The 56,735-nt window shown below is 50.7% G+C and carries 55 protein-coding genes and 1 other RNA gene (1 of these 56 running past the window's edge); 30 read left to right on the top strand and 26 right to left on the bottom strand.

The window, feature by feature from the left end:
- The 5 genes from ELY33_RS09855 to ELY33_RS09835 all read left to right on the top strand — a co-directional run.
- Positions 1–615 carry the end of a chloride channel protein gene (locus ELY33_RS09855; RefSeq protein ID WP_126947444.1) on the top strand. 1,176 nt of this gene lie to the left of the window's left edge, so 615 of the gene's 1,791 nt are visible here — the last part of the coding sequence; the start codon falls outside the window, past its left edge; the stop codon is at positions 613–615.
- Positions 616–637: 22 nt separating this feature from the next.
- Complete coding sequence (hemJ, locus tag ELY33_RS09850; protein ID WP_126947441.1) at positions 638–1,069, top strand: protoporphyrinogen oxidase HemJ; 432 nt, start codon at positions 638–640, stop codon at positions 1,067–1,069.
- Positions 1,069–1,878: a bifunctional hydroxymethylpyrimidine kinase/phosphomethylpyrimidine kinase gene (gene thiD, locus ELY33_RS09845; protein WP_126947438.1), complete on the top strand. Its 810-nt coding sequence runs from the start codon at positions 1,069–1,071 to the stop codon at positions 1,876–1,878. Before hemJ ends, thiD begins: the two co-directional genes overlap by 1 nt.
- Positions 1,879–1,914: 36 nt before the next feature.
- Positions 1,915–3,195 carry a glutamate-1-semialdehyde 2,1-aminomutase gene (gene hemL, locus ELY33_RS09840; protein WP_126947435.1) on the top strand — a complete coding sequence of 427 codons (1,281 nt, stop codon included), beginning with the start codon at positions 1,915–1,917 and terminating at the stop codon, positions 3,193–3,195.
- A gap of 76 nt (positions 3,196–3,271) precedes the next feature.
- Positions 3,272–3,649, top strand: coding sequence for a hypothetical protein (locus ELY33_RS09835; RefSeq protein ID WP_126947432.1), 378 nt, complete (start codon positions 3,272–3,274; stop codon positions 3,647–3,649).
- 44 nt (positions 3,650–3,693) lie between these two features.
- On the opposite strand, the gene ELY33_RS09830 is transcribed toward ELY33_RS09835, so the two are convergent.
- The 6 genes from ELY33_RS09830 to ELY33_RS09805 all read right to left on the bottom strand — a co-directional run bounded on the left by ELY33_RS09830 (position 3,694) and on the right by ELY33_RS09805 (position 7,925).
- Complete coding sequence (locus tag ELY33_RS09830) at positions 3,694–4,500, bottom strand: hypothetical protein (protein WP_126947429.1); 807 nt, start codon at positions 4,498–4,500, stop codon at positions 3,694–3,696.
- Positions 4,501–4,560: 60 nt separating this feature from the next.
- Entirely contained in the window at positions 4,561–5,112 is a 552-nt protein-coding gene (locus tag ELY33_RS09825; protein ID WP_126947426.1) for a hypothetical protein, read from the bottom strand.
- A gap of 261 nt (positions 5,113–5,373) precedes the next feature.
- Positions 5,374–6,204, bottom strand: a complete 831-nt coding sequence (locus ELY33_RS09820) for a CsgG/HfaB family protein (protein WP_126947422.1) — start codon at positions 6,202–6,204, stop codon at positions 5,374–5,376.
- A 73-nt stretch (positions 6,205–6,277) separates the two neighbouring features.
- Positions 6,278–6,694 (bottom strand): curli assembly protein CsgF, encoded by a 417-nt coding sequence (locus ELY33_RS09815; protein ID WP_126947419.1) that lies wholly within the window; start codon positions 6,692–6,694, stop codon positions 6,278–6,280.
- Positions 6,694–7,209, bottom strand: coding sequence for a CsgE family curli-type amyloid fiber assembly protein (locus tag ELY33_RS09810; RefSeq protein ID WP_126947417.1), 516 nt, complete (start codon positions 7,207–7,209; stop codon positions 6,694–6,696). The genes ELY33_RS09815 and ELY33_RS09810 overlap by 1 nt, the downstream gene beginning before the upstream one ends.
- A 23-nt stretch (positions 7,210–7,232) precedes the next feature.
- Positions 7,233–7,925, bottom strand: coding sequence for a response regulator transcription factor (locus ELY33_RS09805; RefSeq protein ID WP_126947414.1), 693 nt, complete (start codon positions 7,923–7,925; stop codon positions 7,233–7,235).
- A 282-nt stretch (positions 7,926–8,207) separates the two neighbouring features.
- Here ELY33_RS09805 and rdgB point away from each other — a divergent pair, with 282 nt between their 5' ends.
- The 4 genes from rdgB to ELY33_RS09785 all read left to right on the top strand — a co-directional run bounded on the left by rdgB (position 8,208) and on the right by ELY33_RS09785 (position 11,666).
- Positions 8,208–8,816: an RdgB/HAM1 family non-canonical purine NTP pyrophosphatase gene (rdgB, locus tag ELY33_RS09800; protein WP_126947411.1), complete on the top strand. Its 609-nt coding sequence runs from the start codon at positions 8,208–8,210 to the stop codon at positions 8,814–8,816.
- Complete coding sequence (gene hemW / locus ELY33_RS09795; RefSeq protein ID WP_126947408.1) at positions 8,809–9,978, top strand: radical SAM family heme chaperone HemW; 1,170 nt, start codon at positions 8,809–8,811, stop codon at positions 9,976–9,978. The genes rdgB and hemW overlap by 8 nt, the downstream gene beginning before the upstream one ends.
- Positions 9,979–10,026: 48 nt before the next feature.
- Positions 10,027–10,701 (top strand): YiaD family glycine zipper/OmpA-like lipoprotein, encoded by a 675-nt coding sequence (locus ELY33_RS09790; RefSeq protein ID WP_126947405.1) that lies wholly within the window; start codon positions 10,027–10,029, stop codon positions 10,699–10,701.
- 89 nt (positions 10,702–10,790) lie between these two features.
- Positions 10,791–11,666: a 23S rRNA (adenine(2030)-N(6))-methyltransferase RlmJ gene (locus ELY33_RS09785; RefSeq protein ID WP_126947402.1), complete on the top strand. Its 876-nt coding sequence runs from the start codon at positions 10,791–10,793 to the stop codon at positions 11,664–11,666.
- A 37-nt stretch (positions 11,667–11,703) separates the two neighbouring features.
- On the opposite strand, the gene mnmE is transcribed toward ELY33_RS09785, so the two are convergent.
- From mnmE to rpmH, 4 genes are all read right to left on the bottom strand, one after another.
- Entirely contained in the window at positions 11,704–13,074 is a 1,371-nt protein-coding gene (mnmE, locus tag ELY33_RS09780; RefSeq protein ID WP_126947399.1) for a tRNA uridine-5-carboxymethylaminomethyl(34) synthesis GTPase MnmE, read from the bottom strand.
- A gap of 101 nt (positions 13,075–13,175) precedes the next feature.
- Positions 13,176–14,861, bottom strand: coding sequence for a membrane protein insertase YidC (gene yidC, locus ELY33_RS09775; RefSeq protein WP_126947396.1), 1,686 nt, complete (start codon positions 14,859–14,861; stop codon positions 13,176–13,178).
- Between the two features lie 130 nt (positions 14,862–14,991).
- The gene (gene rnpA, locus ELY33_RS09770; protein ID WP_126947393.1) at positions 14,992–15,393 is read right to left on the bottom strand and encodes a ribonuclease P protein component; all 402 of its coding nucleotides are present in this window, start codon (positions 15,391–15,393) and stop codon (positions 14,992–14,994) included.
- Positions 15,394–15,406: 13 nt separating this feature from the next.
- Positions 15,407–15,541: a 50S ribosomal protein L34 gene (rpmH, locus tag ELY33_RS09765; RefSeq protein ID WP_009101657.1), complete on the bottom strand. Its 135-nt coding sequence runs from the start codon at positions 15,539–15,541 to the stop codon at positions 15,407–15,409.
- A 533-nt stretch (positions 15,542–16,074) separates the two neighbouring features.
- Between rpmH and dnaA the strand changes: the two genes are divergently transcribed.
- The 4 genes from dnaA to gyrB all read left to right on the top strand — a co-directional run bounded on the left by dnaA (position 16,075) and on the right by gyrB (position 22,368).
- Entirely contained in the window at positions 16,075–17,541 is a 1,467-nt protein-coding gene (gene dnaA, locus ELY33_RS09760; protein WP_126947390.1) for a chromosomal replication initiator protein DnaA, read from the top strand.
- Positions 17,542–17,595: 54 nt separating this feature from the next.
- A complete protein-coding gene (gene dnaN / locus ELY33_RS09755; RefSeq protein ID WP_126947387.1) occupies positions 17,596–18,699 on the top strand; it encodes a DNA polymerase III subunit beta in 1,104 nt (367 codons plus the stop codon).
- Positions 18,700–18,804: 105 nt separating this feature from the next.
- On the top strand, positions 18,805–19,908 hold the full coding sequence (gene recF / locus ELY33_RS09750) for a DNA replication/repair protein RecF (protein ID WP_126947384.1): 1,104 nt from the start codon (positions 18,805–18,807) through the stop codon (positions 19,906–19,908).
- 39 nt (positions 19,909–19,947) lie between these two features.
- Positions 19,948–22,368, top strand: a complete 2,421-nt coding sequence (gene gyrB / locus ELY33_RS09745; protein WP_126947381.1) for a DNA topoisomerase (ATP-hydrolyzing) subunit B — start codon at positions 19,948–19,950, stop codon at positions 22,366–22,368.
- A 178-nt stretch (positions 22,369–22,546) separates the two neighbouring features.
- On the opposite strand, the gene gmhB is transcribed toward gyrB, so the two are convergent.
- The 3 genes from gmhB to glyQ form a co-directional block, all read right to left on the bottom strand.
- On the bottom strand, positions 22,547–23,101 hold the full coding sequence (gene gmhB, locus ELY33_RS09740) for a D-glycero-beta-D-manno-heptose 1,7-bisphosphate 7-phosphatase (protein ID WP_126947378.1): 555 nt from the start codon (positions 23,099–23,101) through the stop codon (positions 22,547–22,549).
- A gap of 172 nt (positions 23,102–23,273) precedes the next feature.
- Positions 23,274–25,340, bottom strand: a complete 2,067-nt coding sequence (gene glyS, locus ELY33_RS09735; protein ID WP_126947375.1) for a glycine--tRNA ligase subunit beta — start codon at positions 25,338–25,340, stop codon at positions 23,274–23,276.
- A complete protein-coding gene (gene glyQ, locus ELY33_RS09730) occupies positions 25,340–26,299 on the bottom strand; it encodes a glycine--tRNA ligase subunit alpha (RefSeq protein WP_126947372.1) in 960 nt (319 codons plus the stop codon). The genes glyS and glyQ overlap by 1 nt, the downstream gene beginning before the upstream one ends.
- Before the next feature lie 110 nt (positions 26,300–26,409).
- Here glyQ and rfaD point away from each other — a divergent pair, with 110 nt between their 5' ends.
- Both rfaD and waaF read left to right on the top strand, forming a co-directional pair.
- Positions 26,410–27,366, top strand: coding sequence for an ADP-glyceromanno-heptose 6-epimerase (gene rfaD, locus ELY33_RS09725; protein WP_126947369.1), 957 nt, complete (start codon positions 26,410–26,412; stop codon positions 27,364–27,366).
- The gene (waaF, locus tag ELY33_RS09720; protein WP_126947366.1) at positions 27,359–28,405 is read left to right on the top strand and encodes a lipopolysaccharide heptosyltransferase II; all 1,047 of its coding nucleotides are present in this window, start codon (positions 27,359–27,361) and stop codon (positions 28,403–28,405) included. Before rfaD ends, waaF begins: the two co-directional genes overlap by 8 nt.
- Here the strand turns inward: waaF and ELY33_RS09715 are convergent.
- The 5 genes from ELY33_RS09715 to ELY33_RS09695 all read right to left on the bottom strand — a co-directional run bounded on the left by ELY33_RS09715 (position 28,395) and on the right by ELY33_RS09695 (position 33,622).
- Positions 28,395–30,047, bottom strand: coding sequence for a sulfatase-like hydrolase/transferase (locus ELY33_RS09715; protein WP_126947363.1), 1,653 nt, complete (start codon positions 30,045–30,047; stop codon positions 28,395–28,397). The genes waaF and ELY33_RS09715 overlap by 11 nt on opposite strands.
- Before the next feature lie 238 nt (positions 30,048–30,285).
- Positions 30,286–31,314 carry a glycosyl transferase family 90 gene (locus tag ELY33_RS09710; protein ID WP_126947360.1) on the bottom strand — a complete coding sequence of 343 codons (1,029 nt, stop codon included), beginning with the start codon at positions 31,312–31,314 and terminating at the stop codon, positions 30,286–30,288.
- The gene (locus ELY33_RS09705) at positions 31,301–32,131 is read right to left on the bottom strand and encodes a glycosyltransferase family 2 protein (RefSeq protein WP_126947357.1); all 831 of its coding nucleotides are present in this window, start codon (positions 32,129–32,131) and stop codon (positions 31,301–31,303) included. The genes ELY33_RS09710 and ELY33_RS09705 overlap by 14 nt, the downstream gene beginning before the upstream one ends.
- Entirely contained in the window at positions 32,128–32,886 is a 759-nt protein-coding gene (locus ELY33_RS09700; protein WP_126947354.1) for a glycosyltransferase family 2 protein, read from the bottom strand. Before ELY33_RS09700 ends, ELY33_RS09705 begins: the two co-directional genes overlap by 4 nt.
- A 13-nt stretch (positions 32,887–32,899) precedes the next feature.
- Complete coding sequence (locus tag ELY33_RS09695) at positions 32,900–33,622, bottom strand: 3-deoxy-D-manno-octulosonic acid kinase (protein ID WP_126947351.1); 723 nt, start codon at positions 33,620–33,622, stop codon at positions 32,900–32,902.
- Between ELY33_RS09695 and ELY33_RS09690 the strand changes: the two genes are divergently transcribed.
- From ELY33_RS09690 to waaA, 3 genes are read left to right on the top strand one after another with little or no spacing between them, the layout of a single operon-like run.
- On the top strand, positions 33,621–34,718 hold the full coding sequence (locus ELY33_RS09690; RefSeq protein ID WP_126947348.1) for a glycosyltransferase family 9 protein: 1,098 nt from the start codon (positions 33,621–33,623) through the stop codon (positions 34,716–34,718). The genes ELY33_RS09695 and ELY33_RS09690 overlap by 2 nt on opposite strands.
- Entirely contained in the window at positions 34,708–36,138 is a 1,431-nt protein-coding gene (gene hldE, locus ELY33_RS09685; protein WP_126947345.1) for a bifunctional D-glycero-beta-D-manno-heptose-7-phosphate kinase/D-glycero-beta-D-manno-heptose 1-phosphate adenylyltransferase HldE, read from the top strand. The genes ELY33_RS09690 and hldE overlap by 11 nt, the downstream gene beginning before the upstream one ends.
- Positions 36,138–37,427, top strand: a complete 1,290-nt coding sequence (waaA, locus tag ELY33_RS09680) for a lipid IV(A) 3-deoxy-D-manno-octulosonic acid transferase (RefSeq protein WP_126947342.1) — start codon at positions 36,138–36,140, stop codon at positions 37,425–37,427. The genes hldE and waaA overlap by 1 nt, the downstream gene beginning before the upstream one ends.
- On the opposite strand, the gene rpiA is transcribed toward waaA, so the two are convergent.
- Complete coding sequence (rpiA, locus tag ELY33_RS09675; RefSeq protein ID WP_126947339.1) at positions 37,419–38,093, bottom strand: ribose-5-phosphate isomerase RpiA; 675 nt, start codon at positions 38,091–38,093, stop codon at positions 37,419–37,421. The genes waaA and rpiA overlap by 9 nt on opposite strands.
- 160 nt (positions 38,094–38,253) lie before the next feature.
- Here rpiA and ilvA point away from each other — a divergent pair, with 160 nt between their 5' ends.
- Entirely contained in the window at positions 38,254–39,768 is a 1,515-nt protein-coding gene (gene ilvA / locus ELY33_RS09670) for a threonine ammonia-lyase, biosynthetic (protein ID WP_126947336.1), read from the top strand.
- 411 nt (positions 39,769–40,179) lie between these two features.
- On the opposite strand, the gene ELY33_RS09665 is transcribed toward ilvA, so the two are convergent.
- The 3 genes from ELY33_RS09665 to ELY33_RS09655 form a co-directional block, all read right to left on the bottom strand.
- On the bottom strand, positions 40,180–40,812 hold the full coding sequence (locus ELY33_RS09665; RefSeq protein ID WP_126947333.1) for a 5-formyltetrahydrofolate cyclo-ligase: 633 nt from the start codon (positions 40,810–40,812) through the stop codon (positions 40,180–40,182).
- Positions 40,813–40,875: 63 nt separating this feature from the next.
- Positions 40,876–41,058: non-coding RNA, 6S RNA (gene ssrS, locus ELY33_RS09660), on the bottom strand.
- 51 nt (positions 41,059–41,109) lie between these two features.
- Positions 41,110–41,418, bottom strand: a complete 309-nt coding sequence (locus ELY33_RS09655) for a cell division protein ZapA (protein WP_126947330.1) — start codon at positions 41,416–41,418, stop codon at positions 41,110–41,112.
- Positions 41,419–41,624: 206 nt separating this feature from the next.
- Here ELY33_RS09655 and ELY33_RS09650 point away from each other — a divergent pair, with 206 nt between their 5' ends.
- The 4 genes from ELY33_RS09650 (at position 41,625) to ELY33_RS09635 (ending at position 46,187) form a co-directional block, all read left to right on the top strand.
- A complete protein-coding gene (locus tag ELY33_RS09650; protein ID WP_126947327.1) occupies positions 41,625–42,203 on the top strand; it encodes a UPF0149 family protein in 579 nt (192 codons plus the stop codon).
- Positions 42,204–42,217: 14 nt separating this feature from the next.
- Positions 42,218–43,558 (top strand): Xaa-Pro aminopeptidase, encoded by a 1,341-nt coding sequence (gene pepP, locus ELY33_RS09645; protein WP_126947324.1) that lies wholly within the window; start codon positions 42,218–42,220, stop codon positions 43,556–43,558.
- Between the two features lie 85 nt (positions 43,559–43,643).
- Positions 43,644–44,885, top strand: coding sequence for a 2-octaprenyl-6-methoxyphenyl hydroxylase (gene ubiH, locus ELY33_RS09640; protein ID WP_126947321.1), 1,242 nt, complete (start codon positions 43,644–43,646; stop codon positions 44,883–44,885).
- Between the two features lie 45 nt (positions 44,886–44,930).
- Positions 44,931–46,187: a UbiH/UbiF/VisC/COQ6 family ubiquinone biosynthesis hydroxylase gene (locus ELY33_RS09635; protein WP_126947318.1), complete on the top strand. Its 1,257-nt coding sequence runs from the start codon at positions 44,931–44,933 to the stop codon at positions 46,185–46,187.
- Here the strand turns inward: ELY33_RS09635 and ELY33_RS09630 are convergent.
- From ELY33_RS09630 to gpmI, 3 genes are all read right to left on the bottom strand, one after another.
- The gene (locus ELY33_RS09630; protein WP_126947315.1) at positions 46,184–47,485 is read right to left on the bottom strand and encodes a S41 family peptidase; all 1,302 of its coding nucleotides are present in this window, start codon (positions 47,483–47,485) and stop codon (positions 46,184–46,186) included. The genes ELY33_RS09635 and ELY33_RS09630 overlap by 4 nt on opposite strands.
- An 86-nt stretch (positions 47,486–47,571) precedes the next feature.
- The gene (locus tag ELY33_RS09625) at positions 47,572–48,714 is read right to left on the bottom strand and encodes a murein hydrolase activator EnvC family protein (RefSeq protein ID WP_126948072.1); all 1,143 of its coding nucleotides are present in this window, start codon (positions 48,712–48,714) and stop codon (positions 47,572–47,574) included.
- Positions 48,714–50,276, bottom strand: a complete 1,563-nt coding sequence (gpmI, locus tag ELY33_RS09620; protein WP_126947312.1) for a 2,3-bisphosphoglycerate-independent phosphoglycerate mutase — start codon at positions 50,274–50,276, stop codon at positions 48,714–48,716. Before gpmI ends, ELY33_RS09625 begins: the two co-directional genes overlap by 1 nt.
- 252 nt (positions 50,277–50,528) lie before the next feature.
- On the opposite strand from gpmI, the gene ELY33_RS09615 reads away from it, so the two are divergent.
- The 7 genes from ELY33_RS09615 to ruvX all read left to right on the top strand — a co-directional run bounded on the left by ELY33_RS09615 (position 50,529) and on the right by ruvX (position 55,344).
- Positions 50,529–50,951: a rhodanese-like domain-containing protein gene (locus ELY33_RS09615; protein WP_126947310.1), complete on the top strand. Its 423-nt coding sequence runs from the start codon at positions 50,529–50,531 to the stop codon at positions 50,949–50,951.
- 71 nt (positions 50,952–51,022) lie between these two features.
- The gene (gene secB, locus ELY33_RS09610) at positions 51,023–51,532 is read left to right on the top strand and encodes a protein-export chaperone SecB (protein WP_126947307.1); all 510 of its coding nucleotides are present in this window, start codon (positions 51,023–51,025) and stop codon (positions 51,530–51,532) included.
- 2 nt (positions 51,533–51,534) lie between these two features.
- Entirely contained in the window at positions 51,535–52,290 is a 756-nt protein-coding gene (locus ELY33_RS09605; protein ID WP_126947304.1) for a 16S rRNA (uracil(1498)-N(3))-methyltransferase, read from the top strand.
- A gap of 215 nt (positions 52,291–52,505) precedes the next feature.
- A complete protein-coding gene (locus ELY33_RS09600) occupies positions 52,506–53,210 on the top strand; it encodes a CvfB family protein (protein WP_126947301.1) in 705 nt (234 codons plus the stop codon).
- A 76-nt stretch (positions 53,211–53,286) separates the two neighbouring features.
- Positions 53,287–54,243, top strand: a complete 957-nt coding sequence (gene gshB / locus ELY33_RS09595; RefSeq protein WP_126947298.1) for a glutathione synthase — start codon at positions 53,287–53,289, stop codon at positions 54,241–54,243.
- Between the two features lie 75 nt (positions 54,244–54,318).
- The gene (locus ELY33_RS09590; RefSeq protein ID WP_126947295.1) at positions 54,319–54,876 is read left to right on the top strand and encodes a YqgE/AlgH family protein; all 558 of its coding nucleotides are present in this window, start codon (positions 54,319–54,321) and stop codon (positions 54,874–54,876) included.
- Between the two features lie 12 nt (positions 54,877–54,888).
- On the top strand, positions 54,889–55,344 hold the full coding sequence (gene ruvX / locus ELY33_RS09585) for a Holliday junction resolvase RuvX (protein WP_126947292.1): 456 nt from the start codon (positions 54,889–54,891) through the stop codon (positions 55,342–55,344).
- A gap of 16 nt (positions 55,345–55,360) precedes the next feature.
- On the opposite strand, the gene pyrB is transcribed toward ruvX, so the two are convergent.
- Positions 55,361–56,386: an aspartate carbamoyltransferase gene (gene pyrB / locus ELY33_RS09580; protein WP_126947289.1), complete on the bottom strand. Its 1,026-nt coding sequence runs from the start codon at positions 56,384–56,386 to the stop codon at positions 55,361–55,363.
- Positions 56,387–56,735: the final 349 nt, after the last annotated feature.

Raw genomic sequence — 56,735 nt, 5'->3', positions numbered from 1 at the left:
CTTGAACTAACGCATTCGCCTCATATTATGCTGCCTGGCATGCTTGTCGTTGTGGTTGCCTGCCTAACCTCTCGTCAGCTTACTGGCTGCGAAGGTTTTTTTATTAGCTCGGTACGCTATGGGCTGCATCCGCTACAGCAACCTTTAATGCAGGCGCTTTCACGTGTGTCAGTGCCGGCAGTAATGGAGCGCAACTTAGTGCGCACAGATCGTATGATTGCCCCCGATCATGCGCGTCGTCTGTTGGAAACGAATCCTGTGTGGCTGGTTATTGAGCGCTCTAGTGCAGAAAAACCAGTGCTGGCGCTTAAAGCCGCGGAGCTTGCGCGTTGGTTGCTAGAGCATGATGAAGCGCTACAAGGCGAAGCTCCACCAGAAGATGAACTCATCGATTTATTTGAGATTCCTGGTCAGCGGCTTGAAATGGCACCTATTGGATTACAAGCAACGCTATCAGAAGCGTTTCTAAAACTTCAGGACAATGCGCTAGGCGCGCTCTATGTTGTGCACGGTTATCGACCAAAGCAGCAGCGAATTTCAGGTATCATTACCCGTGGCGCTATCGAACGCTATTATCACTATTCTGACCCCCGTGAAGCTGATGCTAAGCAATGAGCCCAACGCCTAAGGAGAAACTATGTATTTATGGGTAAAGGCCATTCATTTAATGGCGGTTGTTACTTGGTTTGCTGCGCTGTTTTATTTGCCGCGGCTGTATGTTTATCACGCCATAGCGCGGGATAAAGGCGATGAGCAAGCGATCACTTACTTTAAAACCATGGAGCGCAAGCTATACCGTGGGATTATGACGCCGTCGATGATCATTGTGCTGATCTTCGGGGGCTGGATGCTATATCTCGTGCCTGCCTGGTTCAGCCAAGGTTGGATGCACGCAAAGCTAACGTTGATTGCGCTATTAATCGCTTATCATCATGTTTGCTTAATTTATTTGAAGCAATTTGATCAAGCCCGCTGCACCAAAAGCCATGTGTTTTTCCGCTGGTTTAACGAAGCGCCCGTCATTGCGTTGATTGTGATTATTATCCTGGCGGTAGTGAAGCCCTTTTGATGCGCCAACCTCTTCCTCCCGTTGTTTTAGTATTAGCGGGCCACGACCCAACTGGTGGTGCCGGACTGGTGGCTGATAGCGAGGCGATAGCCGCCTGCGGCGGTTGGGCAGTCACCATTCCAACCGCACTCACCGTGCAAAATTGCCATAATGTGATACGTATTCTGCCTGCCGATCCTGCTGTAATGAGGCAAACGGCCGAAGCGTTAGGTGATATGCAAATTGCAGCGATTAAGCTGGGGCTGTTGGCTGATGAAGCAACGCTGCGAGCCGCGGAACAAATTATCCGCCGTTTCCCAGGAATTCCCGTGGTATCAGACCCGGTATTAAAAGCAGGGGGTGGCGCTACGTTATCCACACCCGCCTTGCAGCAGCTTTATATTGATCGTTTGTTACCACTTGTGGATATAGTAACGCCTAATCGGTTTGAGCTTGCTGCACTGACGCCTGATATAACCGATCCTCTTGATGATACGGCCCGTGCCGTCGAGTTGCTGGCGCAGGGTTGCCAAGGTGTCCTTGTAACCGCCACTGACGATCCACTGCCAGGAAACATGCAACAGGTTGTGCACACGCTGCACTCGCCTGACACCACACGGCAATGGCAGTGGCCACGTTTACCTGAAGTGTTTCACGGCTCTGGCTGTACATTAGCCTCAGCGCTTGCGGCACGTTTAGCCGTAGGTGAGCGCTTACCAACCGCCTGTGAGCAAGCCCAGCACTTTACCTGGGAGAGTTTGTCTCACGGTTATCAGCCCCCCAGCGGCCAGTGTTTACCGAAACGCTTGCCACGCCCCGTACGCTTTTGATCTCATTGGCAGTAAGCCATTAATGTTGAGGATGCCATGACCACATCTGCAGAACTGTTTGAACTCGCAAGTCGTCATATTCCGGGGGGGGTTAACTCCCCTGTCCGTGCTTTTAAAGGCCTACATCGTCCGCCTGTATTTATGGAACGTGCCCAGGGGGCCTACTTGTTCGATGTGGAAGGTAACCGCTACGTTGATTATATCGGCTCATGGGGGCCGATGATCACCGGCCACGCCGATCAAGATGTACTCGCCGCTGTGCGTGCACGGTTAGATAACGGACTTTCCTTCGGTACGCCGACTGCTGTTGAAACCACCATGGCCGATCTGATCTGCGACATGATTCCTTCCATGGAAATGGTACGCATGACCAGCTCGGGCACCGAAGCGACGATGTCGGCGATTCGCCTCGCGCGTGGAACCACAGGACGCGATAAGATCGTTAAATTCGAAGGTAACTACCATGGCCATTCGGATTCGTTGCTTGTTAAAGCCGGGTCTGGTGCGTTAACTCACGGAGAGCCTAGCTCCCCAGGTGTACCTGCTTCGCTTGCAGAGCACACGATTACGCTTTCGTACAATGACCCTGAAGGGGTAGAAGCGTGCTTCGCAGAAATCGGTGAGCAGATTGCCTGCATTATCGTGGAGCCCGTCGCAGGCAATATGAACTGTATTCCCCCCCAGCCTGGTTTCTTAGAAACGTTACGCCAGGTGTGCAATGAATCTGGCAGCATTTTGATTTTTGATGAAGTGATGACCGGCTTCCGCATCGCGCTAGGTGGAGCTCAAGCACATTATGGTGTCACACCTGACCTGACCTGCTTAGGTAAAATCGTTGGTGGTGGTATGCCCGTTGGGGCGTTTGGCGGTAAACGCGAGATTATGCAGAATATTTCGCCGCTGGGGCCGGTTTATCAAGCGGGTACGCTTTCCGGCAACCCGCTGGCCATGGCTGCAGGGGTTGCTCTGTTAACCAAGCTTCAGGTGCCAGGCTTCCATGATGCGCTAAGCCAACGGGTACAAACGTTGTGTACAGGTTTACAAGAGCGTGCCAACGCTGTCCGCGTACCGATGATGACCCAATCCGCTGGCGGTATGTTTGGCGTTTTCTTTACGTCGCAATCCCGTGTGGATAACTTTGCGCAAGCCACGGCTTGCAATCCTGACGCCTTCCGCCGTTTCTTTGGTGCCATGCTCGATCATGGTGTGTATCTAGCCCCTTCTGCTTATGAAGCTGGCTTTATGTCTAGCGCGCATACCCCAGAAGATATTCAGCTAACGTTGGATGCCGCAGAAAAAGCCTTTGCCGTTATGTAACATTAAGTAAAGTGCCTGCTACACTGCAAGAGCCGCTCCTATTGAGCGGCTTTGTGGTTAGTGAGGTAAACACATTATGAAACGGCAATCGGCTTGGCACTCTTCATATTTTAACGGCATGTTGTTAACTGCCGTTCTCACCTTTGGCTTACCGCTGACGGGAATGGCCGCGCAGGAGCAGGATATGACTCAGATCCACATCACCATGGGCGGTACACCCGGCGCGGAATTTTCAGCCCAGTGGCGCATTACTCACAACGATGAAACCATTGAGCACCCTGAAATGCGCGGCACCGTGCCCGCTGAATTTACCTTTGAAGGCACCACCCTGGAAGGCACAGTAAAACTGCTTAGCGACGATGATCGTTTAGACGTAACTATCTTGAAGGGGAGTAACCGCTCGCGCTCCTCGACCCAAGGAAAAGGCGGCACATTAACGGTAATGGTACGTTAAACAAAAAACCGCCCCGAAAGGGGCGGTTGATACAAGTAGAGCTCTTACCATTGAATGGTGCTGGCGTAGTTGCCAGAGCCATTTACTTGGCTGTGCGACGCTACAGCAGCTCCACCCATATTAGTATTTTGACGAATCATAGATAGGCTGTTTGCTTCATCGCGTTGAACAACAGTAGCCTTATGTCCTTCATGTCCTGCTTGGAATACATAGGAAGCAGAATTATCGGCTCTTACTTGAGTGATGTTGGCTTCATGACCATCATCATATTGAGCAACGAAACTCCATGTCTCATCTGTATTATCACGTTGGCTGACCGTTGCTGTGTTGTTATCGCCTGTTTGATAGATAATGGAGTCACTGTAGTCACTGTTATTCAGTTGTTCTACAGTTGCTTTGTTACCTGAACCGAGCTGGCGTACATAAGAGTCATTGAAACTTCCGGTTTGGGTAACGCGGGCTTCATTTGAGTCACCATCGCGTTGAATAACGACGGATTCGTTCCGTTCATTATTCCCCCCAGCAATACCTTGACGGACATAAGCTTCGTTATAGCTACCATTTGTTTGTGCAATACGCGAGTACTGTTGATGCCCCATCTGCGTGGCTGCTGCGGTATTGTTATTACCACCACTTTGAGTGATCTCAGACCAGCGAACGCCTGCATCTTGCCCTTGTGAAGGATATCCGTTCATTCCAGCACGAATGCTTTCTTGTGAGGCAAATGCACCAGAGCCGCCGTTGAAGATAGTTCCATCATGATCGTAGTTGGGGCTACGTGGATCAGCAGATACACCAATGCTCAAAGAAACAGCAATTGCAGCGGCGAGGGCGGTGATTTTAGTTTTCATGGTGTTTCCCCTTTGTTTAATCAACTTGCTTTGGTTGTTTACTGAGAAGCAGATGGCGACTCAGTAGGTATCGATAGTGACCGGCCGTGCGTTGCCCGAGAAGTTTTGTTGCTGGACACTTACACCACGTAGGCCACTGCCCGATTGTGAAATCGATACATCCCCACTAAAACCTAATTGATAGATATCAGCTCTAAATGAAAGGCTATTGCCTTGTTGGTTAATGTTGGCTGTATGGTTATTACCAACTTGCCACACCACACCAACATTATTCCCATTCATCTGGTTAACGAAGGCTGAATTATTATTTCCACGTTGATAAATGTGAGAAAAATTAGCTAACTGATAGCTAGCAGAACGAGATTGAACAACACTTGCATTATTATTACTGCCTTGTTGTTCAATAATGCTAATGTTTCCTTGCAGCGCCGAAGCATCAATTTGGTCTACATATTGTGCAATCCGTGAACTTTCTTTAAGTAGAACTAATATGCTGTCATTCGCTTCTACTGGCATAATTACATTCGTAGACAAGCACAACACTACTAGCGAGGCGAAATAGCGTTTAATGCCTGCTTTGCGGTTTGTTGAGTGAAGGCTTAAAGGTTTCATTATTATTCCTTTTGAAACTTTATGTGTCTTTTTGTTTCATAAGTTGAGTTTGGACTAATAGAGAAATGATGCCATAGGAAATTTTCTTAATGTGTGGGTTATATATTTAATATATATGTGATGTATTAAGACTATATTTTTTAATTATATTAGAACTAGTTTTCTAATTACTTGTAAAAAAATTAAATAAAAATGGCCACTCTGTTGAGTGGCCATTTTTTATAATATTATTTTAATTATGTTTCCTTTGATTGTTATTTTTTAAAGCATAGGTATCGATGCGTTAAGGTAATCGTTCAAGATGGTTTGTTGAATATCGGTTTCGGGAGAAAGATTCCATAACCTATTCTCGATACCCCTTGCTACAAGATGAATGACAGCAGACTCTATCGCTGACATTACCGCGAGTTGCACAGGTTCATTGGTAGTTATACCAACTTCAGCCTCCAGTAAACGCCTAAAGTCGATAAAGCGGTAAACCCCTGCCCGTAGCTCTTTTGAGTAGATTGTCTTGGTAGTGGTGACGTTGGCTAATATTTCACCGGTTGATATTTCCACCGCGCGTAAATTAACCGTTACCTGATCTACCTGGTACTGGCCTGACGCCCCAATGCCAAAATATTCAGCCCCGGCGCCGCCAGTTCGCACGTTTGATTCGTAGGCGATAATGCCGCCTTCCAACATAACCGAGGCAGCCCTTAACGATGGCAGCGTATCCGGTTGGCCAAAGCGTTCAAATTCTGCGCGAATAATACGCCGTTCAGTCAATAAGTTTTGTAGCCCAACCCGCTCAAGTGGAATAAACCAGCCAGAGTCACTCAGGGCACCGGTGAGCATTGCAGCCGCCCCCTGAGTGACCGCCGTCGAAAACGTGCTGGCGGGAGCAGGTCGGTATTGCCCTGTTTGGTCGCGGAAATCATACACAGAGACAAAGATCTTTCCGGAAGGTGGCGGGAGAGATACAAGGTCTTGATACGTAGCCCCTCTGGGCGTAAGCGTTGCCTCAGCTCCTTCTAAATTTTCAGACGTTGCCACCATTCCTGCGCAGCCACTCAGCAGGCTAGCGATGACAATTGAGGCGATAATTTTCATAGTGTTCCCCTGGCAAAGCAAAGTGCGTTAATCGTTATTGCTGGTTTTTAGCGATTGACATTAATTTTTTTTATTAAGGGTTAAATAAACCGCCAACACTGATCTCTGTTATATCGCCAGTGACTTTATCCACAACACGTACGACTAGCTGCCCGCTATTGTCACTAACGACAACGCCGAAGTCACCACTATCGAAACTTCCTTCAGTAACATCTCCAGAGCTTACATCAGCAATGAGTTGTGAAATCAGCCTACTTTCTAAACTTTGTAGTAGTCTGTCGGTTGCTGAGGTTGGATTAAGCCTACTGACGTTTGGGTCGGTATTTGTATCCTGGGCTTGGGCTTTGCCTAATAGATAACTACCTACAAACGGGTCTCCGCCAAAAGAAGGGTTAATCGGTTGATAAACCAATTCGCCCGAATGTGCGTGAACACCTATTCCCATCAATATGATGAACGCAGTGGAGCGGATTTTTCTGTGGGTTCTCATTAGAATAACTCCTCTTTTCCCAAGTCTTTATCTGAGGTGAGGGCAGATGCCAGCTGCTGCTGGATAAGCGCTTCCTCAACAGTTTCTACAGCTTCTCCTGCTACACGGTCAGCTTCGCTAATCCTGGGTGATAGCTGTGTTCTAAAGTACATCCGGTTGCCTTCTACGATGGCAATTTGGCTGCCCCAGCGGGCATCTGGGCGTTCTTGAATGGTAATCGTGGCATTACCAATAATGAGGTTATCCATTGCCTGCTGGCTGAAAGCGCGGTAGAAGGTTTTGCCTGCCATAGTGACGGTGCGGTCAACAAGAATTCCGGTTAGCTCGCTACCTCCGTTCTGGCGACCTTGAACTTCTGGGCCATCAGGGCTTGATAGTTGGTTGATAGCTTCGACTTCTGCCTGCTCACTTGCCGCTGATGAGGTGGAAGTACGGGTTGGCTCATTGGCGAATATGTCGGTTGTCAATACGCAAAAACTGATACCAATAACCCGTAAATAACAGCGTAAATTCATAGGGATATTACCTTTGGAAAAATCTACCGATGGCGTTGTAAGCTACGTGCAGTTTCGATGTTGGGCAGAATCGGCCCAAGGTTTTGGTGGATCCAGTTAAGTGCTTGAATTCGGTTATGCACATTTATTTTGCGGAAAATGTTATAGAGATGGGACTTAACCGTGTGTTCACTCACAAACAACTTGTCGGCAATTTGCTGATTAGAAGAGCCAGCACTTAACAAAGAGATGATTTCCATCTCTCGGTTAGTTAACCCGCAGGCTGGGCGGAACGCATTGCTTTGATATTTACGATAAAAAAGAATTAGCCGTGCCATTAAATCCCGAGACATCCACAATTCATCATCGAGTAATGCGTGGATACCTTTGCAAAATACTTCTAAAGTCTCGTTACGATAAAATACCCCCTTTAGCTGAGCGCACGAGAGAGCTTCCAGCGCATGATCCATATCGCGAATATTAAAGGCTGCAAGAGGGGTTTTTGTCAGCGTTTCTGGCAATTTTTCCTGCCAGTCTGGCAATGCTTCTACACTAATATGGTCACTGTCGATGAGGATGAGCAGTTTTTCGACCGGTGAAGACGGTAGGGTGGCGTCTGGCGAGTAAATGCTAATCGAGCAGTTGGCGTGGTCGTGTAAATAGTCTGCAAAAAGCTGTGACTGTGGACTTTTTTCGGTGATGAGATACACCAAACCTATGGTTTTTTCCTGTGGCATCGGGAAGCCCTCGTAGAAAGAAAGAGTGAGCAGAGATTTTAAAGTGTTGCTTATAAGATACATTTCGTAAAGTTTTGTTATTAGAAATTTGATAAGCTAAATTTGAATATGGTTATAATATTCTGGTATATAATGGCTAAGTAAATGTTTTCCATATTATTTATTATTAATATAAGTGATAGTTAAATTAATTTTTAACGATTTAATTTAGTGACAAATAATCTGCTTTAGAAGTAATTTCGATTTATGTAGTCTCATTACCTTCCTTTTGGAGATATCGCTATGGCCTCGCCCAGTACCTTAGTTTTAGCCAGCGGAAATGTAGGAAAGCTAAGAGAATTCAATCAATTACTAGCACCCCTTGGGCTAGACGTGCGTCCGCAAGCTGAATTTGGTGTGCAAGATGTAGACGAAACGGGGCTTACCTTTGTAGAAAACGCGCTACTGAAAGCTCGTGAAGCGAGTAAAATCAGTGGCTTGCCTGCATTGGCAGATGATTCTGGACTTGAAGTGGATGCCCTCCACGGTGCGCCGGGAATCTATTCAGCGCGTTATGCGGGTGAACCTAAAAGTGATGAGCGAAACAATGAAAAGTTATTAGCGTCGTTAAGTAGCTATGCTGAAGGGCAACGTAGTGGGCGTTATTGGTGTGTATTAGTGTACTTGCGTCATGCAGAAGATCCTGTGCCCGTTATTGTGCAACGTAGCTGGGAAGGTGAGATTCTGGCGCACCCCCGCGGTAACGGTGGTTTTGGCTATGACTCACTTTTCTGGCTGCCGGATCAAGGCATGAGCGTTGCCGAGTTGCCCAGCGAAACCAAAAATCGCCTTAGTCATCGTGGCCGTGCATTACAGGGCTTAGCCGAGTTGTTGAAGGTGGCACATGGCTGAGCCGTTGCCTCCCTTATCCCTTTATATCCATACGCCATGGTGTGTACGTAAGTGCCCGTATTGCGACTTTAATTCCCATGAGTCAAGCACCGATGAGCTGCCTGAAGCCGCTTATCTAAAAGCGCTGCTCAATGATTTGGATGGTGATTTATCCTTAGCATGTGAAAGAGAGATCCAAACCATATTTATCGGTGGGGGCACGCCAAGCCTGCTTTCGCCAGCCTTTTATGATCAACTATTTAAAGAGATACGTCATCGATTGCCGTTCTCTTCTGCTATTGAAATCACGCTAGAAGCAAATCCTGGCACGACTGAGCAGCAGCGCTTTATTGGTTATCGAGACGCCGGCATCAATCGGTTGTCGTTGGGAGTTCAAAGCTTTCGGCCTGAACAGCTTAGTGCGTTGGGGCGTATTCATAGCGGCCAAGAAGCAGTCAACGCCGTTCACCAGGCGCGTGAGGCGGGGTTTGATAATCTCAATATTGATTTAATGCATGGGTTACCCAAGCAAACCCCGGTTCAAGCGATGGAGGATATCGATCAAGCATTGTCTTTGAATCCAGAGCATCTCTCCTGGTATCAGTTAACGCTTGAACCCAATACGGCGTTTTTCTCTCACCCGCCGGTGTTGCCAGAAGAAGAGGCTCTTTGGGATATTCAGGAAGCTGGGCATCATCGTCTTGAGCAAGCCGGTTTGCGGCGCTATGAAATCTCCGCTTATGCGAAGCAAGGTCAGCAAAGTCGCCACAACATCAACTATTGGCAGTTTGGCGATTATTTAGGAATCGGTGCGGGTGCTCATGGAAAGCTGACGACGGTTGATAGCCAGGGAGCACGTCATATTGAAAGACGCTGGAAAACACGTCAGCCAGAGGCGTATCTACGCCGTTCAAATGATCCGCGTGGCTTCGTGGCTGGCAAACAACCGATAGCGATAGAAGAACTGCCCCTTGAATTCGCAATGAACGCGTTACGCTTAACGGATGGGGTAGCAATGGATGTCTGGACGGCCTATACAGGATTGCCCACCTCCATGTTACTTGATCGGTTACAAAGCGCGTACGAAAAAGGACTTTTGATGGAAATGCCTAAAAAGCTGCGTGCATCGCCTCAAGGTCTATTATTCTTGAACGAATTGCTGACACTAATAAGCGATGAGTAATCAGTGATATATAAAGCAATTACCTTAAAGATTATCAAGGAGTGAGTGATGCGTATTTCTCGACTACTGACCCCGCTGGCGGCTGCCATTTTGTTGGCTGGTTGTGCCACCTCGGACCCTTATGGCGGTCAAACGCAGCGCTCTAGCACTGCGATGGGATCTGGGATTGGCGCGGCCATTGGGGCGGCTGCCGGTGCACTATCTGGCGATAGCAGCACTAGCCGACGTGACCGCGCATTGATTGGCGCAGCGGTGGGTGCTGCAGCGGGTGCCGGTGTGGGTGTATACATGGATCGCCAGGAGCAACAGCTGCGCCAAAATCTCCAGGGCTCGCGTATCGAGATTGATCGTCGCGGTGACGACATTGTGCTTAATATGCCCAGCGGCGTTACCTTTGGTTTCGACTCGGCCGACCTTACCAGCGAGGCACGTAACTCTCTTAACCAAGTGGCGAACGTACTCACCGAGTACCAAGATACTCGCGTTAATATTGCTGGCCACACTGATAGCACTGGCGATGCAAGTTATAACCAGCGCCTGTCTGAACGGCGTGCCCAGTCGGTAGGTAATTACCTTAGCCAAAATGGCGTATCCACTGCTCGGTTAAACACTATGGGATACGGAGCTAATCAGCCGGTTGCTAGCAACGATTCAGACCAAGGCCGTGCACAAAACCGTCGTGTTGAAATTACGTTAACCCCAACGGGAAATGGTCAAGGTTAACGCTTTATAAGCTAATCTCGGCATTGCCGATAAACGCCCGCTATGCTCACATAGCGGGCTTTTTTTCGATTCATTGTTAGCGAGTGACTATGCTGTCTTACCAACACGCTTACCATGCCGGTAACTTCGCCGATGTGCAGAAACATTTAACCCTTTACGCGGTGGTTGATTATCTATTACGTAAAAAAACAGCTATTACATATATAGATACTCATGCGGGACGAGGTCTCTATCCATTGAGCACGAAAGAGACGCAGCAGCTTCAAGAATACCGCGAGGGCATTTGGCCCTTATGGCAAGCGAGCGAACAACTAACTGACCCGTTATTACGTAGTTGGCTAGCCACGTTAAGAACTGCTCAACCCTATGTTTCTGAGTTCGACCATTCCGAACTTAGTCATTCTGAGTTTACCCATTACCCAGGCTCGCCTTGGTGGCTCTCTCAGCCGCTGCGTGAACAAGATCGCCTTACGCTATTTGAGCTTCATCCTGGCGAGCACGAACACTTAAGTACACAGTCGCTTCCTTCGCAGGCGCAGCGTATTTATGGAGATGGTTTAGCAGGCTTAAGCGCGCTTGTGCCTGTTGCAACGCCTCGCTTGTGCGTGTTGATTGATCCTAGTTATGAACGCAAAGTGGAATATCAGGAAGTGGTTGATGCGGTGTCTTACAGCCATGCCAAGGCGCGGCATGCGGTGCTGCTGGTGTGGTATCCACTGCTACCGGCAGGTAACCACCACACGTTACTAGATGGTTTGAGGGAGAGCGGCATTCGTAAAATTTGGTGCAGTGAACTTCAGCGTTTTATACCCAATGAGAATAGCCATGGCATGTACGGCAGTGGAATGCTGGTGATTAACCCGCCCTGGGGGCTAGATGAGCGTCTAGCGGCGGCGATGGCAAACTTTACACCGCTGCTAGGCTCAGAGAGTCGTTATCGGTCAGAGTGGCTGGTAGGCGAGTAGCGTGTGATGACTACTCGTCATTTCCGAGGGCAGATGATCATTTACCAATACAAAAGCTGCCGAAAATTTCGCCAAGCAGATCGTCAGCGCTAAATTCACCGGTAATTTCACCTAGCGCTTGTTGGGCGTCACGTAGGTCTTCTGCGAGTAATTCTCCAGCGCCGTAGCCATCTAGTTGAGAGCGCCCTGTTTCCAGTGAAATCATCGCGCGATCTAAGGCATCTAAATGGCGGCGACGCGCTGAGAAGCGCCCTTCGGTGGTCGCAGAAAAGCCCATGATGTCTTTTAAATGAGTTTTTAAATTATCCACACCCCTACCGGTTTTCGCGGAAAGTCTGATCGTTGGTGTGGTTGTGGATAAATCAATTCCAGCTTGTTCAGCGTTGGTATCGATTTTATTTCGCACCAGTGTCAGGCGCGTTTGATCGGGGAGTCTGGCGACAAATTCCGGCCAAATGGTCATCGGGTCGGTAGCATCGGTGGTGGATGCATCGACCAATAGCAACACGCGGTCGGCTTTTTCGATCTCTTCCCAGGCCCGAGCAACGCCGATTTTCTCTACGGCATCGGGGGTGTCGCGCAGCCCTGCGGTGTCAATAATATGCAGTGGCATACCATCAATATGAATATATTCCCGCAGCACGTCACGGGTGGTGCCGGCAATATCCGTCACAATGGCGGTATCTTGTTCGGTCAGTGCGTTGAGTAAGCTAGACTTGCCCGCATTAGGTCGCCCGGCAATCACCACGCTCATTCCTTCGCGTAACAGTGCCCCTTGGCCTGCGGCTTTGCGAACCGCTGTTAGCGCTTGCTGAACGCTTTCTAGCCGGTTGGCGACGTGACCATCGGCTAAAAAGTCGATTTCCTCTTCTGGAAAGTCAATCGCCGCTTCGACGTAGACCCGCAGTTCGATGAGTCGCTCCACTAATGCCGTGATGCGCTGGGAAAATTCGCCCTGCAACGAGCGCACGGCATTTTCGGCAGCGGAACGGGAGGTGGCATCTATCAGATCGGCAATGGCTTCTGCTTGGGCTAGATCCAGCTTGTCGTTTAGAAAAGCACGTTCTGAAAATTCACCAGGGCGGGCGAGTCGTGCGCCAAGCTGGAGACAGCGTTCAAGCAGCATATCCATAATAACTGGCCCGCCATGCCCTTGCAGTTCAAGTACGTCCTCACCGGTAAATGAGTAGGGTCCATTGAACAGCAGGGCAATACCTTCATCAATAATGCTCTCAGCGGCGTGAAACGGGCCGTAGTGAGCGTAACGAGGTGAAGGGCACTGGCCAAGTATGGCGGTAGCGATATCGCGGCTGGCAGGGCCTGAGACACGAATAATGCCAACACCGCCCCGGCCAGGAGGGGTTGCCAGAGCGGTAATGGTGTCTTGATTGTAAAGTCGATCGGCCATGGCGCTTCTCGTTGGTGTATGGCAAAGATTGTCGCGTTGTTCATTTTAAAACGCCAGACCCCCGCTAAGGCGGGGGTCTGGTAGTAGGAGTAGGGCGCAAGTTACTTGGTTCGCATCCCTTTGCCGACACTTGGATCATTCTCGATATTGCGCGTAATTAGGTATTGCTGCGCCACCGAGATGATGTTGTTGACGACCCAGTAGATAACCAGACCTGCTGGGAACCACAGGAAGAAGAAGGTGAAGATAATCGGCAGCATCTTCATGATCTTCGCCTGCATGGGGTCGGGTGGTGTCGGGTTCAGCATTTGCTGAACGAACATCGAGATCCCCATTAGGATAGGCAGAATAAAGTACGGATCTTTAACCGACAGATCTTGAATCCAGAACATGAACGGCGCATGGCGCAGCTCAACAGATTCAAGCAACATCCAATACAGCGCGATAAAGACCGGCATTTGCACCAGAATAGGTAAACAGCCGCCCAGAGGATTGATCTTTTCCTTCTGGTAGAACTTCATCATTTCTTGAGACATTTTTTGGCGATCATCGCCGTACATCTCTTTGAGACGCTGCATTTCCGGGCCAAGCTTACGCATACGCGCCATCGACTTGTAGGCTTTGGCGGATAGCGGGAATAGCACTAATTTCACTAATACGGTCAGCAGTACAATTGACCAGCCCCAGTTGCCAACGATGTCGTGGATCTTATCGAGTAACCAGAACAACGGGTTGGCAATAAACCACAGCCAACCGTAATCCACCGTTAGGCGTAAGTTTGGAGCGACTTGCTCAAGGTAGTCTTGAACTTTTGGCCCCATGTATAGCGTAGCGCTTAAGGTTGCCTCGCCGTTAGCGGCTACACTGCTAGTGGGTCCAGCGAACGCTACGACATTACGATCACGTGAATCGGTAGTGACGTAGTAGAGGTTTTGCTGATTTTGCGCCGGTGCCCAAGCAGACACGAAATAGTGCTGGATCATCGCGATCCAACCACCCTGCGCTTCACGGTTTTCGAAGTTACGGCTTTGAATATCGTCAAAGTCGATCTTCTCGTAGCGCGCGTCCGGCGTTGAGTAGGCAGCTCCCAGATAAGAGTTCATACCCATCGCAACACCGCTTGAAGGGTCAGGACTATTATCGCGAGCCAGCTGGCCAATAAAGCGAGCGCTAACCGGCGATTCGGTGTTGTTAGCCAAATAGTAGCTAACGTTGACCGCGTAGTTGCCACGTTCAAACGTCAACCGCTTGATAACCTCAACGCCATTAACTTCCGCCGTTAAGTCAACACTTAGCCGTTCTTCGTCATTGCCCAAGCGGTACTCAGTACGCTCTGGTGTGAAGGCAACACGGCTAGCTTGGCCGTCTAGTTGAAGACCTGACCGGGCGACATAGCTACGCGTTGAGTTATCAGAGAGCAGTACATAGTTGCGGTCTGAATCTAGCGTTAACTTATGCTGCGTTAGGGCAGCGTACACAATGTCGCCACCGTGTGGATCAATACGTACGTCGAGAACGTCAGTGGTAACAGCAATGAAGTCTCGGCTTGACGAGTTGCTTTCCGCTTCCCCGGGCATGCCCTCACTGATGGCATTTTGAGGAGCTGAAGAGCTAGGAACCGAAAAATCATCACTGCCACTATTGTTGGCGGATGGGCCGTTGCTGCTTTGGGTAATATCAGGCGTCGAATCAACGCTAATTTGCCCATAATCCTGATTCCACTGCACAACCAATAAGTAGGCAAGTACTGCCAGTGGAATCAGTAATAAAAGTCGTTTTACGTCCATGAGGGTTCTGCCCGATGGGTGGTGAACATGCTAATGGCGCAGTGTCATTTTGCTTGACCTCATTTGCTCGACCCATGACACACGAAAGCCTGCCAGACGGCAGGCCGAGGTCGAGCGGCGAGGTGTGTCGTCAAGCGTCACGTGTTACGCCGTTAGGCGGGGAAGATGCAGGCACCGCCTGTGCGTCGCGCTGAAGCCGTTTCCACATGCCATTTAGTTGGCGAGTAAACGTTTCGTTGTCGATATCGTGTGCACCACGTTTTGCCAGTACCACGATATCCACAGAGGGAAAGTGATCTTGACGGAGGCGAACGGATTCTCTAACGAGTCGCTTGAAGCGGTTACGATCAACAGCGAGCTTCACATTCTTTTTGCTGACCACCAGTCCAACGCGGGGATGCCCCCGGGTACTCAGACGCGCTAACGCCATCATACCTTTGCCATGAACTTTGAGGTCTGCTTGTTCAAACACGTGACTAAAGTCCCCGGCGTTCAGCAAACGTAAGCACCGGGGAAAGCCTTGATGCGGCACACGCAATCCGAGATCAGGCGCTCAGACGCTTGCGGCCTTTGGCGCGACGGCGTGAAATAACGGCACGGCCGTTTTTGGTTGCCATACGAGCACGGAAGCCATGCGCGCGCTTGCGCTTGAGAACGCTGGGTTGAAAAGTGCGTTTCATAACTCGTTATTCCCACGTGGTTTAGGACGGAAAGTGAATTCCAAAAGACCCGGTCCAGTGAGGAACCAGCCGGGGAGTTTCAATTCAAGACCGGAAATTGTAGAGACTTCCCGCGTCAGGTGCAATTTTTCCTTGCATAAAAAGCATGAAAAAGGCAATGGCGTCTCTTCGTAGATTGCGATGTTGGCTTCTTGTCGTGACACTACTATTACTAATAGAGTTATTTAAAATCTATTGTTATTAATAGTGGGGATACTAATTGTGGATAAGCCATTTTATCTGATTTATATCAATATCTTAAAATCATAAAAAATCTGTGCATAACCTTCGTATAAGCCTTAAATAAACTGTTAATTAGGTGTGTTCAACAGGTTATAAAACATAGCTAATCCGTTTTGTCCTCGATCCATTACCAGTTTTCCTTATCCCTTACGAATAGTTGTCCACAGGGCAAAAAGAGGTGGTAGTGCGTGTGGATAACCACTCCGTTGGGCGCTACAATGGTCGGCCGTTTTCAACCGATGGTGAGATGAGTGTCACTCGCGCTTTGGCAACAGTGCCTGGACTACCTGCAGGACGAACTGAATTCACAGCAGTTCAATACCTGGATACGTCCGCTGCAGGCAGAAGAAGGAGAAACCAATGAGCTGCGCTTGTTGGCGCCGAATCGCTTTGTGCGCGACTGGGTGAGTGATAAGTATTCAAAGCGTATCAGTGAGCTGATGCGTGAACTCGCGCCATCCAAACCTCCCAAAGTCAGTTTGACAGTAGGTAGCCGCCGTGTGGCAGCGCCTGCCCCTCAGCCAAGAGATTTAGGTAATCCGGTCTCTGCGTCTCCTTCTAGGCAGGCATCGCCCGCGGTTCATACACCGCCAAGGGGAGACCTTGCTGATGAGCGTGAAATTGATCAACTGCGGGAAGCGTCATCGACTCGGCGCAGTAATGAGCGCCAAGTACAGGTTGAAGGTAGTCTGAAACATGGTAGCGGCCTTAATCCTAATTTTACCTTTGATACATTTGTTGAGGGTAAGTCGAACCAACTTGCCCGAGCGGCATCGCGTCAGGTTTCTGAAAATCCTGGTGGTGCTTACAACCCACTGTTTTTGTACGGTGGCGTTGGCTTAGGTAAAACACACTTAATGCACGCGGTAGGTAACGCGTTGGCAACTCGCCGTGAGAATGCCCGTGTGGTTTATCTACACTCTGAGCGTTTTGTGGCAGATATGGTGAAAGCCCTTCAGCTAAACGCGATTAACGACTTCAAGCGTTTTTATCGCAGCGTTGATGCGTTACTTATTGATGATATTCAATTTTTTGCTGGTAAAGAGCGTTCGCAAGAAGAGTTTTTCCACACCTTTAATGCGTTGTTAGAGGGTGGGCAGCAAATGATTCTTACCTCTGACCGCTACCCAAAAGAAATCAGCGGTGTAGAAGAACGTCTAAAATCACGCTTTGGCTGGGGTCTGACAGTAGCTATTGAGCCACCGGAGCTTGAAACCCGCGTAGCTATTTTGATGAAAAAAGCAGATCAGGCGAAAGTTGATCTTCCACATGACGCTGCTTTTTTTATTGCCCAGAAGATTCGCTCAAACGTTCGCGAGCTTGAAGGTGCGCTGAAAAAGGTCATTGCCGATTCGCATTTTATGGGTAAAACCATTACCCAAGACTTTATTCGAGAATCGCTTAAGGATCTATTGGCGTTACAAGATAAGCAGGTAGGGGTTGATAATATTCAGCGAACGGTTGCTGAATATTACAAAATTAAAGTTGCTGACCTGCTTTCTAAGCGTCGTTCTCGTTCTGTTGCTCGGCCTCGGCAAGTTGCTATGGCGCTAGCGAAAGAGCTGACGAATCATAGCTTGCCTGAAATAGGCGATGCTTTTGGTGGCCGTGATCATACGACTGTTTTGCACGCTTGCCGCAAGGTGAAAGCGCTGCAAGAAGAAAATGCCGATATTCGTGAAGACTACAAAAATCTTCTTCGCCTGCTAACTAGTTAACCGTTATCGTTTTGGCCTGCGCTGTAGGCTTCCAGGATAGAAACCGGAGTACCGATGAAATTTACTATTTCCCGAGAAGCGCTGCTTCGTCCGCTGACTCTGGTGGCGGGCGTGGTCGAACGGCGCCAAACGCTGCCAGTACTTTCTAACGTACTGATCCAAGTAGAAGGGGATCAGGTAGCATTAACCGGTACCGACTTAGAAGTAGAGCTAATAGGCCGAACCGTGGCTAGCCAAGTAGATCAAGAGGGCGCTGCCACGGTGCCTGCTCGTAAGCTGATGGATATCTGTAAATCGTTGCCTGATCAATCAGAGATCCAACTGGCAGTAGAAGAGGGGCGCGCTGTACTGCGTAGTGGCCGTTCGCGTTTTACGTTATCGACACTGCCCGTCGCAGAGTTTCCGAACATTGAAGATACTGATGGTAGTCAAGAACTTAGCGTTCCTAGAGGTACATTAAAGCACTTGATTGAGTCCACGTCTTTTGCAATGGCCCAGCAGGATGTTCGTTATTATCTAAATGGCATGCTGCTTGAGATTCAAAGTAATTTATTGCGCACCGTGGCCACAGACGGACACCGTTTAGCCATGTGTTCACGGCCTATCGATATTGTGGTTGACCAAGCGCAAAAGCTAATCGTGCCGCGTAAGGGCATTCTAGAGCTTTCCCGTTTGTTAGATGACAGTGATGAGCCAGTAAGTCTTACCTTGAGTTCAACGCATGTGCGCGCCCATACAGGCGACTTTACGTTTACTTCTAAGCTGATTGACGGCAAGTTCCCTGATTATGAGCGCGTGGTACCTCGCAATGGCGACAAAGTACTGATTGCTGAGCGTGCTGAACTGCGTCAGGTGCTTTCACGTACGGCTATTCTTTCTAATGAGAAATATCGTGGTGTGCGGCTATATCTTGAGGAAAATAACCTTAAGGTGATGGCCAACAACCCTGAGCAGGAAGAAGCTGAAGAGAATGTGGCTGTTGAGTACAATGGTGGTGCCATGGAGGTTGGTTTTAACGTTGGTTATTTAGTAGATGTACTGTCGGTTCTAGACGAAGACCGAGTGCAGATGACGCTAGCGGACCCCAACAGTAGTGCGCTATTAGAAGAGCCCGGTGGTGGCGATGCGCTTTACGTTGTTATGCCGATGCGGTTATAACCGTTACAGGTTACTAATGAGGGCGGCGCTTCTAATAATAGAAGCGCCGTTCTCGCGTTTTACAAGGATGTCAGGTTTTATGGCTTCATTTACCGGCAATCATTAATGAGTGTGACTCGGTTAAGTTTTCAGGGATTACGTAACCTAGCGTCCGTTGATATGTGTCCTTCATCGCGTATTAATTTGATATCCGGTGTTAACGGCAGTGGTAAAACCAGCTTGTTAGAAGGTATTCATATCTTAGGGATGGGGCGCTCTTTTCGTACCCGTCAGTTACGGCATGCGATACAGGCTGACGCGCCCTATATGACCCTCTATGGCCGTTTGTCGGGTGACCCTGAGATTACGCTGGGTGTCAGGAGAATGCGCGCACAGCGCGAGCTAGAGCTTCGTCTGCGAGGGGAGAAAGGCGTTCGCTTAGCAGAGTTGGTTGAAACCATGCCGTTACAGCTAATAAACCCCGATGCGTTTCGTCTCCTAGAAGGCTCACCGTCGGGTAGAAGAGAGTTTTTAGATTGGGGAGTGTTTCACGTGAAACACTTCTTTCTCGATGCATGGAAGCGTACCCGCCGAGCAGTGAAACATCGGAATGCGCTTCTTAGGCGTGGTAGAATAGTACCGAGTGAAATAGCGGTATGGGAACAAGAGTTGGCGACTTGGGGTGAGCAGATGGATACGCTCAGACAGGCATGGTTTAGTGAATTCTTGCCAGTATTCAATGAAACCTTGAAAGAGCTAATACCCCTGCCTGATTTATCGTTGCAGTATGCCAGGGGCTGGGATAAGCAGCGCTCACTGATTGATGTCTTGCACGATAGTCGCCAAACAGATCAGCAAATGGGCTTTACCCAGCAGGGGCCGCAGCGCGCAGATTTACGAATCAAATTAAACAAGCAACCTGCAGTTGAAGTCCTTTCCAGAGGCCAGCAAAAGCTAGTGGTTAGTGCATTAAAGCTTGCCCAGGGGCGGCTTCTGGAAAGTACCACACAACGACATTGCATCTATTTAATCGATGATTTGCCAGCGGAGCTAGATAGCACGCACCGAGGTAAATTTTGTAATTTGCTAGAAAAGATGCAGTGCCAGGCATTTATTACCAGCGTCGAACCCTCCGCGCTTCATGGTATATGGGATTCCTCAACAGAGGTCGGGATGTTTCACGTGAAACAATCTGGCCACGGGGTTAGCCACTTACTGCCGGATGGGTAGGCGACACGGAACGAGACAGACTTCACGACGGAGTGGTCAATGAGCGAGCAGGCTTACGATTCATCAAGTATTAAGGTGCTCAAAGGGCTAGATGCAGTACGCAAGCGCCCAGGCATGTATATCGGTGATACCGACGACGGCACCGGGTTGCACCACATGGTTTTCGAGCTGGTGGATAACTCCATCGATGAAGCTTTGGCAGGTCACTGCAGCGAAATTCGCGTGATTATCCACCCGGATGAATCAGTAACGGTAAGTGATAATGGCCGTGGTGTTCCTACTGAGTTACATGAAGGCGAGGGTGTCTCCGCAGCAGAAGTTATCATGACAGTGCTGCACGCTGGCGGTAAGTTTGACGATAATTCATATAAAGTATCAGGCGGCTTACACGGTGTAGGGGTGTCAGTTGTTAACGCGCTTTCAGAAGAACTGCGATTAACCATCTGGCGTCAAGGTGAAGTGTTTGAACAGGTTTACCACCATGGTGTACCTCAAGCGCCGTTAGGTGTGGTAGGTAAGACTGAAAAAAGTGGCACTCGTGTGCACTTTCGCCCGTCACCTAATACTTTTGGGAATATTGAGTTCCACTTCGACATTCTGGCTAAACGCCTGCGTGAACTCTCATTCTTAAACTCAGGCGTCGCTATTCGCTTGATGGATGAGCGTAGTGGTAAAGAAGAACTATTTCATTATGAAGGTGGTTTGAAAGCATTTGTTGACCACCTGAATAAGAACAAAACTGTGCTAAACCCCGTCTTTCATTTCAATGCAGTGCGGGAAGATGGCGTGGAAGTGGAAGTGGCGATGCAGTGGAGCGAGGCTTTCACTGAAAATATTTTTTGCTACACCAATAACATTCCTCAACGGGATGGTGGCGCTCACTTGGCTGGTTTCCGTGCAGCGCTTACGCGAACGCTAAACAATTATATCGAAGCGCAGGGCCTGCTGAAGAAATCTAAGGTCAATACATCGGGCGATGACGCTCGTGAAGGCTTAACGGCGATTATCTCTGTTAAAGTTCCTGATCCGAAATTCTCGTCTCAGACCAAAGATAAGCTGGTTTCCAGTGAAGTGAAAACGGCGGTTGAGCAGGAGATGGGCCGGCTATTTGCCGATTATTTGATCGAGAAGCCTAACGAGGCTAAATCGATCGTTAACAAAATGCTAGACGCTGCAAGAGCACGAGAAGCAGCCCGTAAAGCGCGAGACATGACTCGCCGTAAAGGCGCGCTTGATATTGCAGGGCTACCTGGCAAGCTTGCCGACTGCCAAGAGAAAGATCCAAGTCAATCTGAACTTTATTTAGTGGAGGGTGACTCGGCAGGTGGTAGCGCTAAGCAAGGTCGTGACCGTCGTACTCAGGCGATTCTGCCGCTAAAAGGTAAGATTCTAAACGTTGAGAAAGCTCGCTTCGATAAGATGCTGTCGTCAGCAGAAGTTGGCACGCTGATAACGGCGTTAGGTTGTGGTATTGGTCGGGAAGAGTTTAATCCCGATAAGCTTCGCTACCACTCCGTTATTATCATGACGGATGCTGATGTTGACGGTTCGCACATTAGGACACTGTTGCTAACGTTCTTCTTCCGTCAGATGCCAGAGCTGATTGAGCGTGGTCACATCTTTATTGCTCAGCCTCCGCTTTATAAAATTAAGCGGGGCAAGCAAGAGCTCTATCTGAAAGATGAGCAAGCAATGACTGACTACCTGACCACAACGGCATTGGATGGGGCAGGATTACACGTCAATGCGGATGCGCCCGGGATTTCTGGTTCTCAGCTAGAAGCGCTGGTTACTCAATACCGGAATGTGATGAAGCGCATTGACCGTCTTGCTCGGGTCTATCCCATTGCAGTACTCAAGCAAGCTGTTCATGCTTCAGCGCTTCAAGGTGAGGTAAGTCTTAAAGATCGAGTTACCATGGAAAACTGGATTGCTGAGTTACAGAAAGCAATGGATGACATGGTGGCGTATGAAGGTGGGCCGCGTTACCAGTTCTACCTGCATGAAGACAGCGAGCGCGGTTTGCACTTGCCAGCGGTGTCATTGATTGCTCACGGCGTGACGACTGAATACGTGTGGGGCTTAGACTTCTTTGAAAGCACCGACTATCGTGCTATTGCGGGCCTTGGTGAGACGTTAAATGGTTTGCTTGAAGAGGGTGCTTACATCGCCCGTGGCGAGCGGCAGAAGCCGGTTTCGCACTTCTCTGAAGTGCTTGCTTGGTTGATGCAAGAGGGGCAGCGTGGGCTCTCTTTCCAGCGCTATAAGGGTCTAGGTGAAATGAACCCTGATCAGCTCTGGGAGACTACGATGGATCCCGATAGCCGCCGTATGCTGCGCGTAACCATTGAAGATGCGGTCGCAGCCGATATGATGTTCAACACATTGATGGGGGATGAAGTTGAGCCTCGTCGTGAATTTATTGAAACGAATGCACTCGTCGCTAATCTTGATATCTGATGTATTAGCCAGTACATGTTTCACGTGAAACATATGTGTTAGGTGATAATTGGTCGTTCGACAAGAAAAGTCGTTCGAAGGCAAGCAAAACGCCGTTCCTAATTAATTGGGAACGGCGTTTTTTTGTGCTGATAGTTAGCAGTAAAATGCACGTGAGCCTGAAGAGAATAAAATATCGCTACTGATGACGACATAGCCAGTCGGTAAATTCGGCTAGATCTGAATAAATTTTCGCGTTTTCTAATCCAATATTGTTGGCTAGTGTCTTTTCTCCTTTGCCTGTTCTGACCAGTACTGACTGGCATCCTACTGCTTCACCAGCCTGAAGATCCCGCAAACTGTCGCCTACCATCCAACTTCCCGCTAGGCTTTCCATTCCCAGCTGGCGCTGAATTTGCAAAAGTAATCCTGGAAGTGGTTTTCGACAATCGCAATGATCATCAGGTCCATGAGGGCAGTAAGCAATGTGGGCAATACGTCCACCTTTTGCTTCAACCAAAACCGTTAGCTGTTCGTGCATTGCGTGAAGCGTTGCTTCATCGTAATAGCCGCGTGAAATTCCCGACTGATTAGTAGCCACCGCCACGATATAGCCCGCCTGGGTTAGCTGGGCAATAGCATCAATCGCTGACGGGTAGGGAACCCATTCTTCAAGCGACTTAATATAAGCGTCAGAATCGTGGTTAATCACTCCGTCACGATCAAGTATCACTAGTTGATTAGCAGTGATCATAGAACTCCTTAAAAGTACCATAAGGTTATGCACTTAGAGTAATCGGTGAGTAATGGTTAGGCGAGTGTTTCACGTGAAACACAGGTGGCTAGTATTAAAAAAGCCCGGCTTATGAGAAGCCGGGCTTACTTTTGCTAGGAGGTTCACACCGATAGATGCGTAGTGCCTTGCCTTACTGTGGCAACTGGGAAATATCTGCGACTTCCAGAAATAGCGCTTGCAAGCTTGCAAGCAGCGCTAGCCGGTTATGGCGAACCGCGCTGTCATCAGCCATCACCATTACCTGATCGAAGAAAGCATCGACAGGCTCGCGTAGCGTTGCCAACGCATCTAGTGCCTGCTGATAATCACCTGCTGCAAATAGCGGAGCCACGCGTTGTTGACTGGCCGTTACCGCATTGAAGAGTGCTTTCTCAGCTTCTTCCTGAAGTAGGCTCTGATCAACGTGAGTACTGCCGTTGTGTTCCTGTTTGCTTAGTATATTAGAAACGCGCTTGTTCGCGGCAGCCAAGGCAGTGGCTTCTTCCCGCTGAGCAAAGGCTTTAACAGCCCGCAGACGGCGAGCGAAGTCTAGCGGTTTAGTGACAGGGCGAGAGCGTACCGCTAGGTACATTTCTGCACTGATACCTTCCTCTTGGCCCCAGGCGCGGAAACGATCCAGCATGTAAGTCAGGACATCTTCTACCAGGCCTTCCGCTTTAGGCAGGCCTTGGTGCTGTTCTGTGGCCACACTGAGTAATTCGCGAAGATCTAAATTAAGCTGGCCTTTAACCAGAATATTTAGCACACCGATAGAGGCACGACGCAGGGCAAACGGATCTTTTGCGCCGGTAGGGCGCTGGCCAATGCCGAAGATGCCGATAAGGGTGTCTAAGCGGTCAGCCAATGCAAGCGCTTGGCCAGCAGGGCTTTGGGGAATGTCGTCGCTGGCAAAACGGGGCAGGTACTGCTCTTCCAATGCCTGGGCAACTTCAGCGGGCTCACCGTCTTGTTCAGCATAGTAGCGGCCCATAATGCCCTGAAGCTCAGGAAATTCGAGCACCATCTCGGTGACCAAATCGCATTTGGCTAGTGCTACCGCGCGCTGGGCGTGATTCACATCGCCATTAATTTGCTCGGCAATATAAGTCGCTATTGCTGTGCTGCGGCGTGCTTTGTCTGACAACGTCCCCAACTGCTGCTGGAATACCACGCTTTCCAACTGCGGAATGCGAGACGCCAGAGAGTGCTTGCGATCCATATCGTAGAAGAAGGCAGCGTCTGCTAAGCGCGGGCGAATAACCTTCTCGTTGCCGGAAATGACTTGCTGAGGGTCGGCGCTGTCGATGTTTGAAATAGTAATGAACAGCGGCTTCAGCTTGCCCTGGTCGTCCAGCAGGTGGAAATATTTTTGGTTGGCCTTCATTGAGGAGATTAGGCACTCCGCGGGCACTTCCAGAAAACGCTCGTCGAAGCTACCGGTCAAGGCGACTGGCCACTCGACTAATCCACTTACTTCAACCAACAACTCTTCGTCGATCACGGCATTGGCTTCTTGAACCTCGGCTTCGGCCAATACTTGCTCACGGATTCGTTCACGGCGACGTTGGCGGTCGGCCAACACGTAGGCATTTTCTAGTGCGGCTAGATAGTCGTCGGCGTGTTCAAGCTGTATGGCATTCGGCGCATGGAAGCGGTGACCGTAGGTAGTGCGACTAGACTGAAGGCCAAGCGCTTCTGCAGCAATGACGTTGCTTCCGTATAGCGCAACTAACCAGTGAACCGGACGTGAAAACTCGACGCGAGACGATCCCCAGCGCATATTTTTAGGCACTGGTAGGGACTGTAGTGTTTTACGAATCATCTCTGGCAGCAGCGCCTGCACATTTTCGCCTTGCTGCTGTTCGCGGTAACCCAGCCAAGTACCCTTATCGGTTTCCAGGTGAATAAGTTCATCAACGCTGACGCCGCAAGAACGCGCAAAGCCTTCGGCCGCTTTGGTGGGCGCACCGTTCTTGAACGCAGCTGCTAAGGCAGGGCCGCGACGTTCCACTTCACGGTCAGGCTGCTTGTCGGCAAGATCGGTAACCTGCACGGCTAAACGACGCGGAGTAGCGTAAGCAACGACGCTTTGAAAGGGAATCTCCGCTTCTTGCAGGCCTTTTTCAATGCCAGCTGCAAATGCATCAGAAAGCGCATCTAACGCGGTGGGGGGAAGCTCTTCGGCACCTAATTCTAATAAAAGCGTATCAACAGCCATTATGCGTCTCCCTGGTCAGCTAGTAGTTCGCGGCGCAGGGCCTCGGTTGCCATGGGGAATCCTTCTGCTTTACGAGATTCGAAGTAGGCGGTGGCGACATCTCGTGCCATGGTGCGGACGCGCAGAATAAAGCGCTGGCGTTCGGTCACTGAAATGGCATGGCGCGCATCCAGCAGGTTAAACGTATGGGACGCTTTAAGTACTCGCTCGTAAGCAGGTAGCGGCAGGTTAGCTACTAAGAGCTTGCTGCACTCTTTTTCCTGGTGGTCAAAATCAGCGAAAAGCTGATCAACGTCAGCATGCTCAAAGTTATACGCTGACTGCTCACGCTCGTTTTGAAGATAAACATCGCCGTAGCTGACCTTGCTGCCATCAGGCGCGATCGCCCACACCAGATCATAGACGCTATCGACGTTCTGCAGGTACATAGCAATGCGCTCTAGCCCGTAGGTGAGCTCACCAGTAACGGGGTAGCATTCAATGCCGCCTGCTTGCTGAAAATAGGTAAACTGGGTGACTTCCATGCCGTTGAGCCACACTTCCCAACCAAGACCCCAAGCACCCAGGGTGGGGGACTCCCAGTTATCTTCCACGAAGCGTACGTCATGGATGAGCGGGTCGAGGCCTAGGCGCTTTAATGAGCCTAGGTACAAGTCCTGCAAATTACTGGGTGAAGGCTTCATTACCACCTGGAACTGGTAATAGTGTTGCAGGCGGTTGGGGTTTTCCCCGTAGCGGCCGTCTGTTGGACGGCGGGAAGGCTGCACATAGGCAGCGTTCCAGGTTTCTGGGCCAATTGCCCGTAAGAAGGTGGCAGGGTGGAAGGTGCCCGCGCCGACTTCCATATCAAGAGGTTGAAGGATGACACAGCCCTGTTCTGCCCAGTACTGCTGCAGAGCAAGGATTAAGCCTTGAAAGGTCGACACATCGGGTGTCGATTGGTTTGTCGAGACACTCATCGCGGAAAGCACCGTTGGCCATGAATTCATAAGCCGTCAAGTATACAATCACATAGAGATGGGTTATAGGCACGTTGGCCAACAGAGCTGTTTTTGGTAAGGAGAACGCGATGATCGTTGTAACAGGCGGGGCTGGTTTTATCGGCGCTAATATTGTCAAAGCGCTGAACGCCCGTGGCCGTGATGATGTGATGGTGGTTGATGACCTGCGTGACGGCACTAAGTTTATTAATTTGGCGGACTGCACGCTGGCTGACTACCTGGATAAAGATGATTTTCTAGCGCGAGTAAAAGCCGCCCTGGATGGTAAGCCCGCAGACTTACCGGCAATCGATGCTATTTTCCATGAAGGTGCGTGCTCTGACACGACGGAATGGGACGGGCATTACATGATGGAGAACAACTATGAGTACTCCAAAGTATTGCTCAATTATTGTGAAAAGTTTGGCATTCCGTTTTTGTATGCATCGTCAGCGGCTACCTACGGCGGCAGTGAGGTATTTAAAGAAGCACCTGAGCATGAGAAGCCGTTAAATGTGTACGGTTATTCTAAGCTGCTGTTTGATCAGCACGTGCGCTCGCGTTGGAGCGAGTTAACGACACAAGTGGTTGGTTTTCGCTACTTTAATGTCTATGGCCCCCGTGAGCAGCATAAGGGAAAGATGGCAAGCGTGGCGTACCACAACCATTTACAAATCCGGAATGGGGAAACCTTAAAACTGTTTGGCGCTTACGGCGGTTACGAGGCAGGCATGCAGAGTCGCGACTTTGTTTACGTCGGTGACGTGGTCGACGTTAATCTATGGTTTTTGGACAACCCCCATGCGTCCGGTATTTTTAACTTAGGCACTGGTCGTGCGGAACCCTTTAAAGCCATTGGTGAAGCTGTGATCGACTTTTATGGTCAAGGAGAGATTAACTACATCTCTTTTCCAGAAGAACTCAAAGGTCGCTACCAAAGCTATACACGTGCGGATATTAGTAACCTGCGTGCCTCGGGATGTAATGTCGAATTCAAAACCGTCGCCCAAGGTGTAAACGCCTATTTGGAGTGGCTGAATGGCTAATTCTGCCAAACGTATTTTAGTGGTCGGCCCTTCCTGGGTGGGAGATATGGTGATGGCGCAAAGCCTGTTCATCACTCTTAAAGCCCGCAATCCAGGGGCAACCTTGGGAGTCGTAGCTCCTGCCTGGTCGAAGCCTATCCTTGAGCGTATGCCTGAGGTAGACGAGGTGCTTCCACTGGCAGTAGGGCATGGTGAATTTGGCCTTACCAGCCGCCGTGAGCTGGCTGCCCGTTTAAGGGGGCGCTTTGATCGTGCCATTGTGCTGCCACGTTCGTGGAAAGCGGCGCTAGTTCCATTCATGGCGCGTATTCCCGAGCGTATCGGTTTTTTGGGTGAACATCGTTACGGGTTATTGAAAGAGCGCCGCAAGCTAGATAAGCAGGTGTTGGATCAAACGGTGAAGCGGTTTGTTTCGCTGGGACTGCCTTTGGAAGAAGCTATGCAGGGGGAGTTTGAGACCCCCACACCACGCTTAATGATTGATCGGAATAACTTGGTCAACTTACGTCTCACTCACGCGCTATCGTCACGTCCTGCCATCGGAATGATGCCCGGGGCGGAGTACGGGCCTGCTAAGCAGTGGCCGCTAGGTCATTTCCATGCGTTAGCGGCGTTGTTGATTAAAGACGGGTTTGAGGTGCGTGTGTTTGGCGGTCCGAAAGATCATGCAGCCGGTGAAAGCATTGTGGATGGGTTGCCCCATGCACATAACTTATGTGGCAAAACCCAATTGGCGGATGCGGTAGATCTATTGGCAGACTGTCGTCAAGTGGTCACCAACGATTCGGGCTTAATGCACGTTGCCGCTGCAGTAGGCGTGCGCATTCACGCCCTATACGGTTCTTCATCCCCTGCTTACACACCGCCCTTAACCGATAATGCAGTCATTCACTATTTGGCGCTTTCTTGCTCACCTTGCTTTAAGCGTATCTGCCCGCTGGGGCATACCAACTGTCTGAATGACCTAAGTGTAGCGCACGTATACCGAGAGATGAGTGTCGATAGTCAGTGCGCTAACGGTGTTAACGTTAGCGGATAATTTCGACTTCATTGGCTTGGTCGGCGGGGGTTTCAATGACTTGTTGGTCAGCATTTTCTGGTGGTTCGCGTCGCTGAGGAGATAGTCCTTCCCAAAGGCGCTGCTGCAACGCTGTCTCTTCCCGGAGCCGCTCGTTGAGTACCTCAAGTCCGTGAGTTTCAACCAGCGTTGGCTGGGTACTAAGAAGAGATGCCCCAAGTCCTGCCCGCTTGTTGTTAAGAGGTAGGCCCATGACGTCTAAGATAGTAGGGAATACGTCTAACATAGTCGCCCCGCGCCGCACCGTCAGTGGGGTGATGCCATCGCCCAGCATGATCAGCGTATTGTCTCGATCAAGCGTTGTCAGTTGATCCCAAACCGACACACGCATCGTGAGATGATCGCTGAGCACAACAACTAACGTGTTTTCGAGTAAGCCTTCTTTTTCTAGACGTTCAATAAGATCACGCGTTAGGCTGGCTGAACATTCCACTGAATATAAAATATCTTGGCCGTCGAACTCACCCTGGCGGTCTAGGCATGTCTGAGAGGGAAAGCCGCTAGGAGCATGACCGGCAATGCTTAGATTGACCAAAGCCCATGGTCCGTCATCCTCTTCACTTAAACGGCGAATCTCATCCACAGTAAAGTCGTAAAGGGTGTCGTCATAGAGTCCCCAACTATTGATGTACTCTGGGTCATCGAGTTCTGTTGAAAGCTCCTCCTTACCCTTCACCGTATTAAACTGATGGCCGCGATAGAAAAGACCTTTGCCAGCGAACTGAATACTGGCCCCACCTAAATAGCTGAGCCGATAGCCTTGAGCCGCTAGCACATCGCCCAAGCAATCAACGCCGGGAACTACCTTAGAAAGTGGGTCGAACTGACTGTCGTGCAAAAGCCCCGCCGGCATCAACGGCACGCCACACTGGCTAGCAATCATGCCTGCCATGGTCCAGCCGGTGTTATCCATTTGCTGGATACCTTCAAAGACCAGGCCGCGTTCGCCTAACGCAGTTAGGTCAGTGTAAGCATCACCGAATAGCGCATTGCTATAGGTACGCTCAATGCTTTCCAGATACATGACCAAAAGGTTTGGCGCGTTGGTTTGATCTTCCGTGGTCGGTGGTACGTAACGGCGGTCTAGCCAGGCACCATCATCCGTTACAATGGCTGCGCTACGCTGTCCTAAACCATATAGCATTGGATTTGCTGCCAGCAAGAAAAGTGCAACAAAACGCTCAGTCAGTCGCCATCGCTGATCATGCCGAGTGAGCCAAGTAACCGATACCAGCATCGCGATCATACTAATTGTGTAGATAACAGCAGTGAGCATTTTTCCAGCACCACCATGCTCGGCCATGCCTGCTTGAAGGTGGAAAAACACCGCGCCTAGATCAACATTGCCAAAGCTATCAGCTAAATAGATATAAATGCCTAGCATGCAGAGTGGCACCAACGACCAAGGCCATACAGAACGGTAGCGAGCGTTTACCGGTGTTCCCCAGCGTAGTTTGATACCAATGCCGAACCATACGGCAGCTATGAAAAATAGTGTCCACCAAGGAAGGCGGGTAAGCACGGTGATGGTATAGCCGAGGTTCGCTCCGATGATGAATAACGGTAGCCAGGGGGTAAATTTTAATGACGTTAATTGACTCATATGTCTCCTGAACTTTTGACGCTATCTTCATGGGAGCGTATTTGTAATGCCTATTATAAACGGCTGGCCCGATAAAATTTTGCATATGAAAAAATTTTAATGTAAAAGAAAGTTGTCCTACGTAAGATTTTTTTGTTCCATCTGCAAGATATCGACTGCTTTTTGACTGAAATTTGAAATAATATAAAGTAACTACAATTTTTATTGTTCGCTTTCTAAAAAATCAGTTACTGAGATGTTACAGACACTCATTCTTTATATAAGAATCTATCGATATTAGGTGATTAATTTTAGAGTATTGTCCACTGTCTAAAAAATATTTTTGTAAAACTAGGTGAGATATCAATGCTTCACGATCATGGTCTAAAAAAGGCTTAACGTAATCGTTTGCATTTTTTATTATCGTAATAGCGTCATCTTCGTTTTCTAAATAAAAATTGATCTTCTCGTCAAGATCCGAGTAATCTTCCTTTAGTTCAACGTAATGTATACCAGGCGTTAACGTGCCTTCCATAAACCAAGTCTCAAACTTCGGTTTAACCATAAAGCAAAGAGAATTTGAGGCCATAATCCATTTTAAATTACTTGCTACCTCATTCCCTTCTATACTTAAGATAAATTTGTATGTCAGTTGTTCGTGTATGCTCATGAAGGGCTTTTTGCCTAGGTCTGCATCTCTGCTTGTATCTCCAACATTACAAAGCGGATGAGAGTGGAAATTCTCAATGAAATAACGTCTATGGGTCTGATAACAAGCACCACGCCAAACCAACACATCTTTCTTGTCTGCGTATTGGAAAGGATCCTTCACAAAATTGAAATGTCGAATGGTGTTGAGTTTCAATAAAATAGAGTTCTCATTGGCATCTGAAATAGGCCTGCTTTTAACCAGTGTTGGTGCACTCGGTATAGATTGAACATCGCCTGGTAAGTAATGAAATAACAAATCACCCGAGAATGCGGCTAGCTGCATAGTTAAATCGTAATGATAAAACCAACTGCCTTCTTTTTTTAGACGTGCGGCTTGGTAAATAGGCGTTTTTTGATCAATCGAAAATTTATTGTTCACCTTGTTGTAATAATTGACTATTTCTAATATTCTATTTTTTTCGCAAGAAGATGCTTTTAAAAACCTTTCATTAAGTAAGAGTTCCATTTTTTTTTCATGCCATTTTTTTGGCGTTATCTTCGTTATTGCGTATTGGTAGTAGCGCTTGAGTTTTTCTGAGTTTTTACTGAGTTTTTGAAAAGCATTAGATAACTTCATTTTTATTCTCAGTAAAAGTGTTTATTCCAGATTCGCATAGTGTTTTCCCTTCTGTTAAAGAAAGCTGAAATTTAGCAGTATTTCGACTTTCATTTAATCGTGAGGCTTCCTCGTGGTGCATATGTACGACGTAGCTATAAAACTTACCTTCTTTTCGGTAAATACGGTTATTTATTAACCTAATAACTAAATCACTATCTTCCAATCCCCAGCCAATAAATTCATTGTCAAAGCCGTTGATAGCGAGAAAATCCTTCTTCCATAATGAAAGATTACATGTTACTGCGCCTTGCCATTTTTTGACTCTTTTGAAACGTAACGAGGAATGGGTGGGTAGCTTAAGGGCTGGGTGGACTCTTTTTAATTTTTGTTTTAACCAAAGCTGAAAAATTTCCTTACGATTAAAGTTTGGAGCAGTTTTTCTATTAATGAGCTCTTTAGTATAGTGTTCGGATAACTTAATTCTCGAGCCTGCAATGAAAAATCCTTGTTGAGATAAAGCGACATGTTCAGAAATAAAAGCAGGAGAAATGATGCAGTCACCATCAATAAAGATGATGTAGTCGCCTTCGGCTAAATAAGCAGCTTTGTTTCTGATAAGAGCAGCCCTAAAGCCGACATCTTCATGCCAAGCGTGCTTTATTTTAACGTTGCTGTTTTTAATAAAGCTATCTATGCATAACTGAGTTTCTTTTTCAGAACCATCATCAGCAATAATAATCTCGTAATCTTTGTAGTCTTGATTGACCGCGCTATCTAATACAATCGCCAAAGCCTCTGGCCAGTTGTAGGTGGTAATGATGAGACTAACTTTCATTTTTTCACCTCAGATCTCTGGTATACCTTGGCATATTTGAAGAAAACGCCGATAGCATCGCCAAAGGAAATAACAAACCCACGCCAACCTGAAAGAACACCTAGTTTTAGTACGTATGATCTAAAAAATGCAAATATTGTTTTCATTACAATAAAAAAGAAGTTGTATTTTATTTTTTTGTTAGAAGAAGCATATATTTCTGAATAAAGCTGAGCTTTATCTAATGTTTGTTTTATATCAAAAATAGCATAATGTATTATTTTACCCTTAAGTTTTATGGTTTTTGTTTGGCTATTTTTTTCAATTTTTTCGTGTACTTGGCTATCGGTAAATGTATGCGATTTTTTATTATAAAGGCGAATAATTAAATCATTCCCCCAACCATTTGTGGTGATTTTTTTACCGCAAAACCAATTTTCCCTTAATATCTGGCCAACGGATTTAATGTCTTGCAAGTTCCATTTTGAAAGCTCTTCCAAGGCGCTTTGATGGAGCTCTTCGTCTGAATCAAGAGAGAGAATCCAATCTGTAGGCGCTTTCTCAGCGGCATAATTCTTGGTTGGGCCAAACCCAAAAAAATCACCCTCAATAACAATAACATTCTCAAACAAACGACAAATGCGAATGGTGTCATCGGTAGAGCCATTATCGTACACAACAACATGCTTAAAGCTTTTCAGAGACTCCAAGCATCGATTAATTGTATTTTCGCTGTTTTTTGAAATGATGACGGGTGTTATATCTTCAAATAACATAAAAAGCCTAATATTAGATAATTTTGCTTGAATGGTAATTGCTTTTTATCGTCAGCATTGCATCTAAGGAGCGTGTAAACTTCAGCATTGACCTTTCTAGCCGCTTCAAGTTTCGCTCTTGCCACTTGCCTGGGGGCCTAAGGCGGCAGCGGTCCAGGTCAATCAGCCAAGGTTCGCCATGGGGGTCAACCAAGATATTACGTGCATTAAGATCGACATGATCTAGGCCTGCTTGATGGAAGCGCTTGATCATTGTGCCAACGCGTTGAAGCAAAATGTCATTAGCCTCCCCAGCCACTAAGAGAGTAGCAAGTGGCTGAGCGCCTGAAACCCTGACGGTTATGAGCGCGGCTTCATAGGTAAGGCCATAACGAATAACACAGCAGGCCACTGGGCGGGGCACTGGCAACCCCTGATCATACAACGCGGCGGTTAAGCGCAGCTCGCTAAAGGCACGGGTACGCTCTTCACCTAGCCACAGATAGCGTTTCTCGCTCAGTTTGGCAATTAGCCCGCCACGGCAGTAAGGGCGCAGTACCCACTGTTCTTTATCGCTTGTCTGGAGGAATAAACTGCTCCCCCGGCCAGGCGCTTCGCCAACGATTAAATTGCGTTCACGCCAATACGCCTGATTGAATAGATCTGGATGAAGTTGGTGTGACGTGGCAGCGTCACTTAAACTGTCTGCATCATATAACATCAGCCAATTTTTTTGCCGGAGTGCCGCTAAGCGCATGAAGCCCTCTCTGCCTGCTCAACCTAACCATATTGCCATTTTGCGCCTCTCTGCATTGGGAGACGTGTGCAATCTCGTGCCCACGGTGCGTGCGTTGCAGCGCCAATGGCCGCACGCTCGCATTACCTGGATAATCGGCAAGGGGGAATATAGTTTACTGGCGGGGCTTTCTGGGGTCGAGTTTGTTGTCTATGACAAGTCCACCGGCCTTGCTGGCATGCGTGCTCTGTGGAAATCGCTTTCCGATACGCGTTTTGATGTGCTGCTACACATGCAGCAGGCGATACGTGCCAGCGTGCTTTCGCTGGGTCTCAAGGCCAATGTGCGGGTGGGCTACGATAAGCCCCGCGCTAAAGACGCCCAACACTGGTTTACCCAGCATCAACTTGCGCCGCATCCCAATGCTCACGTGTTGGAGTCGTTTATGGATTTCGCTCGCTTGCTCGGCGTAGAAGATGATCACCTGGAATGGAATTTGGCCGTACCGCCTCTGGCGTATGAGGAAGCCCGAGGGGTCAGCGGCGATGCGCCCTATCTTGTCATCAATCCCTGTAGTAACGCTCGGTTGCGCAATTTTCGTAATTGGTCAGTGGAAGGCTATGCCAGCGTAATTGAACATGCCTGGGTGCAGCATGGTCTGACGAGCGTGTTGACCGGTGGTGGGAGTTCATTAGAGCGAGAAATCGGTGATCAGATCGAGGCACTGTGTCAGCCGGGTAGCGTTATTAATGCTATCGGGGGGACATCGCTCAAAGGGGTGCTCGCGCTGATTGATAATGCCCGTGCGGTCATTGCCCCCGATACGGGCCCTGCGCATATGGGAAATGCTATGGGCACGCCCACGCTTGGTCTTTATGCGACTACCAACCCCCAGCGTGCTGGGCCATATTGTTGGCGAGACTTTGCGGTCAATGCTTACTCAGAAGCGGTCCGTACCTACCTGAACAAATCGGTAGAAGATGTTAGTTGGGGGCAGCGAGTACGCCATGCTGATGCTATGGACTTGATCAAGGCTGACGATGTGATTGCTAAGTTAGACGCGCTGCTGGCGTATACCGCAGCGCAGCCAACAACAGGACCTTCGGATGAAAGTTGATTTAACCGCCCTGGAACACGCCCGCGTACTAGTGGTGGGGGATGTCATGCTCGACCGCTATTGGCATGGCGGCACGTCGCGTATTTCGCCGGAAGCACCTGTGCCAGTGGTGCGCGTAGAGGATGCAGATGATCGTCCCGGTGGCGCAGCAAACGTAGCGCTCAATGTGGCTTCTCTAGGTGGCCACGCTTCCCTGGCAGGGGTAGTGGGAGAGGACGAAAACGCTGAGCTGCTAACATCACGGTTGGTGGCTTCAAATGTAAGTACTTACTTTCAGCGAAGCTCAGAGATACCAACGATTACCAAGCTGCGGGTGATGAGTCGTAATCAACAACTACTGCGTCTGGATTTTGAGCAGCGACTCGATGGCGTCGATACCACTGCATTGCTAGAGCAGGTCGAAAAAGCGCTGCCAGCGTGCGATGTGATGGTTCTTTCCGACTACGGTAAAGGAACGCTGAACCAGGTCGAGAAACTAATTCAGATGGCCTGTGCTCACGGCAAGCGGGTGCTGGTTGACCCAAAAGGCCAAGACTTTCGCAAGTACCGTGGGGCGAGTTTGATTACGCCTAACTTAACCGAGTTTGAAGCAGTGGTTGGCCACTGCGTCAATGATGATGTACTTGCCCAGCGTGGGGAAGCACTGCGCACAGAGCTGGCGTTAGAAGCCTTACTGATCACCCGCAGCGAAAAAGGCATGACCTTAATTCGTGAAGGCCACGCGCCGCTACACCTACCAACCCGCGCTCAGGAAGTGTTCGACGTAACCGGTGCCGGTGATACTGTGATTGGCCTGATGGGCCTCGCACTGGCGTCGGGCCATGCATTGCCGGAAGCGATGATGCTGGCCAACCTGGGGGCTGGCTTAGTGGTGGCCAAGCCGGGAACCGCGACACTGTCGATAGCCGAGCTATACACTGCGCTTCACGGCGACAAGCTGGCTGAGTTCGGAGTGATTGATGAAGTTCCGTTGGTCGAGGCCGTGCGTGCTGCCCAATCGCGTGGCGAGCGGGTGGTAATGACCAATGGCTGCTTTGATATTCTCCATGCCGGACACGTGGCCTACTTAGAGCAGGCCAAACGCCTGGGAGACCGTCTCATCGTTGCAGTGAACGACGATGCCTCTATTGGCCGTTTGAAAGGCCCCAAGCGGCCAATCAATCCGCTTAATCGTCGCATGCAAGTGTTGGCAGGGCTGGGCGCTGTCGATTGGGTCGTATCATTTAGTGACGATACGCCTCAAGCGCTGATTGAGGCCGTTTTGCCGGATATTCTGGTGAAAGGTGGCGATTACCGCCCTGAAGATATTGCCGGTGGTGACGCTGTTATTGCCAACGGTGGCGAGGTGAAAGTACTCGGCTTTGAAGATGGCGTATCGACTACCGCAATGATCAGCTCCATCCTGGATCGTGAGGGGTAATGGAACTGTCGGCTTGGCCGAGGTTGGCCTATTCCGCGGTGCTCTATGCGTTATCTCCGCTGATTGCTTGGCGCATTTGGCGAGAGCAAGTACTTACTTACTCTCGCTTGCAACGGCTTGGTATGCGCCTAGGTACGCTTCCTCCTGCGCCGCGAATCTGGTTGCACTGTGCCTCGGTAGGGGAAGTGCGTGCCGCCCGTCCACTGATAGAGGGTTTGCTGGCGCGTTACCCTCAGCACAGCCTACTACTGACCACAATGACGGCGACCGGCGCCCAGCAGGTTCAAACGTTGATCAACGACCAAGCTGCGCCCAATCAATTAAGGCTTGCTCACTGCTTTTTACCCTTGGATTTTCCAGGAGCGGCCAAGCGCTTTGTTGCCCGTGTGCAGCCCGCTCTTGCTATTCTGTTTGAAACTGAGTTATGGCCTAACCTGTTGCACGCTTGCCATCAGCAGGCGATACCTGTTGCGGTGGTGAACGGGCGGCTGTCGCCGCGAGCCTTTGCACGTTATCAGCGCCTACGCCCGTTAATGGCGAGTGCATTAGCTAATGTCACATGGTTGGCTGCTAAATCTGAGCAAGATGCCGAGCGCTTTCAGGCACTGGGGTGTCGCACCGACGTCATTTGTACCGTTGGCTCGCTAAAATTTGAGATTCTCCCGCAAGAAGAGGCTTTAAAAAAGAGTGAGCACTTACTTCAAACCTGGGGTGGACGTCCTGTATGGGTAGCAGGCTCTACCCGTGAGGGCGAAGAGGCGCTGCTTTTACAGGCTCATCGCCAGCTCTTAAAGCGGTTTCCTGCCGCATTATTAGTGCTGGTGCCGCGGCACCCTCAGCGTTTTGATGAGGTGGCTAATTTGTGCGCCCGTGAAGGCTGGACGCTAAGCCGTCGCAGCCAGCAACAGGCTGTCACGCCACAAACGCAGATATACCTGGGGGATACGCTAGGGGAGCTGCCAACGCTGTATGCAGCAGGCCATGTGGCCTATGTCGGCGGTAGTTTGGTGCCGTTGGGTGGCCATAACGTATTGGAGCCTGCGGCGTTGGGCAAGCCTGTGCTCTGCGGCCCTTCGCTTGAGAACTTTAGCGATGTGGTCGAACCGCTGTTAGCGGTTGGCGCGTTAAGTGTGGTGGAAACACCAGATGCCTTGGCCAATGCGCTGGCCGAACGACTGGCAGCCCCATCGCTTGCCCTCAAGAGTGGGCAAGCTGGGCGAGAGGTGGTTGAAGCTCACCGAGGAGCGCTGATGCGCACGCTCGATGGGCTTAGTCAGTGGCTAACGTAATGCAGTTCGCTCCACACCGTCTGTCTTACCTAGCAACAGTACATCAGCACCGCGCTGGGCGAATAAACCGTTCGTCACTACGCCCACAATGGCATTAATACGCGCTTCGATGGATGCCGGATCGTCGATCATAAAGTCAAAGCAATCGATAATTTGATTGCCATTATCAGTGATCACCCCCTGCCGATAGACCGGATCTGCACCGAGTTTGACCAATTCCCGGGCGACGTAGGAGCGCGCCATTGGAATAACTTCTACCGGTAGAGGGAAATTACCTAATTGGTTAACGTATTTCGAGCCATCGGCAATGCAAATAAATCGCTTGGCGCAGGCGGCGACGATTTTTTCACGCGTTAGTGCCGCGCCACCCCCTTTAATCATTTGTAAGTTAGCGTTTACTTCGTCGGCGCCATCGATGTAAAAAGGTACTTCGCCGACATTGTTTAGCTCGAATATTTCGATGCCTAGTGCCTCTAGACGCTTAGCACTGGCGTCCGAGCTGGCAACAGCACCTTTGAAACGATCTCTTAGTGGACCTAAACGATCAATAAATAGGTTCGCTGTTGAGCCTGTGCCAATGCCGAGCACAGTGTCTTTTTCGAGATGAGGCTCAATCTCTTTAATCGCCGCGTCTGCTACGGCTGCTTTCAATTCATCTTGGGTCATCATGTTTTCCTGCGTCAGGGTTAGGCAGTGCTCCCTAGTATAACGGCCTAAGCGCCGGCTGCCGATGGAAACACCGCTAGACGACGCTAGGCGTAATCTGCTACCAATAAAGCTTTTGCACGCCCCCGTCAGGGTCACGTTATTTTTTTGGGATTTCCGCATGCTCGAAGCAACCGTCAAAAAGATCCTCCAAGCCCGCGTTTATGAAGCCGCTTGTGAGACTCCTATTTCTCCCGCTCCCTTTTTGTCGCGTCGTTTCAATAACCAAATTTTGATTAAACGCGAAGATCTTCAGCCCGTGTTTTCTTTCAAGATTCGTGGTGCTTACAACAAAATGGCCCAGCTATCTGAAGAGCAGAAGGCCAAGGGCGTAATCGCAGCATCGGCGGGTAATCACGCCCAGGGGTTGGCGATGGCTTCCAAGCTAATGGGAGTAAAAGCGGTTATTGTGATGCCGCGTATTACGCCCGATATCAAGGTTCAGGCCGTGCGAGCCCGCGGTGCGAAGGTTATTTTGAAAGGCGACGCATTTGCCGCTGCTGCTGAGCATGCCCAAGAATTGATTAAAGAGCATGGTTATACCTATATCCCACCGTTTGACGATATCGATGTGATCGCAGGTCAGGGCACTATCGGGGTGGAAATTCTTCGTCAGCAGAGCGGCCGTATAGACGCTATTTTTATTCCTGTCGGCGGCGGCGGATTAATTGCAGGGGTAGCAGCTTATGTAAAATATCTGCGTCCGGATATCAAAATCATTGCCGTAGAAGCCGAAGACAGCGCTTGTCTCAAAGCAGCTTTAGAAGCCGGTGAGCGGGTCATACTCGATCAGGTGGGAGTGTTTGCGGAAGGCGTGGCCGTTGCGCAAATCGGCGAGTTGCCCTTTTCATTAGTACGCGACTTAATCGATGACGTCATCACGGTGAATACCGATGAAATGTGCGCTGCAGTAAAGGATATATTTGAAGATACCCGTGCCGTCGCGGAAACGTCAGGTGCACTCTCGCTGGCGGGTCTGAAGAAATATGTGCAGCAAACCGGCGCTGAAGGCGAAACGCTGATATGCATTAACTCCGGTGCGAATACCAATTTTGATCGTTTGCAGCATATTGCGGAACGTACCGAGCTTGGCGAGCAGCGCGAAGCGATTTTGGCGGTGACCATTGCGGAAAAACCAGGCAGCTTTAAAAAGTTTTGCCGCACACTGGGTAAGCGTATGGTCACTGAGTTCAGCTATCGCTATGCCGATAATAGCGAGGCGCACATCTTTGTTGGTGTTCAAGTGAAACCGGGTGGCGAAGACCGTCAGGCGGTGATTGATAAGCTCCGTGAAGGTGGCTACCAAGTTGAAGACTTAACCGACAATGAGCTGGCAAAACTGCATATTCGACATCTTAGCGGTGGTCGGCCTAGCGAACGCTTTGAAGAGGAGCTCTACCGCTTTGAATTTCCTGAGCGGCCTGGAGCATTGATGAATTTTTTAACTCAGCTGCCTCATGACTGGAATATTTCACTGTTCCACTACCGGAACCATGGAGCTGCTTACGGTCGTGTACTAGTTGGTATGCAAGTGCCAAGTAGTGATCAAACCCATGTTGCAGAGTACTTGGATGCGATTGGTTACCGCTATTGGCGGGAGAGTGATAATCCAGCCTATCGGCTTTTCATGGCGTAAAGAATTGTAAGTGCTCACTAACCCCAAGATACAGAGCTGCTAGGAAGTGTGTACTTTCAGAAACATTTAAAGCTGCGTAAAAAATAGCGCTGAAAGCAGTTGTCACTCTTCCCCTATAGCCCTATAGTCGTGGGCGAAATTAAGGAGTGCGCCATCTTTTTCTAAGTACTGCCTAGATGACGCACTAAGGGCATTTGGCAACTGTGAAAGACGTTGGAGACGAGGCATGCGGCGGAAAAAGCCTGATATGGTGATGGCGTTAACGGTGGTGTTTTTACTTGGAGTACTCGCGACTGGCTATGCGCAAGCGCTGTCGGGGAGTTAACTTACTAAGTTAAACATAGCGCTTTCAGCGTAAATGCTGCACCCAACTAGTAGATGTTGGTAGTTAAAACGGGCTGATCTTATAGATCAGCCCGTTTTTATTGGTCGAACAATCATTGTGTCGCTGGCCACCACGTCCAGCGGGATATCCCAAGGCTCGATGGGTAGCGCATCTACCTGTTGGCAAGCGTGAGCAACGCCTATTAACGTCGGCGTTGGCCCAGGTTGGCGCATAAAAGCGAGGCTTCGATCATAGAAGCCGCCTCCCATACCCATGCGATTTGCTTGCTTATCAAACCCTACTAACGGAACAATAAGCGTGTCCAGTGCCCAAGCAGGCAGGCGATTTCGCTTATCGGCGGCAAATCGTGGACAAGGCTCTGCGATGCCAAAACGGTTTTTAACCATTGGAGTGGCCTCGCGGTAGGCAACAAACCAAAGGCGATTAACGGAAAATGGTCGTAATACAGGTAAGTAAATACTTACTTTACGCTGGCGAAGCCAAGGTAGCAGGCGTGTCGGATCTATCTCGCCATTTACCGGTAAATAAAGGCTAATGCGTTTCGCGCGACGAATTTCAGGAAGCTGTTTAAGGCGCTGACAGAGATTAGTAGCGGCTTGTTTTTGCTGATATAGGGAGAGGGTACGGCGTCTACGTTTAAGCTCACGGCGAAGCGCAGTTTTATTGCCGAGCGTACTGCCGTTAGCAGTATCGTTCATAACAAGCTACACATAACGAATTACTCATAACGAATTACTCATTACAAGCTAACTAAAGCTAAGGTGTTCCCCAGAATGCCGCTGTCGTTCTGGCCCTGAACCTACTGGTTCAGGTGGGTGGCCGCAGCCAAACCGTCAGGCTTTCCGACGCACGGACGTGCACACAGGTTTGGCTAGCATTTGGCCCCCTGGGTACTTCGCATAGGCTCGAGGGACTATAACGACTGGCGTACACCCCAGAGAACATCACCATCCTAACAGAGCTAGTGATAATGCCAAAGAGTCGACAGCAGGTTCTTACGGTTCTTTTTGCTGGCGCGTGTCAGCCAATGCGCGTTCAAGGCGGTCGTTTAAGCGACTAAGGTTTGCTTCACTGGCGCGGTGTTCATCCAGGACTTCGAGTAACTCGTGGGTGATATTCAAAGCTGCCATCACCGCGATCCGCTCGCTGCCAATGGTATTGCTTTGGGCGTGAATACCGTTCATCGCGCGATCTAAATAGCGAGCAGCGCGTTCGAGCTTGGCTTCTTCGCCGGTGTCGCAAGCAATCATGTAGCTGCGACCCAGTAGGGTGATTTCTTTGGTTGGCCGCTTCGCATTACTCATCAAAAACTCCAGCACAAGTCATTTTGTTGACCAATGCGTTAACATCGCTGCATAGGAAGGATAGTTGGCATTCACTATAAGAGAGCGGCTTATGTGGGGTCAACGTACAGGCGCGCGCGTCGTGAGATTCCTTTCACGGTTTAACACCCAATTAGACACGTTTTTACGACGACTTCATTTCCTATTTTGTAGAGCGAGCAATGCCCATGTCCTTAATCAATGAACGCCAGGATTTTTCTGACGTTGCGGATGTTTTTCTTCTTCATGGAAGTATGCAGTCGCCCGCATTTTTAGATGGCCGCCTTAGTGGCCTGTTAGCGCTGCGCGATGTGACGGCTGAAGCCTGGCTAGAAGAGGTATGCCTAAGTTTAGGAGTTGAACAACCCCGAGACCCTGCGAGCGCTGAACGCTTACTGGGCTGGCGGCGTCAAACGCTAGAAGCATTGAGCGCCAGCGATTTGAATTACACACCGCTGTTGCCCGATGAGCTTTTCTCGCTAGCCGAGCAAGCCCAGGGCTTGAAAGAGTGGACGCTGGGTTTTATGGAGGTTATTGAGGACGTAGCTGATGAGACGCTACGCGAACGCTGGTCTAAAACGCTACAAGAAGCCATCGATGATCTTGCAGGGCTGGTGCAGATCGAGACAGACATCGACGATAGTCCTGAAAACGAAAATGATTTATTTGCGCTGACAGAGCACGCGCGCATGGCGGCCATGCTGCTCTACACCGAGCAGCACCCGGGGATGCCCCAGGTTGAGCAGACCGACGCCCCCGTTCACTGATATAGGAGTTATCTATGTTGCCTGAGTTACTGCCTCGGCCCGCCGCTATTACGCCGCTAGAGTACCGTCAGCGCCGTGAAACGCTCATCGCCCAACTGCCTGCCGGTGCTGCGTTGGTGGTGCCAAGTGCTGCCTTGGTAACGCGCTCTCACGATAGCGAATACACGTTTCGACAGCAGAGTGATTTTTACTACTTAACCGGTATTCAAGAGCCCGATGCGTTGCTGCTATTGCTGCCAGGACGCGAGGCAGGCCAATGTGTGGTGTTTTGCCAAGATCGTGACGCCACCATGGAAGCCTGGACAGGCAGGCGTCTCGGTGCCCATGGCGTTGAGTCACAACACGGCATTGACCAGGCGTTTGAAAATGCTCAGCGGGAAAAGTTATTGCCAAGTCTGTTAGCAGGCCGCGAGCTGCTCTATCTGCCGCTGGATAATCCCGAGGCTCTGAGCATTGCAGAACAGGCGTTGGCCTGGGCGCAAGCTGGCTTGCGCCGAGGCAAGCCGGCATTAAAAGGGTGGCTGGATAGTCGCCCGCTCATTCATGAGATGCGCCTTATTAAAAGCCCCGCTGAAATTTCTCTACTGCGCCATGCGGCGGCTATTTCAGCGCGGGCGCATACGCGTGCGATGCGTATCTGCTGTGCAGGCTTAAACGAATATCAGCTGCAGGCAGAGCTAGAGCATGAATTTGCTTGGCAAGGTGCCAGCGGGCCAGCCTACAGCACCATTGTTGGTGGGGGCGTTAACGCTTGCGTGCTGCATTATATTGAAAATAGCGACACGTTAGAGGCCGATACGCTGGTGCTGATAGACGCAGGTGCCGAGTTTGATCTTTACGCGGGGGATATTACCCGCACGTTTCCGGTGAATGGACAGTTCAACGATGCCCAGCGGGCGCTTTACCAAGTGGTGCTAGATGCGCAAGTGCATGCTGTGCAATCTGTCAAACCGGGCGTCACGCTGGCGGATATCCACCAGCGGGTGGTGAGGGATTTAACGGCAGGGCTGATTGACCTCGGGTTGCTAGAGGGTGATGTGCAGGCGCGGATTGATGATGAGAGCTATCGGCGTTTTTACTTGCACTCTACGTCACATTGGCTGGGGTTAGATGTGCATGATGTAGGCGCTTATCGGTTGGATGAAGAGACGCCGCGCCTTCTAACCGAAGGGATGGTCGTCACGATTGAGCCGGGTTTGTACATTCCCTGCGATGACGACATTCCTGCTGTCTACCGAGGTATTGGAATTCGCATTGAAGATGATGTTGTGGTGACCTGCGATGGGCAGGAGATTCTTACGTCAGCAGTGCCAAAGCAAGTTGCTGATATAGAGCAAATCATGGCTAATAAATAAGCAGTAAAAATTCACTGATATTTTTTATGTAATTTACATTACGAAATTACGTTTGCTCGTTTTGGTTTATCCGTAGGAGAGGTCAATGCACGAGACTAAGCAGGTAAAACAACACCAGCATGAAGCAACGCTGACTCACGATATTGTTATTGTGGGGGGTGGGCTGGTCGGTGCCAGCTTGGGCTGTGCGTTGGCGCCATTGATCGAACGCTATGGCTGGCGTGTGGCAATTATTGAAGCGGCGGCCCTACCAGACAACGTCGAGAATTCAGCATGGCAGCCAAGCTTTGATGCTAGGGCCAGTGCAATTGCGGAAGGCTCTGCTCAGCGGTTTCGCCAACTGGGTGTTTGGGAAGCGATGCGCAGTGAAGCAACCCCGATCAAGCGTATCCACATCAGCGAGCGCGGTCGTTTGGGTGCCACGCGGCTTAGTGCCCAGGAACTAGGTGTGTCGGCATTGGGGCATGTTATTCCGAATGCGTGGATGGGGCGTGTGCTGCATCAACAACTTAAGCAGTTGCCGATAGAGTGGCGCTGCCCTGCGACAGTGGCGCAACTGACGCCAAAAGCTAACGGGCACCACCTTGTGCTTTCTGATGGGAGTGAACTAACAGCGGCGCTGACTATTCTCGCTGATGGCGGTCGATCTGGGCTGAAAGAACAGTTGGGCATTGGCAGTCGCCATCGCTCTTATGAGCAAACCGCTGTGATTGCCCACGTCGGTATTAGCCAGCCCCACCAGGGAGTTGCTTACGAGCGTTTTACAGCAGACGGGCCGATTGCGCTGTTGCCGTTACCCGGCCAAGCCATGGAGCTGGTCTGGACGCATGCCAGCGGCACTGAGCAAGCGCGGTTAGCGCTTTCCGATTCAGCTTTTTTGCGCCAGCTGCAATCCGCCTTCGGCGATCGGGTAGGACGATTTACTCGAGTGGGGCAGCGCTTTAGCTACCCGCTTTCGCTGATTACCGCTGAAGAGCCGGTTCGCCCCGGATTGGCGGTATTGGGTAATGCTGCTCATGCACTGCATCCGGTAGCGGGTCAGGGGTTCAACTTGGCACTTCGCTCAGTGATGGATTTGGTCGAGGCGTTAGCGCAAGGTGCCCAGAACCAACGTGCTCTTGGCGATATGGATACGCTACTCGCCTTTGAGCGACGTCGTGCGCAAGACCGCGCCAATGTGATTCGGTTTAGCGATGGATTAGTGCGGCTGTTTGGTTATTCGCTGCCCTTGCTGCCGCAGGCCAGAGCCGCCGGGCTGGTAGGGCTCAATTTAGTAGGACCGCTTCGCCGTAGCCTGGCACGCCGGGCAATGGGCTTGGAGCGCTGACGGAAAAGTAGCTGCTGATTCAAGCAACGCAATAAAAGGAACGTTATGAAAACGCAAACAGCGGCGGTAGATGTGCCAGTTGAACGTTTCGACGCGGTGATCGTCGGGGCTGGCATGGTTGGCACGGCACTGGCAGGGCTGCTGGCGAATGCTGGCATGCAAGTGGCGTTGGTAGAATCCAAAGCAGAGCCGCTTAGCTTAAGTGCCTTTGGCGACCACTCGCCCGCCCCTAGAGTGAGTGCATTAACGCCGGTTTCTCAGCGCTTACTCACGCACTTGAAGGCGTGGCCCGCGATAGCGGCTACGCGGATAACGCCTTATCACTACATGCAGGTGTGGGATGCAGAGGGAAGCGGTAACATCCATTTTTCCGCCGATGAAGCCGGTGCACCGGTGCTTGGTCATATTGTTGAAAATGATGTGACACTGGCTGCATTGAATGAGCAGATATTAACGTTGCCTACGGTTAGCACCTTCTTTGGTGTCGGTATTGATGCCTTGCAGTCTTCGGCGTGTGGACGTTGGTTGGTGCTGAAGGATGGCCGCCAACTAAATACACCGTTATTAATTGCTGCCGACGGCGCGCGTTCCACCTTGCGTGAACTGGCAGGAATTTCGGTGGCCGAAGAGTCTATGCAGCAAGACGCTGTCGTAACCACGGTGAAGTGTGAGAAATCCCATGGGGGAACGGCTCGTCAGGCCTTTATCGCTGGGCGCCCACTGGCTTTTCTGCCATTAACGGTGAACGGCGATGATCGCTACTGTTCGATTGTTTGGTCGACCACGCCTGAGCATGCCAATCAACTCACCGCGCTTTCTTCTGACGAGTTGGGGTGCGCGCTAAGTGATGCCCTTGATCACCGCTTAGGCAACGTGCATGCCGTTGATGCAGCCTATCGCTTTCCTCTTGTTCAGCGCCACGCTGCTCACTACGTGCTACCCAATTTTGCACTGGTGGGCGATGCAGCCCATAGCATTCACCCGCTAGCGGGGCAGGGGGTTAATCTGGGGTTCATGGATGCAGCTGTGCTGGCTGAGGAAGTCATTCGCGCATGGCAACGAGGTGCTCCCTGGGGGGCGCTAACCACCCTGAGTCGCTATGAGCGGCGCAGGCGCTTCGATAACAGCGCCATGCTAGGGCTAATGAAAGGGTTTAAAGTGCTTTTCGGCAGCCAATTGCCCGTGCTGATGCTGGCGCGCAATATGGGGATGAGTGGTATGAATCAACTGGTGCCATTGAAGCGGTTAGTGATGCGGCAGGCAACCGGAGAGCGAGGACGCCTGCCGCAATCGTGTCGTTAACGGCGTCGGCGATCCACCACATTGAGCGCCTTGAGTAGGTTTAGTGCCTCACTGAGCTGATAGTCTTCGCGCAGGCGCTGAGACATTTCTGCACGTTCCCTAGGCACCGCGTCTTGTCCGCTAAGATGGCCATCAAGATCGGCTTCACGGATTTGGCGTTGTCCTTCAGCCACTTCCAGGCGGCCGCGCACCACTTCCACGTCAGGCTCGATACCTTGAGCTTGGATTGAACGCCCGTTGGGGGTGTAGTAAAGCGCGGTGGTTAGCTTAAGGCCTTCCCCATTGCCAAGCGGCATGATTTGCTGCACGGAGCCTTTGCCAAAGCTTTCTGTGCCCATAATCACTCCGCGGCGTTGGTCTTGAAGTGCCCCTGCGACAATTTCAGCTGCCGAGGCACTACCGCTATTTATCAGCACCACCAGCGGTACGTCGTCAGCAGGCGTTTCCGGAGATGCCGAAAACGACATTTCAGTGTCGGAAAGTCGTCCTTCGGTATACACAATTAGCCCTTGATCCAGGAATAGGTCGGTAACGCCGACGGCGGCCTGCAAAACGCCACCTGGGTTATTGCGTAAGTCGAGAATAAGTCCTTCGAGTGGCTGTTCCCGGGCCATGCGTTCTAAGGCTCTACGCGCCTGCTCTGGGGTGCGGGACTGAAACTGGCTAATTCGTAAGTAGCCGTATCCTGGCTCCAGCATTTCGTGTTTAACGCTTTCACTGCGAATCACTTCGCGCGTTAATGTGAACTCTCGCGGTGTCTCTTCACCGGCTCGCAAAACGGAAATACGCAGCTGACTGCCGGGCTCACCGCGCATCAGGTTAACCGCTTCCTGAAGCGATAAGCTCTCGGTAGGCGTTCCGTCGATGGCTACAATGACATCACGAGATAACAAGCCTGCTTGCGAAGCGGGTGTGTCATCAATGGGGGTGATGATCACTAGCTGGCCGTTTTGCGTTCCTACTTCAATGCCAATACCGCCAAACTCACCCTGGGTGGATTCGCGCAGGCTTTGGTACTCTTCTTCGTCCAAATATGCGGAATGAGGGTCTAGTTCGCTGAGCATGCCGCGCATGGCATTGCGCAATAATGTGCGGTCGTCAACTTCTTCGACGTAGCCACGTTTTATGCGCTCAAACACCTCAGCAAAGGTCTGAATCTCTTCAAGTGGCAGGTCATCAGCAACGCTATTAGCGGGCTGCGCCACTAAAGGGAGCGGAACCGACAGCAGCGCAAGCGGAAGTAAGGTAGCCAAAAAGCGCTTGGCAGGAACCGATACCTTGGTAACAGATAGCGTCATGCGGACTCCGCTAGGCGAAAGGCAGCGTCAAAGGGCGCTGCATAAGTTGAGACGTGAATGTTATCCATATGAGCCAGCTTATCCCGTCAGCGCCGCGCAATCCAACGTTGTGGATTAATTGGCTCACCGCTACGCCGCACTTCGAAGTAAAGCGCAGGGTGTGTCTGCCCGCCGCTGTTGCCGACACGTCCAATTTCAGTGCCACGACTTACCTGTTGACCAGGCCGTGCACTAAAGTGTTGCAAGTGAGCATATAACGTCATGATTTGATCACCGTGGTCAATAATCAGTAGATTGCCAAAGCCACGCATCCAATCGGCGAATACGACACGTCCCGTATGAACCGCGGCAACTGCGTTCCCTGAGTCTGCTTGGATCACAATGCCGTTATAGTGCATACCGTTTCTGCGTTGGAAAGTTGCGGTGATAGAACCTTGAACAGGCCAGGGTAAATCGCCCTGAGTGCGGGTGATATGGGTGGTCGGTGTTGGCTCGGCTAGCCGGGCCAGTTCCGCTTGTATCGCTCTCAATTGCTGTTCGGCCTGCTCACGGCTTTGATTAAGGTCGGCTAAGCGATCTTCTTCACTGCCGTAGCGGTCATCCAGGGTCGCTACGACGCCACGCCGCTCTTCGGTTCGCTTGGCGAGTAGGGCGCTTTGCTCTTCTAGTTCGCCAGCTAATGCATTAAGGCGAGTTTGACGCTCATTCAAGGCTTGCTCGGTATCTGCCAGTGCGTTGTCGAGGCGGCTGATATCCGTAAGGCGCTGCTGACGCGCCTGAGTCAGGCGATTCAGATAGGCCTGCATTCGGTCTAACTCGGCGGGGTCGCTCTGATTAAGAAGTAGCTTTAACTGGGGCGTTGGCCCCAATCGATAAAGGGCTGCCAGTTGTTGGCTTAGCGCGGCGTACTGCGCTTCACGCTCACCTTCCAAGCGCTCTCGGTGCTGGCGCAGTTGGCTTGTTTCGTCGGCCAATTGGCGGCGCTCGGCCTGAAGCTGGTCGAGGCGCTGGTGGGTCTCAGCAAGCTCCGTTTCCACAACACGTAGCTCGCGTTCGGCGCTGTCCCGTGCTTGCCCGGTCGCACTAAGGCGCTGGGCAACAGATTCGATCTCCTGGCCAATCGCATCCAATTGCTGGCGCGCCGTATTTTCATCTGTCTGGGCTACACCTGCTGGCGCATAAGCTAACGCCAGCATAAGCGCAACAGCTAACGTCCACCGTATACGCATCAATCAAAATGAATCAGTGGTTTGCCTGTCATCGCGTCAGGCTGTGACTGGTTCATCATGGTTAGCAGCGTCGGCGCTAAATCGCATAGCCGTCCGTCTTCCAGCTTGCCATTCCCCTCGCCCACGTAAATTAACGGTACCGTAAAGGTAGTATGGGCTGTTTGCGGCGCGCTGGTCTCAGGATGCACCATCTGCTCGGCATTGCCGTGGTCAGCGGTAATCAGGCAAGCGCCTCCGGCACGTTCAATGGCTTCAACTACACGGCCAACACAAGTATCGACGGTTTCAATTGCTTTTATCGCTGCGTTAAAATCGCCCGTGTGGCCAACCATATCGCCGTTGGCATAATTGCATACTATTAGGTCAAAGCGACCACTGTCGATGGCATCCACCAGCTTATCGGTGATCTCGAAGGCGCTCATCTCGGGTTTTTCGTCGTAGGTTTTAACGTCACGGGGCGAGGGTACTAAGATACGCTCTTCGCCTTTGTACTCGGACTCTTCGCCGCCAGAGAAGAAAAAGGTAACGTGAGGGTATTTCTCCGTTTCTGCAATACGCAGCTGTGTTAGGCCACGTTTAGCGACTACTTCACCCAGCGTGTCATTAAGGTCAGAAGGCGGAAAAGCCGCTGGCGCGGGGATGTTAGCGGCGTATCGGGTCATCATAACTAAACCATCGCCAGCCAGTGAAGGGCGTACACGACGCTCAAAGCCGTCAAAGTCAGGTTCAGTCAGTGCGCGGGTTAATTCGCGGGCGCGGTCGGAGCGAAAATTAAGGAAAATAGCCGCATCGCCGTCTTGTAGCGTAATGGCGGTTTCGTTCAACGGAATACTGCTAGAAGCGACAAACTCATCGGTTTCGCCGCGCTGGTAAGCGTCGCGCAGGGCAGTTTCAGCACTGGAGGCAATAAAGTCAGCGTGGCCGTCGGTCAGCAGGCGATAGGCCTGTTCAACGCGCTCCCAGCGATTATCACGATCCATTGCGTAAAAGCGGCCGATCACTGAGGCAACAAAGCCGTTGTCAGCGCCAACTAACTCCGCCAAACGTGCATTGGCACGCTCGATTGAGCGAAGCGCGCTTTGCGGTGGCATGTCGCGTCCGTCTAAAAACGCATGGATAAAAATACGCTGTGCGCCGCGTCGGGCTGCCAGTTCAGCCATGGCAATAAAGTGATCTTCATGGCTGTGAACGCCGCCGGGAGATAACAACCCGAGCAAGTGAACAGCCCGCCCATTGGCCACGGCTTCGTCGATGGGCTTGGTCAGCGCCTCGTTGGTGTCCAGGTCACCGTCTTCAATTGCTTTGGTGATGCGGGTGAAGTCTTGGTACACAATGCGCCCGGCACCAATGTTCATATGGCCCACTTCGGAATTGCCCATCTGCCCGTCAGGCAGGCCCACGTGGAGGCCATCGGTGTGCACAAAGGAATGAGGGCGGTTGGCCCACAGTTTGTCCATGTTAGGCGTATTGGCGGCGGCCACTGCGTTGTGGGCGCTATCGGGGTTGTGGCCGTAGCCATCTAAAATGAGTAGCGCCACGGGGCGCGGTGCAGTTGTAGCCATGAAAAACCTCGTTATGTTGGTCAGCCAAGCGACGTGAGGTGCTGTTTGAAATGTTGGTGAAGGTTGTTCAAACAGTTTTCAGACAACACCTTATAATCGGGGTCGCGACAGGCGCTCGCTTGGGGCATCATAACGCAGGCAGCCGTTGGCCGTCATGGCCTGCGCGGTATGCCGTGTGACGTGTATACTTGTCGCGTTTCTGGAGGCGGCTAGGCCGCTTTTTTCTGCATAGACCAAGAGATTGTGTTCACGATGATCGATCAGCTGCTCGAATTCGTAATGAACCACCCCCTACTTGTCGGGGCGTTTTTGCTGGTATTAATAGCATGGGTGGCGTACGAAGCGCGCAGCGCCGCCACTAATGCGGTGACCTCTACCCAGGCGACTCAGCTTATTAACCGTGAAGACGCGGTGGTGCTGGATATCCGTGAAAGCAAAGACTTCAAAGCCGGGCATATCGCAGGGGCACGCAATATTCCCCAAAGCAGCCTCGACAGCCGCATGAATGAACTGGAGAAAGTGAAAAGCCAGCCGATCATCGTGGTGTGTAAGCATGGCCAGAGTTCTGGTGCTGCTCAGGCAAAACTTGCTAAGGCAGGTTTCGAACGTGCCAATAAGCTAAAAGGTGGCATGGTGCAGTGGCAGGCCGATGGTCTACCGGTGGTGAAAAAGTAATTTAATAGAAAGTAATCAAACCATGCGCTGTCGCGCATCCTTTTATCAGATAAATAATTAGGAGTATCCCAATGGCGGAAGATAACAACACCCCACAGGCAGGCGCCGCAGAAGGCGAAAAGCCTCAGCTGAAGTTCTCTTTACAGCGCATCTACGTAAAAGACATTTCGTTTGAAGCGCCGAACTCTCCTTCCGTATTCAAGCAGGCGTTTAAGCCTAAAGTGAATTTGGATCTGAACACGACTAGCCAGAAAATAGACGATGACCAGTATGAAGTGGTTGTGAAGGTGACTGCCCAGGTTAACGACAGCGAAACGGGCACTACGTCGTTCCTCGCGGAAGTAGAACAAGCTGGCCTGTTCCGTATTTCAGGTATCGAAGGTGCACAGCTTGAGCAAACCCTGGGCGCTTTCTGCCCCAACTTGCTGTTCCCTTATGCCCGCGAATGTGTTGATAACCTCGTCAACCGTGGTGGTTTCCCGCCGCTGATGCTGGCGCCGGTGAATTTTGAAGCCATGTATGCCCAGCGTAAGCAGCGTGAAGCGCAGCAGGCTCAGCAAGCCGCCGAAAATACCCACTAAGTATGCACGCTGCTGATTGGGCTGCCCTACACGGCAAAATGCCCCGCCTTTATGTGCCCGCTGAGTTTGCAGTGGGCGCAACCATAACCCTGCCTGATGGCCCGGCGCGGCATGTGACGCGGGTGCTACGGTTGGGCGAACGTGCGCCGCTGGTACTGTTTGATGGTAATGGCCAAGAGGCAGGCGTGCGCTTGGCAGATGTTGGTCGCAAGCAAACGACAGTGACTATTGAGGCTGTTTGGCCAGGGAGTGGCGAATCGCCATTGGCAGTACATCTTGGCCAAGCAATCTCCAAAGGCGACCGCATGGATTACGCCATTCAAAAAGCCGTAGAGCTTGGCGTTGTAGCGATTACCCCGCTCTACACCGAGCGGGGCGATGTACGTCTCAAAGGTGATCGTGCAGAAAAAAAACTGGCTCACTGGCAGGCGGTGGCAGCTAGCGCTTGTGAGCAGAGCGGGCGCGCGGTTGTACCGCCCATCTATCCACCGAAAGCGCTGAACGAGTGGCTGGCAGAGCGGCAAGAGCCACTACGCTTGATGCTTCACCTAGCGACGGGCAATGTGTTTTCACAACAGCCATGCCCCGCTTCAGTTGCGCTCTTGATCGGCCCAGAGGGCGGCCTTAGTGATGCGGATATCAACGCCGCTACCGCCGGTGGTTTTACGCCGCTGACGCTTGGCCCAAGAGTACTGCGCACCGAAACGGCACCCGTTGTTGCGCTAACACTGCTGCAGCATCACTTCGGTGACGTGTAGGTACTCGCTTTTAATCTTTAAGACTTTCTTTTTAGAGCTTGTTTTTAGGTGCCTATTTCTTCAGGCTTCCGCAAGCAAGTACCGACTGGTTGCTGCCTAATTAAGCGGCAGCAGCCACCATGTATGGGCTGTCGAACTGACTAATAACGTTTGCGCTTTGCCTTGTGTTCCCAAGGCACCATAATGAAGATTTACTTTTTGTAAGGACGGTACCCATGGTCCGTGAGTCACATGCTTCTCCCCGTTCTGCAAGTGATGCTTCTGCCCAACTGGGGGAGGTAGCCTATTTGACCGTGACGGCAGTCAATAATACGGGTGCGTTTTTGCAATGGGGGCAGCCCAAGGATGTGCTGTTGCCTTACAGCGAGCAACATTTTCGCCCCGATCCGGGCAAGCGCGTATTAGTTATGCTGTATAGCGATGACCAAGGACGGCCGGTAGCGACGATGAAGCTGGATCGTTTTTTAACAGACGACGCCTGGGCGCTGGAAAAAGGTGATGAAGTTACCGTAATGGTGGCTGACCGCACCGACCTTGGGATGAAAGTCGTGGTTAATCACCGCTATTGGGGATTGATCTATCAAGATGATATTACCCAACCGCTGCGCCGTGGGCAGTCGCTGAAAGGCTATGTAAAGCAGCGCCGTGAAGATGGTCGGGTTGATATCTGTTTGCTGCCTCCAGGTGTAGCTCGTTTAGATGTAGTGGGTGACAAAGTGTTGCAGGCGCTGCGTGAAAGCGGTGGTTATCTTGCGCTGGGTGATAAAAGCTCTGCGCATGATATTAAGACGCGACTAGGGGTTAGCAAGAGTGCTTACAAGCAGGCCATAGGACGACTTTATAAGCAGCAATTAATCACGCTAGAGCCTCACGCTGTCCGACTTGTGTCTGGTGCGTTAACCGATGGGCAAGGCGAGTAGCCACTCGCGGCGGTTGGAGCTATGCAGGCAGTGCGGCATACTGCTTATCTATTGTTCATGTATGGATGTTACCCCGATGAGCCAATCAACGTTGCATCTCGGTGTGGTGATGGATCCCATCAGCGACATCGCTTACAAGAAAGATACCACCATGGCCATGCTGTGGGCTGCACAGGAGCGTGGCTACACCCTGCATTATATGGAACAAGAAGATCTTTTCTTGAACGCAGGACAGGCCTTCGCACGTATGCGCCCGTTAACGGTGTATCGCGATCCTAATCATTGGTACGACCTCGGTGAAGCGGTTCAGCGCCCACTGGTGGAATTGGATATCGTGCTAATGCGCAAAGACCCGCCGGTAGATGCTGACTTTACCAATGCAGTTCATCTTTTGGGGTTTGCTGAGCGGGAAGGCGTATTGGTGGTCAATCCCACGGCTGCGCTGTTGCAGTGTAATGAAAAGTTGTTTGCACAGCAGTTTCCCCACTGCTGTGCGCCCACCATTGTCGCCAGCCGCGACGATGTGCTGCGTGCCTTTCAGGCAGAGCATGGTGATGTGATTTTCAAACCGCTTGATGGCATGGGGGGTACCGGCATTTTTCATATCGGCCCTGATGGCCGCAACATTGGTGCGGTAATCGAACAACTGACCCTGCGCGGCCAGCGACAAATTATGGCGCAACGCTATCTGCCTGAGATAAAGGATGGTGACACGCGGATCTTATTGGTCGACGGTGAACCGGTACCCTATGGGCTGGCGCGTATTCCCTCGGCGGGTGAAACACGCGGTAATCTCGCGGCTGGCGGGCGAGGAGTGAGCCGTGAGTTGACTGAGCGTGATCACTGGTTGGTTCAGCAAGTGCAGCCCATGATTCGTGAAAAAGGGCTGATGTTTGTTGGTTTAGATGTGATTGGTGACTACATCACTGAAATTAATGTCACTAGCCCCACCTGTGTACGCGAAATTGATGACCAGCGCGGTACAAACATCGCTGGCATGCTGCTGGATGCCATTGAGCGCCGCCTTACATAGCAGTTGCCGTTGACGTTCTATTCGCCTAATAACGACGCGAGGCCCGCTGAGTGTTCAGTGAGCCGTAGGAGACGCATGCAAAGCTTTAAGCATCATTTTTTGATGGCGATGCCTCACTTAGAAGACCCTAACTTCGCTGGTAGTTTAATCTACCTTTGTGATCATGATTACAACGGTTGCATGGGCGTTATCGCCAATCGTCCGCTTGAAATCACCCTAGACGCTCTTTTCGAACAGCTCTCGCTGGGTGGTGATGACAGCCCGCACCGCAACGCGCCGGTTTACTATGGCGGCCCTATGCATAAGGACCGCGGCTTCATTCTGCATATTGGTGATAGCCAGGAGTGGGACTCCAGTGTTCAGGTAGAAGACGGTATTGCACTCACTACTTCCATGGATATTCTTCAAGCGCTTGCTGACAATACTGGCCCCGAGGATTTTCTGGTGTGCCTTGGCTGCGCTGGCTGGGACGTTGGACAACTGGAAGACGAGCTAAAAGAGAACACGTGGTTGACCGTCGAAGGACAAGGCAGCGTTCTGTTTAACACTCCCCCGGCTGAGCGCCTAACGGCGGCTGCTGGCATACTTGGCGTTGATTTAAACCTGATGACCCGTAACGCGGGGCATGCATGATGGTTGAATGTCATGGCTGATAGTGGGCAACGGCTAATACTGGCATTTGATTTTGGCACTCGGCGTATTGGCGTTGCGGTAGGCAATGAGTTGCTTAATAGCGCACGCGAGCTAACGCCGCTTACCGCTCGAGACGGCATTCCTGACTGGAACGTTGTCACACGGCTAGTAGAAGAATGGCAGCCTGACCTGCTAGTGGTTGGCTTGCCGCTGAACATGGACGGCACTGAATCAGCGATGAGCACGCGGGCGCGCAAGTTCAGTAATCGTCTGCACGGACGCTATGGAAAGCCCTGTGAAATGGTTGATGAGCGTGGTTCTACTCGTGAAGCAAAGCAGATCGCTCATGCCGCAGGCCACCGTGGCAACTACCGAGAACAAAGCGTTGATGGCATTGCGGCTGTACTTATTCTAGAAGGCTGGTTTGCCCACCAGGAAGGGCTTCCGGGTGGGCGGGCCGCCTATTAAAGCCTGGTGCTGTGACTTAACGGTCTAGGGTGCCGGTTTGGGATGGTACAAACCAGCGTACTGGTCGTAGGTCTTTCTCAATTAATTCATCTACCTGTAAGAGTGTGGCAAAAATAGCCATACGTATTGGTATCCCATTATCGGTTTGGCGGAAAATTGCTAAACGCTGGTCACCATTAAGGTTCACGTTTAGGTCATTGGCGCCTGGACGGCTATCTCGGGGTAGTGGATGCATGACAATCGTGCTTTGGCTACAGCGCTGATCCAGAAAGTCGCGATTAACCATAAAATCATCGGAAAGCCCCTGAAAGCTCTCGTTCATTTCATCGGTAAAACGCTCTTTCTGAATGCGCGTGGTGTACACCACGTCGAGGTCTGAAAAGTCGCTGGCCAATGAGTCGCGTTGCTCGACGCGGTGACCGCGAGACGTCACTAGGTCAATCAGCGTTGTCGGCATTTCAAGGCCTGGTGGTGCTACCAGGGTAATGCGCAGCGGATCATAAAGTGATAGTAATTTAATCAGCGAATGCACGGTTCGGCCATATTTCAAATCACCGGTCAGCAAAATATGCGCATCGCGAAGCGACTTACCTAATCGCAGAAATTCCTTATCAATGGTATAGAAATCGAGTAATGCCTGGCTTGGGTGTTCACCAGGACCATCTCCACCGTTAATTACCGGTACATTAGTGGCGGCCGCGAACTCCGCTACCGATCCTTGATCGGGATGGCGCATCACAATTGCATCGCAATATCCGCTCATCACTCGGCTGGTATCGTACAGCGACTCACCCTTGGCCATAGAAGAGAAGGTAAAGCCGGTAGTGTCACATACGCTTCCCCCTAAGCGGCAAAACGCGGCGTTGAAGCTCACGCGTGTGCGTGTACTCGCTTCAAAGAATAAATTACCCAGTACAGCACCTTCCAGCACCCGAGTAACTTGGCGGCGATTGGCAATAGGTTCCATGCGCGCTGCAACGCGTAGAAGGTGGTCAACGCTTTCGCGCTGTAATGAATCGACAGTTAGTAGATGCTGGCTCATCACGGATCTCAAAATAAAGTGGGTGTTGAGTGCTATAAGACTGAAGTAAGTGTAACCGTCAATGGAGCGCCGTCGAAGTGCTTTCAAACGCAAAAAGGATTGCCTTAAAACTTTTTCGCACTTATTTATAAATAGCCCTTGCCAACGCGGCAGCGAATCCGTAGAGTACGCATCCGCTGCCGGGGACGCACAGCGTTACCAGCGGNGTTTATTTGTCAGTTCAAAGGTGGAAACCTTTGGTTTGTCAGAGGGTTAGAAATACGGTTGTGGGCTACAAGCTTCGCTCGCTTCGTTAATTTTCTCGCTCCCTTCACTAAAACAGTGATTGACAAACACCAGGAAATGCGTA

The sequence above is a fragment of the Vreelandella andesensis genome (assembly GCF_003989795.1).
Classification (GTDB): Bacteria; Pseudomonadota; Gammaproteobacteria; order Pseudomonadales; family Halomonadaceae; genus Vreelandella; species Vreelandella andesensis.
Note: the sequence above shows the minus strand (reverse complement) of the source record. Positions and strands in the feature narration are given on the sequence as shown.

Bases quoted from the DNA above. Each gene is read 5' to 3' on its own strand.
- hemJ (WP_126947441.1), top strand. From the start codon at position 638: ATGTATTTATGGGTAAAGGCCATTCATTTAATGGCGGTTGTTACTTGG.
- thiD (WP_126947438.1), top strand. From the start codon at position 1,069: ATGCGCCAACCTCTTCCTCCCGTTGTTTTAGTATTAGCGGGCCACGAC.
- hemL (WP_126947435.1), top strand. From the start codon at position 1,915: ATGACCACATCTGCAGAACTGTTTGAACTCGCAAGTCGTCATATTCCG.
- ELY33_RS09835 (WP_126947432.1), top strand. From the start codon at position 3,272: ATGAAACGGCAATCGGCTTGGCACTCTTCATATTTTAACGGCATGTTG.
- ELY33_RS09830 (WP_126947429.1), bottom strand. From the start codon at position 4,500: ATGAAAACTAAAATCACCGCCCTCGCCGCTGCAATTGCTGTTTCTTTG.
- ELY33_RS09825 (WP_126947426.1), bottom strand. From the start codon at position 5,112: ATGAAACCTTTAAGCCTTCACTCAACAAACCGCAAAGCAGGCATTAAA.
- ELY33_RS09820 (WP_126947422.1), bottom strand. From the start codon at position 6,204: ATGAAAATTATCGCCTCAATTGTCATCGCTAGCCTGCTGAGTGGCTGC.
- ELY33_RS09815 (WP_126947419.1), bottom strand. From the start codon at position 6,694: ATGAGAACCCACAGAAAAATCCGCTCCACTGCGTTCATCATATTGATG.
- ELY33_RS09810 (WP_126947417.1), bottom strand. From the start codon at position 7,209: ATGAATTTACGCTGTTATTTACGGGTTATTGGTATCAGTTTTTGCGTA.
- ELY33_RS09805 (WP_126947414.1), bottom strand. From the start codon at position 7,925: ATGCCACAGGAAAAAACCATAGGTTTGGTGTATCTCATCACCGAAAAA.
- rdgB (WP_126947411.1), top strand. From the start codon at position 8,208: ATGGCCTCGCCCAGTACCTTAGTTTTAGCCAGCGGAAATGTAGGAAAG.
- hemW (WP_126947408.1), top strand. From the start codon at position 8,809: ATGGCTGAGCCGTTGCCTCCCTTATCCCTTTATATCCATACGCCATGG.
- ELY33_RS09790 (WP_126947405.1), top strand. From the start codon at position 10,027: ATGCGTATTTCTCGACTACTGACCCCGCTGGCGGCTGCCATTTTGTTG.
- ELY33_RS09785 (WP_126947402.1), top strand. From the start codon at position 10,791: ATGCTGTCTTACCAACACGCTTACCATGCCGGTAACTTCGCCGATGTG.
- mnmE (WP_126947399.1), bottom strand. From the start codon at position 13,074: ATGGCCGATCGACTTTACAATCAAGACACCATTACCGCTCTGGCAACC.
- yidC (WP_126947396.1), bottom strand. From the start codon at position 14,861: ATGGACGTAAAACGACTTTTATTACTGATTCCACTGGCAGTACTTGCC.
- rpmH (WP_009101657.1), bottom strand. From the start codon at position 15,541: ATGAAACGCACTTTTCAACCCAGCGTTCTCAAGCGCAAGCGCGCGCAT.
- dnaN (WP_126947387.1), top strand. From the start codon at position 17,596: ATGAAATTTACTATTTCCCGAGAAGCGCTGCTTCGTCCGCTGACTCTG.
- recF (WP_126947384.1), top strand. From the start codon at position 18,805: ATGAGTGTGACTCGGTTAAGTTTTCAGGGATTACGTAACCTAGCGTCC.
- gyrB (WP_126947381.1), top strand. From the start codon at position 19,948: ATGAGCGAGCAGGCTTACGATTCATCAAGTATTAAGGTGCTCAAAGGG.
- gmhB (WP_126947378.1), bottom strand. From the start codon at position 23,101: ATGATCACTGCTAATCAACTAGTGATACTTGATCGTGACGGAGTGATT.
- glyS (WP_126947375.1), bottom strand. From the start codon at position 25,340: ATGGCTGTTGATACGCTTTTATTAGAATTAGGTGCCGAAGAGCTTCCC.
- glyQ (WP_126947372.1), bottom strand. From the start codon at position 26,299: ATGAGTGTCTCGACAAACCAATCGACACCCGATGTGTCGACCTTTCAA.
- rfaD (WP_126947369.1), top strand. From the start codon at position 26,410: ATGATCGTTGTAACAGGCGGGGCTGGTTTTATCGGCGCTAATATTGTC.
- waaF (WP_126947366.1), top strand. From the start codon at position 27,359: ATGGCTAATTCTGCCAAACGTATTTTAGTGGTCGGCCCTTCCTGGGTG.
- ELY33_RS09715 (WP_126947363.1), bottom strand. From the start codon at position 30,047: ATGAGTCAATTAACGTCATTAAAATTTACCCCCTGGCTACCGTTATTC.
- ELY33_RS09710 (WP_126947360.1), bottom strand. From the start codon at position 31,314: ATGAAGTTATCTAATGCTTTTCAAAAACTCAGTAAAAACTCAGAAAAA.
- ELY33_RS09705 (WP_126947357.1), bottom strand. From the start codon at position 32,131: ATGAAAGTTAGTCTCATCATTACCACCTACAACTGGCCAGAGGCTTTG.
- ELY33_RS09700 (WP_126947354.1), bottom strand. From the start codon at position 32,886: ATGTTATTTGAAGATATAACACCCGTCATCATTTCAAAAAACAGCGAA.
- ELY33_RS09690 (WP_126947348.1), top strand. From the start codon at position 33,621: ATGAAGCCCTCTCTGCCTGCTCAACCTAACCATATTGCCATTTTGCGC.
- ELY33_RS09695 (WP_126947351.1), bottom strand. From the start codon at position 33,622: ATGCGCTTAGCGGCACTCCGGCAAAAAAATTGGCTGATGTTATATGAT.
- hldE (WP_126947345.1), top strand. From the start codon at position 34,708: ATGAAAGTTGATTTAACCGCCCTGGAACACGCCCGCGTACTAGTGGTG.
- waaA (WP_126947342.1), top strand. From the start codon at position 36,138: ATGGAACTGTCGGCTTGGCCGAGGTTGGCCTATTCCGCGGTGCTCTAT.
- rpiA (WP_126947339.1), bottom strand. From the start codon at position 38,093: ATGACCCAAGATGAATTGAAAGCAGCCGTAGCAGACGCGGCGATTAAA.
- ilvA (WP_126947336.1), top strand. From the start codon at position 38,254: ATGCTCGAAGCAACCGTCAAAAAGATCCTCCAAGCCCGCGTTTATGAA.
- ELY33_RS09665 (WP_126947333.1), bottom strand. From the start codon at position 40,812: ATGAACGATACTGCTAACGGCAGTACGCTCGGCAATAAAACTGCGCTT.
- ELY33_RS09655 (WP_126947330.1), bottom strand. From the start codon at position 41,418: ATGAGTAATGCGAAGCGGCCAACCAAAGAAATCACCCTACTGGGTCGC.
- ELY33_RS09650 (WP_126947327.1), top strand. From the start codon at position 41,625: ATGTCCTTAATCAATGAACGCCAGGATTTTTCTGACGTTGCGGATGTT.
- pepP (WP_126947324.1), top strand. From the start codon at position 42,218: ATGTTGCCTGAGTTACTGCCTCGGCCCGCCGCTATTACGCCGCTAGAG.
- ubiH (WP_126947321.1), top strand. From the start codon at position 43,644: ATGCACGAGACTAAGCAGGTAAAACAACACCAGCATGAAGCAACGCTG.
- ELY33_RS09635 (WP_126947318.1), top strand. From the start codon at position 44,931: ATGAAAACGCAAACAGCGGCGGTAGATGTGCCAGTTGAACGTTTCGAC.
- ELY33_RS09630 (WP_126947315.1), bottom strand. From the start codon at position 47,485: ATGACGCTATCTGTTACCAAGGTATCGGTTCCTGCCAAGCGCTTTTTG.
- ELY33_RS09625 (WP_126948072.1), bottom strand. From the start codon at position 48,714: ATGCGTATACGGTGGACGTTAGCTGTTGCGCTTATGCTGGCGTTAGCT.
- gpmI (WP_126947312.1), bottom strand. From the start codon at position 50,276: ATGGCTACAACTGCACCGCGCCCCGTGGCGCTACTCATTTTAGATGGC.
- ELY33_RS09615 (WP_126947310.1), top strand. From the start codon at position 50,529: ATGATCGATCAGCTGCTCGAATTCGTAATGAACCACCCCCTACTTGTC.
- secB (WP_126947307.1), top strand. From the start codon at position 51,023: ATGGCGGAAGATAACAACACCCCACAGGCAGGCGCCGCAGAAGGCGAA.
- ELY33_RS09605 (WP_126947304.1), top strand. From the start codon at position 51,535: ATGCACGCTGCTGATTGGGCTGCCCTACACGGCAAAATGCCCCGCCTT.
- ELY33_RS09600 (WP_126947301.1), top strand. From the start codon at position 52,506: ATGGTCCGTGAGTCACATGCTTCTCCCCGTTCTGCAAGTGATGCTTCT.
- gshB (WP_126947298.1), top strand. From the start codon at position 53,287: ATGAGCCAATCAACGTTGCATCTCGGTGTGGTGATGGATCCCATCAGC.
- ELY33_RS09590 (WP_126947295.1), top strand. From the start codon at position 54,319: ATGCAAAGCTTTAAGCATCATTTTTTGATGGCGATGCCTCACTTAGAA.
- ruvX (WP_126947292.1), top strand. From the start codon at position 54,889: ATGGCTGATAGTGGGCAACGGCTAATACTGGCATTTGATTTTGGCACT.
- pyrB (WP_126947289.1), bottom strand. From the start codon at position 56,386: ATGAGCCAGCATCTACTAACTGTCGATTCATTACAGCGCGAAAGCGTT.